This window comes from Enterobacter sp. LM3, assembly GCF_046622475.1.
Taxonomy (GTDB): Bacteria; Pseudomonadota; Gammaproteobacteria; order Enterobacterales; family Enterobacteriaceae; genus Enterobacter; species Enterobacter cloacae_P.
The window spans coordinates 1-57,218 of the sequence record NZ_JBJURN010000003.1 but is presented as its reverse complement, the minus strand read 5'-3'; the positions used below and the strand labels follow the sequence as shown (position 1 = coordinate 57,218).

Below are 57,218 nucleotides of genomic sequence, written 5' to 3'. Positions count from 1 at the left end.
CACGGCATCACTTTCAGCAGACGCGCCATTCCACAAAAACCGGTTACACCGGCAAACAGCAGCCCGGCACCCACAAAACCACTGAGCAGGAAAAAGCCGCTGGAAATGCTGTAACCAAGCACGACGCCGCAGAGAATCAACAGCCCGGCGGCAATTTGCACCTGCCGCATCAGCGGGAGCGGCTGCGATTTGTCTTCAATGGTCTGCAGCCCGGCCAGTTTCCAGCCCTGAATACCGCCTTCGACCACGTAGGCCTGAGCAGGGGATGCGGCCTGCGCCAGACGGGCGGCATTGTCTGATGTCCGTGCGCCAGACTGGCAGTGAAAAATTACCGTTTCACCAGGTTGTGTCTTCAGCCCGCCAGGCAAGGTTTCCAGCGGAACCGACTGTGCGACTGGAATATGCTCGCGGGCGTATTCGTCGGCATCACGAATATCAATCAGTTTTGCGCCGACATTGACGAGCGCATTCGCCTTTTGTGGAGAAATAAGAGGAAGAGACATGGCGGCTCCTTATGGACAATAAAGGGTTTTCAGGGTGCTGATGAGCTGATTCACCGCATCGTTTTTAATGAAATAAAGAATGCGCTGCGCCTCGCGGGTGCTATCGATAAGACCCTCTTCACGCATACGTGCGAGATGCTGAGATGTGGCGGAGGCGCTTAACCCCGTGGCACGAGCCAGTTCCCCCGCGCTGGTACCGGGAGCACCGCACAGCATGCACAGGATTAATAACCTGCGCGGGTTACTCATGGCTTTTAACAGCGCTGCGGCTTGTGCTGCGCTGGCCTGAAGTTGTTCGAGTTCGTTCATATTAGTTTAGTATTTTCTTAATTAAGGTAATGCTAAACTAATGACGCGAACTTAGCCAGTGCCAAAAGTGTAAAGAAAGGAATAAACCATCAGCTGGGCACGCCAGCGCTGAAGGCCAAACTGATCATCAGCGCCGGAAGTGACTCAATAACCTACTTTATACACCCGTCCGCTTTGTACCCCTTCCACACTGCGGCGGTAGGCCAGGGCAACGGTGGCGGCAGGAACACTTTCAAAGCCGGGGAAGAATCCATCATACGCTTCGGCGGATTCCGTCAGTACCGTTGGGCTGATCAGGTTGATGCGAATGCCGCGCGGCAGTTCACAAGCCGCAGCACGGACAAACCCTTCCAGCGCGGCGTTCACCGTAGTGGCATTGACGCCCTGCGCAATGGGTTCGTGCGCCACAATCCCGCTAATCAGGGTAATCGAGCCACCTTCGTTCAGATAGTGCTGTCCGGTCAGCGCCAGACGCACTTGTCCGAGCAGCTTATCCTGTAAGCCCTGGTTGAAGTTGCTGTCTTTCATGGTGGCGAGTGGGCCAAAGAACAGACCGCCGCTGGCCGAGACAATGGCATCCACCGGACCGATTTTTTCGAACAGCGCCTGCACACTTTCCTGAGAGGTAATATCGACCTGATGATCGCCCTGAGTACGACCCACGCGGACAACCTCGTGGCGACGACCCAGCTCTTCCGTTACTGCACGACCCACCGTACCGCTGGCACCAATAATTACGATTTTCATAGCAGACTCCTTATGTTGTGAGCCTTCATTCTTTAATAAATCAAAAGTCAGATAAATTGGGCTAAAGTTAGATGATTGCTAATCAGGGGTTTGTAATATGGATAAGCTTCGCAGTATGGAGACGTTCATTGCCGTGGTTGAAAGTGGGAGTTTTACCGGCGCGGCGTCACGGCTTGAGATGTCGGCGGTGATGGTGGGGAAGTACATTGCGTTGCTGGAGTCTCAGTTTGGTACGCGCCTGCTGGAGCGTAATACGCGTCGTCAGAGCCTGACAGATGCCGGGCGTGTCTATTTTGAAGAGGCAAAGCGGGTACTGGAGCAGGTTGCTATTGCCGAAAATGCGGTTGAGCGGCTACGCGCGACTCCCGCCGGAACCTTGCGCGTCACGGCTCCCACCTCGTTTGGCGGATGCGTGATTGCGCCACTCACCGCCACGTTTTTGCAGCGCTACCCGGAAGTTCGCGTGGAGCTGGATCTTACTAACCGGAAAGTGGATCTGGTGGATGAAGGTGTTGATCTGGCTATTCGTATTGGTGACATTCACAACGACGATCTGGTGGCGAAATTTCTTTGCCCGTACCGGATGGTGATTTGCGCCGCTCCGGACTATTTAGCACGCTACGGCACGCCGCAAACGCCTGCCGATCTGGTGGATCATCTGTGCCTGTCACATACGGTCTGGACTGCGCGCAACGAGTGGCGGCTGCCGGGTGTGGAAGGGGAGGTACGCTGGAAGCGGGATGCTATCCTGCGCTGTAACGATGGCTACGGGCTACGCATGGCGGCAAAAGCCGGGGCGGGATTATTACTGCAACCGGAAGTGCTGGTGGCAGAAGAACTGGCAAGCGGCAGGCTGGTGCGGGTGCTGGAAAACAACACCCCGGAGCCGAGGCCGGTGCATCTGTTGTGGCGGCAGGATCTCAGACCGTTACCCAAGCTCACTGAATTTATCGCGCATATTATGCAGGCGGTGCGCGACCCGGCAGATCCATAAAAGTAATTATCAAAATCGCAGACATGTGCTACTAAGATTAGGCACATCATAAAAAAGAGAAGGTAACGAGAGAATGTCTGTGAGTAAACTCGCCAGCAGTGCGCAGGGCCTGCAATCATCTGCCATCCGTGAATTATTAAAACATAGCAAAATGGCAGGCGTCATTTCGCTGGGAGGCGGTATTCCTAATCCGGCACTTTTCGATCATGAAGGCCTGAAAATTGCTGCAGATGCCGTGTTATCCCAGCATTTTGGCGAGGCGTTTCAGTATGGTCTGACGGAGGGTGTTCCGGGACTGCGCGAGGGTATTCAGCAGATCTGTGCGGGTCGTGGTATTCAATGCAAGGCCGACGATGTGGTCATTACGTCCGGTTCGCAACAATCTCTGGATGTGCTGGCGCGCGCATTAATTAATCCTGGTGATATCGTCGTTGTAGAACGTCCTACTTATCTGGCCGCATTGCAGGTATTTGGTCTGGCACAGGCGAAATTTGAATCTGTGGGGACTGACGGCGAAGGGATGATTGTCGACGAGCTGGAAACGCTGGTGGCAAATAAAACGATTAAAGCGGTTTATATTGTCCCGACGTTTGGCAACCCGGGCGGGGTAACGCTGTCCGAAGAACGCCGCAAACAGCTGGTGGAATTATCGAAGCGTTATGATTTCGTCATTATCGAAGACGATCCCTACAGTGAAATAAATTACACCGATGAAGTCTTCCGCCCGTTAATTGCGCATGCCAGGGCCATCGGTAATGAAGGCAATGTGGTTTACACCTCGACCTTTTCTAAAATTCTCGCACCGGGAACCCGGGTGGGCTGGGTGATTGTACCGGAGTGGCTGAAAAGAGCTGTGGTGAATCTGAAACAAACGACCGATCTGCACACCAGCACACTGTCGCAGCTGATGACGTATGAATATCTGAAAACCGGCCGTCTGGCTGACCAGATTAAAATGATCCGCGAAGCCTACCGTCAGAAATACCAGACATTCGCACGTGAGCTGGAAGCCGAGCTGGGTGATGTGATGTCATTCCATAAGCCAAAGGGCGGGATGTTCCTGTGGGCCAGAATGAACAATGGCATTAATACCACCCGCTGGCTGGAAAAGACGTTAAGCAACGGCGTGGTTTTTGTGCCGGGTGAATTCTTCTACTGCAATGAGCCAGATCACACGACGTTGCGTATGTCGTTTGTCACGCCAACGGATGAACAACTGAAAGAGGCGGTGAGACGCCTGAAGATCTCACTGTAAACCGGCCTGCGCATAATGGCAGTTACGCTGTTATGCGCAATACTTATCGAATTCCTGATTTCTCGTCACCAGCGCGGTGAACCACATGGCTGAATTCATTACGGGTGTTGTGAGCCACACGCCCATCTGGGTGTGGGTGCTTTTTGTCTTTCTGATTTCCCGCGGTGTCAAAGCCCGCAAACCCGCCACGGTTACCCTGGAAAAGCTTGCCATCATTCCGTCGATTTTTCTGATCTGGGATATTTACGATCTGGTGATTTACCGCCAGCTTAGTGTCGCCACCATCGCTCTGTGGATGGCGGGTATTCTGGCGGGAGCTGCGACAGGGTACGTCCTGATTAAACCGACGGCGATCAACCGCGCCGCTGCACCGCGCAGTATTTTCCGTCAGGCTGATTACACGGCACTGCCGTTTATGATGCTGGCGTTTCTGGTGAAATATGTACTGGGCGTGATGAGCGCCATTTCACCGCAAACTTTACAACAGCCCGCCATGAGCGCATTTGCGATTGTCTCCGGCGGAGTTTTTGCAGGGGTGTTTATCGGTAAATTTACCCGCTATGTCGGTGTCTATTTTACAGCACAACCGCAGGAAACAGAGTAATGACAGCAACCCTTTTGTCACACCGCTAAGCCTGCCGTCCTGATGAACGGTCAGGCGACATCCGGCTGGCCAGACTTTTTCTTTGCCAGGATCTCCGCAACGCACTTGATACGGCCTAACTCTTCCTGCGTCCGTGAGTTGGTCTGCACTTCCCAGATGTCTACGTTCAGCTGCAGGTTCAGCCAGAATTCGATGGTGGTATCAAAGGCTTTAGCCAGTCTGATAGCCATATCGGCAGTCAGCTTACGGTTATTATTCACCAGCGCACTGATGGTGTTGCGGTGCACATTCAGCATGTCCGCGAGATCGCTGATTTTCAGATTGAGCGGTTCAAGATACTCATACTGCAACACATCACCCGGCGTGGTGGGTTTGCGAAGTGCCTGTTGGAGTGCCATAAGTCATGCCTCATTTGTATAGCGTGTATTTATGGGGTGAAAGATAGAGATCGTCTGCTTTACCCTCTACCCACCTGAATACCAGCCTGTATTGCCTGTTAACGCGAATTGAGGAAAACCCCTTTAGTGGAGGATTCAATGTTTCGTACATATTGCCTGGTGGCGATCGCAGATCCCGGTGAGATGTTGCTGCATTGATAATATCCAGCTTTCTCGCCAGAGCTGCTTCAAGGCCAGAAGGGATCACATTGCTCGATTTCCCATAAAGAAAAAAATCCTCAAGCCATTGATCGCGAAAATGATTAATCATAATGCTTGTTAGCTCCGCTCCATGAAGCTGAGTGAATTTTATTGCACTTCCGCACTGTGCGCAAGTGCATTTTTTTTGGTGCTGTAGGTTGTGGATGGAGAGCAGTGATACGCCTCTCTGAAGCGCTTTGTAAGGGGGATGGGCAGAATAAGTTGAGTTTGCGAGATGGCTTCAGGGAAAATGTATGGCGTTGCACAAACGGTATCCCTCTCCCCTGAAAGGAGAGGGCGTCGTATTATCTACTCTCTCACCATCGTGCGGATAACCGGCAATGCTTACCGTTCCCTCAGTGCTTCTTTTGCCCGGTTAAACGGCTTAATCATATAATCCAGCACCGTTTTCTCTCCGGTTTTGATATCCACTGTCGCAATCATCCCCGGTACAATCGAAAAGTGTCTCCCCGCTTTATTCGTCAGATAGTCCTGGCTGGTTCGGATAAACACCCGGTAATAGAACACCTCTGGTTTGGCTTCGTCCTGAATGGTGTCCGGCGAAATGGTTTCAACTACCCCGTGAAGCCCGCCGTAAATCGCGTAGTCATAGGCCGTGATCTTGACCAATGCTTCCTGGTTAGGATGGATAAAGGCGATATCACGCGGCGACAGACGGGTTTCAATCAGCAGATGATCGTCCACGGGAACAATCTCCATCAGCACGCCGTTAGGTGGGATCACACCGCCGATGGTGGTGACTTTGATGTTTTTGACGATCCCATGCACCGGGGATTTTACCGTCAGGCGTGCGACGGAATCCTCACGCCCTTTCAGGACGGCAGTGACCATATCCACTTCTGCGTTGGCTTTGGATAGCGCCTCGCGTGCCTGAACGTAATACTGCGAACGTACGTCGGTGAGTTTCAGTTCCAGATCGCTTTTTTGCCGCTGCAGACGCAGGGCTTCCACGTGACTCGCTGCCCCGGTTTTAACCAGGCGCTGGGTGATCGCCAGCTCTTTGTTGGCGAGATCTAATGCGGCACGCAGCTCGCGTTGCGTGTCTTCCAGCTGAGCACGTCGCGAGTTATACAGCCGGGTTTCGGTGGCTGTCAGCTCCGTCCATTTTGCCAGTGAGGGGGGAAATTTCAGCGGGAGATCGTTGACCTCGGCATACAGACGCGCGCTGGAAGCCAGCGACGCGCGGTAGCGTGCGGCACTCTCGCCGGCGTTTGATTCTGAGCGCGTCGGATCAAGCCGCGCCAGTACTTGTCCGGCCTGTACCTGGTCACCCTCGTGAACGTTGAGTTCGGTGAGGATCCCGCCGTCCAGCGATTGTAAAACCTGTTCGCGCGAGCTGGGGATCACTTTCCCGGTGCCGGTCGAAACCTCATCCAGAATGCCGTACCACGCCCAGACGCCAGTGACGATAAACAGCAGCAGGGTTAACGACACAATACGGCGCGCGCCGGAATAGCCGCTCTCAGAATCAAGTGAGTTATCCAGATCGTCCATCGCGGCGGCATCATGCTGACTGATTTTCATTTTTCCACTCCCGTCCGTTTGCCTGTTGTTGCATGCGGCTGCTGTTGAGCGCCTGCGCTTTTGGAGCGTCCATCACCAGCATGCCTTCTTTCAGCACAACGACGCGTTCTACCAGTTCCAGTACCGGAACGCGGTGGGTTGCCACCACCAGCGTGCGGTTACCCAGCCATGCGCCAAGGCGCTGAATAAATTCGCGCTCGGTGTGTTCATCCAGCGACGCAGTAGGTTCATCCAGAAGTACGATATTGGGATCGCGCAGGAACATGCGTGCCAGCAGAATGGACTGTCGCTGGCCGCCGGAAAGCCCCACGCCGTTCTCCATAATCGGGTAATCCAGCCCCTTTGGCAGTTTCTGCACAAAACTTGCCGCGCCGCACATCTCCAGTACGGTGAAGATCTCTTCATCGCTGGCGTGTGGCAGACCCAGGGTGATGTTCTCGCGCAGGGTGCCGTGGAACAGCCGTGCATTCTGGGTCATCAGGCCGACGTTGCGTCGCAGATCCGCCACGTCCAGATGCGGCAGGCTCAGGTTGTCCAGCCGTAGTTCACCGCTCGCCAAATCCATACCGCCCGCCATTGCCTGAAGCAACGTCGATTTCCCCGCCCCGTTGCGGCCAAGTATGGCCACACTCTCTCCGGGGTTGATCTCCAGTCGGTTGATCCGCAAAGCCATACGCGGATCTTCCGGGTGGTAGCGAAACTGTGCCTGGTCAAAAAGATAATGTCCGCGCAGCACATCCTGGCGAATGGGCGTCTCTTCCCGCTGGTTCTCGGTGGGCAGTTGCATAATGCTGTCCAGACCTTCTTTTGCCGCTTTCACTTGCTGCCAGCGCGCCAGTACGCCACACAGGGTAGCCATCGGGGCGATCATCCGTGACGCCAGCATCGACGCGGCGACCACGGAACCGGTTGTTAACGTACCTTCAATCACCATCGGTGCGCCGACCACAATGACGCCAGCGTAGACCAGGCTCTGAATGGTCATTCCCCAGTTGATCAGCGCCTGGCTCAGCTCGCGGGTGCGCAGGCCGGATTCGGCGGTGATCTGGATGTAACTGTTCCACTGTTGCAGGAAGCGGTTTTCCGCCTGCATAAGCTTGATGTCTTCCAGCCCCTGCACGCTCTCTACCAGCACCGCGTTGCGCAGGGTGGACTCATGGGCAGACTGTTTCGCCAGCGTGGCCAGTTTTGTCTGCAACAGCAGACCTGGAAGTACCATAACCGCGGCAGCGACGGGGGCGATCCACGCCAGCTGCGGGGCGATGATCGCCAGTACCACCACAAACAGCAAAAAGAACGGCAGATCGACGATGGTCGAAATGGTCGATGACGTCACCATCTCGCGGATCTGCTCCAGCTCGCGCAGCTGCGAAATAAAGCTGCCGGTTGAGCGTGGAACGGCGCTGTTACGTAGCCGCAGGGCATGGCCGAATACCCGGTCGGAAACGCGCAGGTCGGCGCGTTTTCCCAGCAGATCCATGATGTGCCCGCGGGCAAGGCGCAGCACGAAGCCAAACAGCGTGGCGATCAGTACGCCAATCGTCAGCACGTAGAGGGTGGGGTAGGACTGGGCGGGGATCACCCGGTCATAAACCTGCATGGAAAAAACCACCCCGGAGAGTGACAGAACGTTGATAAATAGCGCCGCCAGCATCACCCACGTGTAGGGGCGTAAATCGCGCATCACCAGCCGGTAGAGCCAGTCCGGGCGGTACTTCGAAATGTAGGCGTCAACGCGGCTGTCCTTCAGGGCTGCCAGCGGGCGCAGGGCGATCACATGACGAATGTTGGGCAGCAGCGCTGTCAGGGAAAGGCGGTTGGTTTGCGCGGTGTCGCCGACAAAACAGATCTCCAGCGTATCTTCACCATCGTAGTGTTCGATAACGCCAATCTGGCCTTCAGCGAGTTCCACCACCACGGGCAGACGCCAGCTGTTGAGGCTATCTTGTGTGGTTTCCAGGGGCTGGAACGACAGCCCTGCTTCCCGCGCCAGCTGAGTGAGTGCTGGCACCATTGGTTTGCCGCATAGCCAGGGGGCGCTGGCCATCAATGCGCCGGGGGAACAGGCCACACGGTAATGGTCGGCGACATAGCCAAAGGCCTGCGCCCACTGCGCCAGCGCCTGCCCGGTCAATACATCATCCTGCGGAATGTCGGTGTGTTTCATGGCTGGATCTCCACAGACTGAATGGTGCGGTTATCGAGGCTGAATGCATGGCGGATGCGGCCCGTGTTATACAGGCAGTTAAGCTGAAGCTGGTGCAGTTGCCCGAGGGTTTGTTGTTGGGTAAAGCGTGCCTGATACACCTCCTGCTCGGCGTTCAGTACGTCAAGCAGCGGACGTGAACCAAGATCCAGGTATTGTTGCTGGTACAGCTCGCGCGTGCGGATATTGAGCGACTCCTGGCGGGACTGAATTTGCAGGGTACTCAACAGGCTCATCACCTGGCTACGGGATTCCAGTAGCTTTTGCCGCACGTCAAGGCGCGTGCGCTGGATGGTAGATTGCGCCGCTTCCACCGCGTGTCCGGCTGCGTTACGCCGTGCGGTCAACCCGCCGCCCTGGTAGAGGGGCATCTGTACCTTGACCCAGGCAGAGTACTGGGTGCGATCCAGTGAGCCGTGTCCCGCATAATTGTCATTCAGATAGTGGCGCACTTCGGGTTCGAGCGAGATGGTCGGCGTCATCTGGGCATTGGCGTTATCCAGATTCGCCTGCGCGACACCGGCCTGTGCCCATGCGGCAAGCACCGATGGCACCAGCCGATCGTCAGGCTCGGCGATGTCACAGCTGCGCTTCAGGCTGTCGGGGACGTCGTTGCTGATGGCGCTAAGGCTGTTCCACCCCAGGTCGCTCATCAGCGTGGCGCGTGAACTGTCAAGATTGGCCTGGTACTGCATCAGCTGGGCGCGCGCACCTTCGATGCGGGCATCGGTCTGGACGACGTCAGAGAGCGAGGTGGCCCCTTCGTCATTGCGCTGTCGCGTCAGTTTACCAATGGCGTTAAGGGCATCAAGCTGCTCTCTGGCCGTTTCGACCATCTGTTGCCAGGTCTGAACCTGCACCATTGCTGTGGCGGTATCATGGGCGATGGTATCAATGCTGACCAGCACGTTGGCCTGCTGTTGGGCGACACCCGCGTTCTCGGCGCGAACCTGGCTTGCCACTTTGCCGAAGTCGTAAAGCATTTGCGAGAGGGATAACACCAGAGAAGGCGTAAAGCCGGAATCCCCGCCATTGTGGGTATAGCCGTTGTCCATACCGGCGTTAACCTGCGGATAATACTTCGATTTGGCGACGTCGACCTGTTCAGATTGCTCGTAGAGTTTTCCTACTGCCTCACTAATTGCCGGGTGCCAGCTCACGGCGCGTGTGACGGCATCGTCCAGCATCAGTACGCCCGGGGGAGTTTTACTGGCCGGGAGCGCAACGCGTCCTTCCAGAGCGGGTAACTCTTGTTCCTCGCTGAGTTGTTGGGGATTGATCACCACTGCAGCATGTACAGTGGTGGATATGGCGATCAGGCAGCACGAAAGCCACCAGCGAGGCATTCTTTTTCTCATGTCTTGTCCCTAATAAAAGAGTACTGCTTTATTGTCTTTATGCCCGGGCGACGAGCGCCCGGGGTATTTTTTGTTGTCAGGTAATAATGTTGTGGTGCTGATTCACAAGCTCGTCATAGCTGGTCTGAACGTTATCCAGAGTGACCAGGGTTGTGTTGGCGTAGGTGCTTCCCGCACCGTCGCGGTCGATGGAAATCACGGTATTACTTCCGCTGGTCGTGACGTGCAGGTAGTTACCGAGCGTTGAAGACTGACCGTTCCAGCCGACCAGCAGATCGCTGATGTCGATCTTATCGCCCTGCGAGACGGAGAAGTTCGTCCAGTGATCTCCCGTGCCATTACCGCCCGTAGCGGCTCCCACAGTGGTATCGAGCACGTGATAAATCAGCGTGTCGCCATAGACGCTTCCCGTCAGGGTGTCGTTATGGTTGGTGCTGATCATCTGCGGCGACAGGTTGATGGTCAGCGAAGCGCTGTCCGTTTGCCCGTTGGCTGCGGTGAGGGTGTAGTTAAAGACCTCCTTGCTGGTCATGGTCGCGAGCGAAATACCGCTGTTAAGCGTGTAGGTGTAACTACCGTCGACGCCAACAGAGAGGGTGCCGTAATGTCCCACAACGGTTGCTGTGGCGTTGCTGGTGGTATACGGGTCGAGCGTACTGACATGGCCGTCATAACCGGTGATGCTCAGGCGCGTATCCACCGACGCCAGCTGATCCAGCGCCCCTTGTGAGTCTGTCCCGTCGAAGATGTTGCCGATGACGGAATGGCCTGAGGTGGTTTCGTCGTTATTCAGGAACACTGAGGTACCCGTGACGCTCGGGGTGATCGTGATACCACCGATGCTCAGTGGCCCGGCCGTACCGGTGAAGCTCAGGGTGTAGGTACCGGCATCCAGATCCAGACTGCTCAGGTTGATGGTGGTAGAGCCTCCGGTAAACGAGTCAGAAATGATGGGGGTGGATGCACCCTGCAGGGTGATAGACCAGCTCACGGCCAGCCCACCCAGCGGCAGCAGGGAAGAGATATTAAAATGCAGCACGATGTCGTGCAGGGCGGTGTTCTGATCGACGATAAAGGTTCCGCTGCCGGTTCCGCTGGTGGATTTCAACAGGGCCGTCGTCCAGTTGGTGCTCCCGACGGACGTATCGCTCCAGGCCACGGTATGTTGCGCGGTGTCGAACGTCATCACCTTGCTGACATCGTTGATGGCATCCAGCGCGTGTGGCGTTGGGGTGATGTTGAGCGAGGCGCTGTCCTTATGGCCAGTTGAATCCGTGAGGGTATACACGAAGGTATCCGGCGTGCTGATTTTATCCGCCCCGACGCCGCTGTTCAGGGTATAGGTGTAGTTCCCCTGTGCGTCGATCGACAGTGTGCCGTACAACCCCTGAATGGTGGTCAGACCGGAGACGTTGACGTGTACGCCGTTCACATCGGTGACGGTGGCGGTGACGCTGGTCGGCAGAATGTCATCGGCCATGACGTTACCGGTAGTGCTACCGCCAGTACTGGAGACGGCGTAAACGTGATCCTCAAGCACGTTCAGGGTGTAGCCGGTCAGGGCGGTGATGCCGGATGCCGTGTTGAGCAGGAACAGATACTGACCCGCCGGGAGATCCACGGTCAGCTTCCCGGAGGTTCCCCCCAGCAGCGGCGCAGTCAGCCAGCTTTTTTCATACCGGTATTGCTGGTAGGTCTGGGTCGCGGTATTGAATTTGTAGACGTAAAGGTCGAACACTGAGCCAATGGCCACGCCACCCACGCTCGCCTGCAGCGTCATGGTGCGGGTGGTACCCTGATCGACGTTATAGATGATTGGATTGCTGAGGTCGCTCAGTACATCAAGCGTCAGCACATTTCCCAGACCGATACCCACCACGGTAAAGCCACCCTGCGACGATGTACCGTTGTCGACAGCATGAACACTGGTATCGAAGGTAAAGGTCGAAGAGTCATCCACGGCGATGGCGTGGGTGTTTTGCACACTGCTGCCCAGCGTGATCACCAGCTGGGCACTGGCCGTTACGCCGTTGTGCATAATGGTATAGGTGAAGTTCTCCGTACGACCATAGGCGGTCGCGCTGGTGGTGGTTAGCGTGTAGGTGTAACTCCCGTCGGCGCTAATGGTGAGATCGCCATACTGCCCGTGAACCACGGTGCTGCCCGTTGCGTTGATGGCCGTCGCCTGACCCAGAGCATTGGTCACCTGCGTGAGCAGCGTGCCGGCTGGTGCATTATCGCTGCCTGCACTGGCGTCCACATCGGTGATCACGTTTCCACTGACGTTGAGGTTAGTGCCAACAATAGTGCCCGCGCTGGTCTGGCTGACATCGACATCCAGACTACTGTAAGAGCCGGTTGCCAGCAGGCTGGTGTTGTAGGTCAGCACCCGATACTGACCCTCTGCCAGCCCGGTCAGGTTCAGGGAAACGCCGCTGGCCCCGATGGTTAACAGGTTCAGGGTACTGTTGTTCCCGGTGTCCACCACGGTTGTCCAGACATTGTTGGTCGCATCCCAGTGCTGCACCACAAGCTGCATACTGTTGAGCAAACCGAGCACCACCCCTGTCCCGTAGGCATTGATGGTGATATCCGCTGACGCACCGTTGTCGACGTTGAAGGTCACCTGCGCACTGTTGTTCCCCAGCAGCGAGAGAACGTTGCCCACCGCACCAACCAGCAGGACACCGTAATCACTGTATTGCGCGTCAGTGACGGTGGCTGTGGCGGTGAAGTTCAGCTCATCAACGTTGTTCGCGGCAGAGAGCGGCAGATTGGGTGCCAGCACCTGACCCGGCAGAGACGTATTCCCCGCAGTATCGGTCGCCGTCAGCGTCAACATACCGCCATCAGTCTGTTTGTTAACAAAGGCCAGCGAGTAACTGCCGCTGGCATTGGCCGTTGCGGTGTACGTTGTGCCATCGGGCAGGCGGATCGTCACGGTACTTCCCGCCTCTGCCTGGCCGGTGAGCACGCTGCCATCTGCGTTGAACTGACCCGTAGGGGCATTCGGCGCGGTGGTGTCGACGATCACGGTCATTGCGGCTGAGACAGGACCCGTCCCGGAGCCGTTGGTTGCGGTCGCGGTAAAGGCGTGACTGCCTTCCCCCATCGCTGGCGTGGTGAAGCTCCAGTTGCCGCTGCCATCGGCAAGGGTTGTGCCGATTAATACTCCGTTATTGTAAAGGGTGACGGTGGAACCGGGCTGTGCGGTACCTGCCAGCGTTGGCGTGGTGTCGTCAGTAGTTTGCCCGTTAGACAGCGTGCCTTTCAGGGTGCCGACATCGTCGCTCACGGTGGCAATCACCGGCGCATTTGGCAGGGTGGTAAACGGCGCGGTGATGCTGGCGGAAGCCCCCAGGTTACCGGCTTTATCGGTTGCATATGCGGTCAATGTTTCGCCGTTGGTCTGCGCAGGTGAGAGGGCCACGCTGAAATGACCGCTTCCGTCCACCGTCGCTGTACCGAGCACCGTGCCACCGCTGGTGGTGATGGTGACGGTACTGCCCGCTTCTGCTGTCCCGGTCACAAGGGTTCCCACATTCACGACCGCAAGTGCGCCCGGGGCGAGCGGGGCGACGGTATCGACCACGATGGCGCTGATGGTTGAGGCGGCGCTGGTATTGCCTACCGCATCGGTCGCGGTCACGCTGAAGTTATGTTGTCCGTCACTGAGTGCTCCGGTGGTGAACGTCCAGTTGCCGCTGCCATCGGCAGTGACCTGGCCAATTGGTGTGGCTCCGTCGTAGATACGTACTACGGCGTTGGCTTCAGCCGTACCGTGAAGCTCTGGCGTGTTGTCGTTGGTGGGGACTGAGCTGGTAACTGGACCGGTCAGGGTACCCACATTATCAAGAATGCTGGTGATAGCGGGTGTGTTCGGCGCGGTGGCATCCACCACGATGTTAAACACGCTGGAGTCTGCGCTTGGGTTGCCCACTGCGTCACTGGCGGTGGCCTTCAGGGCATGAGGGCCGTCGCTCAGTGCTGTTGCAGGGGTAAAGCTCCAGCTGCCATTGGTAGCAACCACGCTACCGAGGAGCGTGGTGCCGTCATAAATGCGAACTAACGAACCGGCAACCGCTGTTCCTGACAGCGTTGGCAGATTGTCGTTAGTGGCCTGGCCGTTGGTCAGCGGGCCGGATATTGACCCAACATCATCCACCACCGCGGTGATAACGGGGGGTGCCGGTGGGGTGGTGCTAATTGTCAGCGTGAACGGTGTGGAGGGATCGCTGAGGTTTCCTGCGGCATCACTCGCCCGCACGGTAAAGCTGTGCGTTGTCTCGCTCAGGTTAGACGAGACCTGATACGTCCAGTTACCGCTGGCATTGGCGGTGGTGGTTCCCAGCAATGTGAGACCATCATAAACGTTGATTGTCGCCAGCGGTTCACTGGTGCCTTTCAGCAACGGACTGGTGTCGTCAGTAGATTGACCGTTGCTCAGCGTTCCCTGAACGGTGCCGACATCGTCCACCGCCTGGGTGATAAGCGGCACGGACGGTTTTGTGGTATCGACGACTACCGTGAACGGTGTCGATGCCGGGCCAACGTTGCCTGCTGCATCGGTGGCGGTAAAGGTAAATCCGTGGCTACCTTCGCTCAGTGCTGGCGGCGTATATGTCCAGGCACCCGTGCCATCGGCTGCGATTTGAGTAAGCAGTGTACCGTTATCGTAAACACTGATCAGCGCGTTCGGCTCGGTTGACCCGGTAAAGGATGGCGTGGTGTCATCCGTGGATTGCCCGCTGCTGAGCGGCGTTTGCTTCGTGCCCACATCGTCGGCAACGGAGATAACAAGCGGAGCCACCGGCGCGACCGTATCAACGGTAAACGTGAGCGTCGGGTTGACGAGGCTGCTGTTTCCGGCCGGATCGGTGGCCGAAATCACCAGATTATGCGTACCTTCTGACAGCGCTGTGGCCGGGGTGAATGTCCAGGTGCCACCGGCCGTCACGACGGCGGTGCCTATCTCCGTACCCCCATCGGTAATGTGGATGGTGGTGCCTGCTTCGCCCGTACCACTGAGGGTTGGTTTGCTGTCGTTGGTGGTTCCCCCCGCGCCGATTTGCCCGGTTACCGGGCCAACATCATCCAGCACGCCAGTAACCACCGGGTTAGCCGGTGGGGTTGCATCAACAGTTATGGCAAAGGCTGGCGTGGTTGTTGAAGTATTGCCCGCGTTATCGCTGGCGTAGACGCGCAGGTTATGTACCCCCTCGCCAAGCGGTACTGTGGGTGTAAAGCTCCAGGTTCCGTTCGTGACAATCGCAGTGCCAACGGGTGAGCCATTATCCAGAATATGGATGGTGGTACCGTTAACCCCTGTACCGTTGAGCGTCGGCGTGCTGTCGTTAGTGAGCTGGCCGTTGGTCAGGTTCCCCGAACCGGACGGGAGATCGTCATACACGGTATCCAGCGTTGGCTGTGCCGGTGGTGTGGTGGCAACGGTCACGCTGTAGTCATCCGAAACGACACTTTGATTACCGACGCTATCGGTGGCAACTACCGTGAAATCATGTGTGCCGTCATTCAGCGCTTTTGTCGGTGTAAAGGTCCAGGTACCGCCAGCGCCTGCCGTCACTGTCCCTATCTCAACGCCATTATCGCGAATGGATACGGTACTGCCCGCTTCGGCGTGGCCTGAAAGGGTCGGTGTGGTGTCGTTTGTGGCGGTATTTTTGTCTACGTTTCCGGTCAGCAGTGGGACATCGTCTGTAACGGTATCAATACCAGGCTTCGCGGGCGGGGTGGTATCCACCACCACCACGAACGCTTCAGACGGTACGCTGGGGATGTTAGTGATATCGGTGACGGTAATCGTCAGGCTATGGCTTCCGTCAGAGAGTGTGCCTGGGGTATAGCTCCATTTACCGTCAGCACCGGCGACCACGTCGGCAAGTTTCGTCAGTCCATCATAGATGGTGACGGTGTTATTCGCACCGGCTGTGCCGCTCAGGGTTGGCGTGTTGTCGTTGGTGGTCTGGCCGTTTGTCAGCGGGCCGGTATATGGAGCCACATCATCCGTCACCGCGCCGATCACCGGCGTACCTGGGGTCAAAAGGTTGATGGTGACACTCGCCTGGTCGGAGGAGGCACTGGTGTTCGCCCCCAGCGTGGCGGTGGCGGTAAAACTGTGCGCCAGCGGAGTCAGCGGCACGATGAGCTGGAAACTCCAGTTGGTTTCACCTGGCAGCAGCGTGATGGTCGTCAGGAGTATGCCATCCTGGTAGAGGTTAACCGTACTGCCTGCCTGAGCCGTGCCGCTGATGGTCGGGAGGGGATCGTCAGAGATGCCACCTTTAACGTTCCCCTGAATCAGCCCCACATCATCGAGAATGGCATCAATCACCGGTGGCTGCACGGTACCCGTCACCGTCCAGGACGTCGCGTTACTGGTATTTCCGGCGCTATCTTCGGCGGTGATACTCAGGTTATTTCCTGACGCCTGTGGTGAAGAGAGCGTGACAGTGAAGTGGTTATTAACATCCGCAGTTCCGGTGCCAATCAGCGTGTTGCTGGCATCACGTACTTCCACGGTAGAGCCTGCTTCCGCCGTCCCTGAGAGGATGGTGCCTTGTCCGTTGATGCTCAGCCCGGAAGGCTGATCTGGTGCAACGGTATCCACATTAACGGTGATGGTTGGGCTTTCTGTACTGATGTTGCCTGCCTCATCCTTCGCCGTGGTGCTGAAGGTGTGGTTGCCCTGGCTTAGCGCAGTGGATGGCTGGAAACTCCAGTGACCGGTCGGGTCGACCGTTACGTTGCCCAGCACACTTTTGGTGCCATTGACGTTGTCATACAGGGTGATCACCGCACCGGGTTCACCGGAACCACTTAATACCGGGCGGCCGTCGTTTGTTGAGCCGTTGTTGCTGACCGGGCCGGTGTGGGCATCCACGTTGTCGGTGACCACCGGAGCCGCAGGTGTGGCTGGCGCACTGGTATCAATGATAATGGTTGCAGCCTGCGACGCGGCGCTTTCGTTGCCCGCACCATCTTTGTCCGTGGCTGTAAGACTGATGTCGTAGGTGCCGTTAGGCAGTGGAGGATTAGGCGTCCAGCTCCAGTGACCCGTGCCATCTACCGTTGTGGTACCCAGCGGAGTGCTACCGTTATAAATGGTGATCACATCACCCACATTACCGCTGCCGCTAAGCGTTGGGGTGGTATCCCGCGTGGGTTGTCCTGGAGACAGAATGACGTCCACACCGTCCGGGTTGACGGTGACTACCGGTGTTGACGGGGCTGCTGGGGCAACGGTGTCGACTTCCACGACAAAAGGAGCGGAGGTGGCGGTATTGCCCGCAGCGTTAATGGCAACGGCAGTGATGTTGTGCGTGCCATCGGCTAACGGGATGCCTGGCGTGAAGCTCCAGTGTCCGGAAAGATCGACGGTGGCATTGCCCAGCAGCGTATTACCATCATAAATGGCAATGGTATTGCCTGCAGTGGTTGTGCCCTCCAGCAGAGGCCGGTTGTCATCGGTTGGCTTACCGCTGGTCACCGTGCCCTGAGTGCTGCCAACGTCATCGGTAACCGAATCAATGGTCGGGACCCCAGGTGCGGTGGTGGAGAGATTCACCTGGAAGACAGAGGTCGGGTTGCTATGGTTACCGGCTGCATCCACGGCGACAAACGTCAGGTTGTGTGTGCCGTTGCTCAGCCCGCTGGCAGGCGTCCATGTCCAGACGCCATTCGCGTCGATATTTGCCGTACCAATGACGTTCCCCCCCTCCATGACGTTGAGGGTCGCCCCCGCTTCGCCAGTACCGCTAAAGGTTGGGGTGCTGTCGTTGGTCACCTGGCCGCTGGTGATGGGGCCGGTATTTTCTGCAACATCATCCAGCACATTTTTCAGTACGGGGGTATCGGGGAGGGTGGTATCGACAGTGACATTCCAGGCCGCAGAAATGCTACTTGCCTGACCTTTCCCATCCACCGCCTGTGCGGTAATAACGTTCCCGCCTTCAAACAGTGGTGCGTTTGCCGGGAATGACCAGCTGCCATCTGGCTGGATCACCACCGTGCCTATCAGCGTGTTGTTGCTGTAAAGACTGAGCGTAGTACCCGCTTCACCTTTGCCGTAAATCGTTGGGTGGTTGTCGTTCGTCAGGCCACCGTTGCTGATATTGCCGGTAAAGTCGGCCACATTATCAACAACACCCAGAATTTCAGGTGTTTGCGCCGGCGTGGTGTCGGGCGCGAGTAGGGTTCCTGGCGTGCTGGTATTCCCGGCCTCATCGGTAGCGGTGGCGGAAAGGGTTTCGCCATTGCGCTGGGATGGGGTGAGCGTAACCGTGAAATTACCCTGATCGTTCGTCACCGCCGTGCCGACAACGGTGGTGCCGTTGCTGATGGTGATGGTGCTACCGGCTTCGGCTTTACCGGTCAGCGTACCGCCGTCGGCGGTGATGGCGAGATTGGTTGGTGCGCCCGGTGCGGTGGTATCCGGGGCGATAGCCAGCGCGGGCTGGCTGGTATTGCTCGCGCCGTCGGTGGCCGTCACGTCCAGCACTTCGCCGTTTTTCTGTGGCGTTGAGAGGGTGACATCGAAATGACCGCTGCCATCTGCCTGACCAGTGCCAATGATGGAGCCTTGCTCGTCCTTCACGGTGACGGTACTGCCAGGCTCTGCTTTCCCGGTGACATGATCGCCATCGTGGTTGACCACGACATTTGTTGGAATGGCCGGAGGCGTGGTATCCGGAGCCGTCAGGCTGGCGGGTGGGCTGGTGTTGCTTGCGGCATCGGTGGCGGTCGCTGAAAGGGTTTCACCATTAAGCTGGGCGGGGTGAAGTTGCACCGTGAAATTGCCCTGAGCGTCCGTCACCGCCGTGCCAACAGTGGTCGTGCCGTTGCTGATGATGATGCTGCTACCGGCTTCGGCTTTACCGGTCAGCGTGCTGCCGTCGGCGGTGATGGCAAGATCGGTTGGTGCGCCTGGTGCAGTGGTGTCCGGGGCGATAGCCAGCGCGGGCTGGCTGGTATTGTTCGCACCGTCGGTAGCCGTCACGTCCAGCACTTCACCGTTTTTCTGCGGTGGTGAGAGGGTAACATCGAAATTACCGCTGCCATCTGCCTGACCTGTACCGATGAGGGTGCCTTGCTCATTTTTCACGGTGACGGTACTGCCAGGTTCTGCTTTCCCGGTAACATGATCGCCATCGTGATTGACCGCAACCCCCGTCGGAATGGCCGGAGGTGTGGTATCCGGAGCCGTCAGACTGGCGGGTGGGCTGGTGTTACTTGCGGCATCGGTGGCGGTGGCAGAAAGGGTTTCACCATTCAGCTGGGCAGGGTTGAGCGGTACCGTGAAATTGCCCTGGGCGTCCGTCACCGCCGTACCAACAATGGTGGTGCCGTTGCTGACGATGATAGTACTGCCCGCTTCGGCTTTACCGGTCAGCGCGCCGCCGTCGGGGGTGATGGCGAGATCGGTTGGTGCGCCCGGGGGCGTGTTATCAACAATAAAGTCCAGTGGTCTGGAGATGCCGCTGGTGTTCCCGGCCGGATCGGTTTCCGTGATCGTCAGGGAGTGTGTACCTTCGGTCAGTGTGGAACCGGGGGTAAAATGCCAGTTTCCGTTACTGTCGACGTTGGCTTCGCCAATTTTCACCCCTTGATCGTAGAGGGTGATGGTATCGCCAGGCTCACCTTTTCCGGAAATCTCAGGTGTACCGGTATGGGTATAGTGACCGCTCTGAATTTGTGTCGCCGTCGCACCGTTGCGCTCAGTTGCGTTCAGGAGCGTGGGTGTGTCCGGCGGTGTGGTGTCCACAACCACGGCAAATGAAGAAGAGCCCGGGCCAGTGTTCCCGGCAGCGTCGGTGGCTTGGGTGGTGATGTTATGTGTACCTTCGCTTAAATCTGTCGACGGGGTAAAACTCCATTTGCCGTCACTGCCTGCCGCTACGCTACCGATGGCTGTCCCGTTGTCGTAAACCGTTACCGTTGATCCGGCCTCTGCTGTTCCGCTAAAGGTTGGTCGGGAGTCATCGGTGCTTTGACCACTGGTGAGTGCGCCCTGGACTGTACCGACATTGTCCGTTACGCCGGAAATAGCAGGTGCAACGGGAGCTGTTTTATCCGGGGACGGAGGGTCTGCGGGATCCGCCGGGTCGCTACTTCCGCTGTTGCTATGTCCACTGCCACTGCCACTGCCACTGCCACTGCCACTGCCACTGCCACTGCCACTGCCACTGCCACTGCCACTGCCACTGCCACTGCCACTGCCACTGCCACTGCCACCGCCACCGCCACCGCCACCGCCACCGGCAGCCAGCGCTATGCCTCCGGCTGCCGCAACGCCGCCCAGAACCCAGGGCCAGATTGCACCACCGGTGGTTGATTCACCGCCTGCAGCGGCCAGCAAAACGTCCGTTGAGGCAATGGATTCATAATGCGCGGCTGCTGAAGTGGGGTCTTCAATCCACCACAATGCGCCGTTGTCATCTTCCAGTACCAGCTGACTAAGACCCTGTGCATCCGTGACGTAGAAATTCTTGATGACGATGGTTTCACCAGAATGCAGGGTGAGCACCAGATCGTTGTTATTTCTGGCAAAATGCTGAATATCGGCGCGCTCCAGGTGAAGCTTAACGATAGAGGAATGATTCAGCGAGACCTGAGTCCCTTCCGTGGTCGTTTTCACGCCAGTCAGTTTTGAGATAACAGATATTTGGCTCATGAGGTTACGGCTCCTGGTGGTGATGCTATTTTGATGAGTAACACGATGATGATTTCTTCAGTGCGAACGAAGCCCGCCAGAATAAAAATTGGCTATACGCGTCCGATATCTATTATTTCCTTCAGATAATATTAAGTTGTTTTTTTCTTCTTTATATAAATCCCTTTAATTCGTGGTGTTATTGTTTTTTGTTCGTCTAAAAATGATATAGCTATAAAAATTCAATTACGCAAACCTGATGGAGAGAATAAATATTAATGCAGCAGAGAGGTGGTTTTTTCGTGTGTATGGCTTTTAACGCCAGGCGTGGTGCGGGGTTGAAGGGGGTTGGTTCGTGGCGGAGAGAGGTTAATTTGCGATAGGGAGTATTTTCTGGTGATGTTAATTTAATTTATTTACACGATCATTTATTGCGGCTTAACCTCCATTTAAGCCGCAATAAATGGAGCGTGGTGTATGATATATTATGTTTGCTATTTTATTTTTAGTTTTTTCGTGACGCGTATTAATATAATCACGCTAATAGTGATTCACTTATTATTCATATGCTGAATGCACTATTGAGAACCAATGTGTAGCCACTCTCCCGGGGATGAATGAGCCCGGTGTGCAGAAAAAATGTTCAGGTGATGAATAAAAACGCGCTACTGCGCGTTAACACTATGTACACCTACTGTGCATTCACCCTGGAGCAAAATATGAAAACCTTCGCCACCGTCCGCTATCTGGCCGTTCCGGTGCTGTTATTGTTCCTGCATGCCCCACAAGCGCTGGCTATGGGCAATAATAGTACTAATAGTAAAACGCCTGACTGTCCTTCCGGACAGGTGTATGACAGCACCACCCAGAAATGCGTGCCTGATAAAAGCAGCAGTCTTAGCGATCAGGACAAAACTAACTATGCCTACCATCTTGCTAAGAAAGGGGAGTATCAGGCGGCATTAAACCTTCTCAACACCCTGAAAAATAGCAATACGGCAGAAGCCTGGAATTACCGGGGGTACGCCACCCGCAAACTGGGCCGCACGGATGAAGGGATTGGGTATTATCAGCGCTCTCTTGCCCTGAACCCTAACTATGCCAAAGCGCGTGAGTATCTGGGTGAAGCCTGGATGGTAAAAGGACGCCCCGATCTGGCGAAAGAACAGCTGAACGTTATCGCCGGTATTTGTGGCCAAACCTGTGAGGAATATCGTGACCTGCAGGCTGCCATTAACGGACATCCGGAATCCTGAGTTCAACCGTGAGGGTCGTAAAATCACAACCAGTGACGTTCGCCAGCAGCTTGCCGCACACCTCACGCGCCTTTGGCGCTACGGCCTGGTGTTGTCGCATAATCGTGATACGGCGGAAGAACTTGTCCAGTCAACCTGCGTGCGCGCGCTCGAAAAGAGCGCGCAGTTTACGCCGGGCACGCGCATCGACAGGTGGCTGTTTTCTATTCTCCACTCAATATGGATTTCCGACCTGCGTGCGCGTCGGGTTCGCATGGGGCAGGGATTTGTGGAAAGTGACGATCTGGAGGCTCCAGACACGCGTGACCAGGACGATGACAGCCTGCGTTTTCGGCAAATTATGCTGCGGGTTAATGCGCTACCAGAAGCGCAGCGTAATACCGTGTTTTTAGTCTATGTCGAAGGGTTTACCTATCAGGAGGCGGCAGAAACCTTATCGGTACCCGTCGGCACGATTATGAGCCGGTTAGCCACCGCGCGTGCCACGCTGGCAAGGTCGTTTGACCTGCCGCCCTCTGCACAGGAGAAACGCTCTTGAAACCGATTCGTTTTGCGCCCCCGTATAACGACGATGCCATTGTCACCTGGCTGGATGGCGAGATGGAGAGTGAGGATGCACGTCAGTTTGAACAGTGCCTGCGCGGTGACACGCAACTGTCTGCACGAACCGCCGAATTGATGAAAAGCCATCAGGATTATAAAAGTGCCTTTGCGTCCTGGCTGAACGATGCCCCGCTTGCAAGAATGCAGGCCAGGCTGGAGCAACATCTTGCGGAGCACCCTGAACCACGCGCAAGCGTTAGCCGCCGCGCATTGATTGCCGCTTCGCTGAGTTTTTTGGTCTTAGGAAGCGGTCTGGGATATCTGGTGCGCCCGGCATCAGAAAAACAGGATGAAAACGAGCAGATTCGTGATCTGGAGGCGCAATACATGTCGCTTTACAGTGCTGAAACGCTGGTGGATGTCGACAGTGGGGCCGCGTTACTCCAGAAAGGGTTGACCCGTACGATGCAGGATTTAGGGTTACAGCTCAATGAACAGCAGCTGATGCTGCCAGGTGCAGAGCTGAAAATGGTGCGTATTCTGCGGTATGAACGAACCTCTATTGCGCAGATTGCCTGGCTTCACAATGATTATGGCCCGATGGCGCTGTGCATCTCCGCAACGGAGCAGGGGAAAACCACACCCGTTCAGGCGGAAAAACGGTACAACATGAACATTGCCTGGTGGAACCGTCGGGGTCATCAGTTTGTCCTGATTGGACGTAACCCCGCATCACAACTGCAGGAGACCGCGCAGGCGTTATTGCGCATGATTGGTTGATTCGCGCCCGGGCCGGGCCTGAATATCAATATTGATCGCAATCCGGTCATCGACAACCAGGGCAAAGCGATCCATGTTAAAAGACGCGCGCGAGATAGCCGTAGTGGCATGGAGCGCTAAAAATGCCAGGTTATGCTCTTTGAGCATGACATCCAGAATCACCGGCCGTCGTATCTCTCTCACGTTCAGTGTGCCAAATACCCGAAAATGATCCTTTTGCAGCGTAACCACCCGGTCACTGATAAAGATGATTGTCGGGTAGCGTGCAGCATCAAAAAACATATCGCTTTTGAGTTGCCAGGTGAGCAGACTATTGGATGCCACCAGTGTGGCTACGGGGATCGTGACATGGATCTGGTCGTTGAATTCGTTCGCTGGATCGAGGATGACATCGCCCGTAACCCCTCTGAGCCATGCCTGCGAGAGTATGCCACCGAACGCGTGCCAGGAGAGCACAATTCCTGTTTTTTGCTGGTCAATGGCATAGCGGACAGGGGTTGCATTCACCATCGGGCTAAGCAATATCACAATCAGCAGAGCGATATTACGCATCATCTAAGCATCTCCATCATTCAGGCATTGTATTAACGCCTGACGCAGAGATTTTATTCGCCGCGTAATATCCGAACCGGCCCGTCGGGCCGGTCCAGGGTTCAGACAATGTGAACAATATCAACGGAGATTTCAACGGCCGGGGTGCTACCGCGATTTTCCAGCCAGTGAATCGTGTTGTGATCTTCAGGCCAGCCCACGCCCGGGCCATAGTCTGTTGCAATGCCATTTCGGTGATCGGTAATGGTGCCCTGTAAAATGTAGACAGTGCCGGGACGATCAACATGGTTATGTACCGGGCCAAACACACCACCCGGATCGATAGTGACCTTACGCATACGAAGCTGACGGCCTTCCATCCCGGCAATTTCAGGGCCCAGGTCAATGCTGGCAAGAAGCTCAACGGTGACGCCACGGGTTTCAGGTGCGACCTCCTTAATGTTCATCTGCGTGTACCTCTCTTCAGGGAATGAAGAATATGCGGTCTTCACGCTTTTATTTTAGCGTTTCCGGTTGGTATGGAAGGAGGACAGGGGAGGGAAATAAAAAAGGCCGCTTGCGCGACCTTTCGGAGGGGTTATTCAGTGACTTTCTTTTCCAGCTCAGCGGCACCCTCTTTGGCCTTATTCCAGCCTTTTTCTGCACCGGCTTTGGTTACGTCCCAGCCTTTCTCGGTACCCTCTTTGGTTTTATGCCAGGCTTTCTGGGAATCTTCGCTGACCTTGCTGCCAAAGCTTTCGCTTTTACCTTCTGCGGCATGCTTTTGTTTCAGCTTCAGCTCTTCACCTTTGTTCTGTTCTTCATGCAGCTTTTGCTTCGCCGTGCTGGCGTGCGCGTTCGCCGTGGCGACGGTATCGTCGGTTGCATGTGTGGTCGCCGCAAAAACAGGAGAAGCCAGCAGAACGGCAGATAATGCGATAATTGTTTTTTTCATCATTTATCCTCAATTAACGTTTTCGTGTTATGAGCGTGATTAAGGATGACATGCGAAATGCGCGGGTGGCTTTAGGAATAGACTGTAAGTGAAGCAGAACGCCACACAGCATGATATTTAGTGACTGGAGGATGTCAGGGGCTGTACAAGTATTGTATCTTACCGTCAGTAACAAAAACTCTTTGCTCAGGAATATGTTATGTTTTCTGGATTGCTGAAAATGCTGCCAACATTTCGAAAGGACAATGTCAAAGACACTGAAAGTCCTTTGAACTATGATGACCTGATTTCTCTGGATGCTGAGACATTGGCTGAAGAAGGGATTGCCGGGGCTTATCAACGCTTGCTGCCTGAGTTAAAAAAACATATCCGCAATCCCGCTCAGATTTATGAGTATATTGATTCTGAAATCCCAGAATACAAAGTGTCGTGTAATGGGGAGGAGTTCACTATATATTCTGCAGAAGTCCCTGGTTCTGAAGAGGAAAGTTGGGCAAGAGCAACATATTCTCTCTTCGTTATTGTTAACGCTCAACTTTGTGACTCAGAGATTACGTTTTTTGCTATTGATGCTGACAACAATCTTTCAGGGATGTTTTTAACCGAGCAAGAAGCAATGGCTGCGCGAAATATCATAAAAAGCGAAGTTGACTGGCCTTATATTCCAACGCTCGATGCTCCTTTTTATGGGCAATATCACGAGGGGAAATCTGCGGGTTGTATGTCGCAGTAAGCGGTTGCAGGGACTTCTGGATAACCCGGTGTCGGATGAGTGCCTGATGATGGCTTAAAATGTGGAAGTACTCAAAAAAAGTGCGTGGAAGTAAAACAGGGTGCTTACAATATTATCGACGTAAAAAATGGGAAATTAATCAGGCTGCTGGTCGCTATATTCGCTCGCATGAGGACGTGCAGCGCATCAGCATCCGCAACCGCCTGAATGATTTTATGCAGGTGCACGGCGCGGAGCTGACCGCCGCACTTGCCCCTGAGCTAATGGGCTATAACAACCAGCATCCCGCTGTAAAACACTGCGTGATGCAGTATTCGATGGATTACCTGCGTGAAGCGCTGTCAGTGTGGCTGGCTGCCGGTGGAAAAATAAATTATTCCGCACAGGATAATGACATTTTGACAGCCATCGGGTTCAGGCCTGACGTGGCTTCACGGGATGATAATCGTGAAAAATTCACGCCTGCACAAAACCAGAATTACGTCCGAAAACGCGCTGAACTGGCCGCGCAGTAGCCCGTCAAAAAATCCCCGTAAATCCCGCCATTTTCCCTGAATTAAGCCATGCATGTATAAGGTGCATGGTTTTGCATACGTTTTCATGTCCCTGCCTCCCCCGCCAGCGCCAGTTCTGGCGCGGCCTGAGGTCGCCCATGCACCTGCATTCAAAGCGCCCCATTAAGCGGGCAGGCGGGGCGGGGAGAGTACTGCGCGTGCAGTTTAAGAACTAACTTTTTATTGATTTTTAAAAACCATCAAGTAATTGATTTATGCCGTTACTTTCATCATGGTTGATTTGTTTTAATTCCAACATAGCGCTTTCAAATTTTATTTGAGGCGTATTTTCAAATGACAATAAAGATTCAAATAGTTTTATCTTACTTGCATTGTGTATTTTTGCTAGTGACTCATCTGTCAAATAAAACTTAACCTCGGCTTGTTCTCCAATTTCCATTTTGACATGAAAAGATAGTTGTGTGTCGTGATTTGAGTGTCGCTCTGTCTTATGGAAATAATCAGGGTTTCTTGTGTTTAAAATTTTAAGTATTTCAGATTTTATTGTGCTTTCTCGAGCTATCACAAGCCAATGGTTAGCAACCCCTGTAACGGTTGTAATGATATGGGAACCATTTACAGTTAGCTCGCTAAAAGCTTTTAGATCGCCCTTAAATAAGTTGTTTAATATGTCATTTTCTTTATCTTTATCGAAAAGATAAATTATCGAATCACCGGCTAACAACATTTCGGCTTTGGTCTTGGTATAATCTGTTTTAATCTCGGTTTGCCGATTATTTAATTTCTCATGGGTTTTTATTAGATCCAGAAGCAAACACTTTATTATGCTTGAGCGGAAGGATGAGTAATCTATATCTGCGCAAAGCGAAAATAAGTTTTTATGACTAATGGAATCAGGGCTGTAATATAATTTTGTTAATATCTCTTTTTGGCGTTCTTTAGTATCGCGGCAGATAAACATAGCTGCAAAATATTCCATTAAGGATTTGTGTGACCAGCGAATAATAGCGCCTTCTTTTACAAATAATGGGACGGTTTCGATTAAATCCTGAATAAATAGAGATGGTGAAGCTGATATCCCGGGAGTTTTTGAGATTATATTGTGCAATGTTATTTGCAAATCGTCCTTTGTAAACTCAATTTTACCTCCATCTTTCAAGCACCAAAAACCTAATCTTCTTAAAATTTGATGAAAGTCTGTAGAGTCTAACTTGGAAAATTTTTCTCTTACATAACCAAGTTCTTTAGTAAGGTCGTGAGATTCATATAAAGCATCGAACACTTGACTGTAAAATAACTCTTTCTTTCTAGGAATAATTGGTTTGAATTTATAGGCGCAAAATAATAGTGAAACATAAAGAGGTGTGGCTAGGAATTCATTTAAATTATGACCATTCTCTAGTCGTAGTCCTTTGATTAATTGAGATGAAATCGGCCCACGACCATCATAACGACGTAAAAGATCATAAGCTTGATTAGTTTCTAGCGGTTTGATCTTAAACCTTGAGAAACCATGTAATTCAGATAAAAAATTATCATGGCGTGAGGTGATTATTATTTTGCTATCTGGAAAGTCATTAGCAAAAATGCTAAGTAAGTTTACAGTTTTAGATTTAATTTCTTGAGGGATTTCATCTATGCCGTCGAAAAGATAAATGAAAGGAAGTTTCTTAAGGCAACTATCTGAAACATCCTCACCTAAACCGAGTTGATGTTTCACTTGTAGCGAGAAATCATAATCTTTAGCACGGCGTAATTCAATATATATTGGGATGTATTGTTTACTGGAAATGCAGTCTAAGGCAATTCTTTTTATAATGGTAGATTTGCCCATTCATGCTGAGTCAGTAATTAGTATGTGGTTAAACTGGTCAACTAAATCTGCATTGCTTTTTATTAGGCATGTATATGGTTTTTTTTCATTGTCATGGTAAATACTCATTGGTTCATAAATATCCAAGAGTTCTACAGGAGTGTTCTGAAAAGCTAAGGTGTTAACTAGAGAACATTGGCCTTTTACATTTGACAGAAAGCGTTCTAGACTTTGATTCAGGAAACGCGATGCACGTGTATCCCTGACATAATCACGAACACTACTTTCAATGATAGGTAATATTTTGTTTTTAATAACATCTTTTGCCCATGGAATAGATGCTGAGACTAATAAATCAAGAGATACTGGTTGCATAACATTTTCCTTAAATGGAATGGTTTGAATTTTGGACTTTAAGTCCCCACCAATTCATTAAATCCACTCTAGCATGTAAATATGTTGAACGGTTATAAGCTTTCCTAACTTCGTTTTTATCTGAGTGAGCTAAAGTTGCTTCAATTACATCTGGGTTAAAACCTTCTTCATTCATAGCTGTACTCGCTATTGAACGTAGACCATGTGCAACTAACTTCCCGCCATAACCAATTCGTTTTAAAGCAGCATTTGCTGTCTGGCTATTCATTGGTAGTTTTGGATCGTTCCTACTAGGGAATACATGTTCGCGATGAAAACTTATAGGTTTCATTACCTCTAATATTTCTAATGCCTGTGGTGATAAAGGTACTATATGCTCACGTTTAGCCTTCATCCGTGCTGCTGGAATTTTCCATAGTTTGGCATCAAGATCAATTTCGTCCCATCGAGTGCCGGAGGCCTCAGTCGGGCGCACAAGCGTCAGGAGTTGCCACTCGATTAGGCAACGAGTCGAAACAGAAAGGTTAGACATCACTAGCGAGCGCGTCAGCTTTGGCAGTTCTTCAGGTCGCAACGTCGGCATGTTTTGCTTTTTGGGCTTCTCAAAGGCCATCCCAACACCGGATGCTGGATTGGCATCAATCAAACCAGTGTTTACGGCATAAATCATGATCTCGTTAACGCGCTGCACCAGTCGACGTACAGTCTCAAGCGCCCCACGAGCTTTGATTGGCTCAAGGGCTTCAACCAAAGTTCGGGCTTTGATTTGCTGAACAGGGATCTCACCGATGGCAGGGAATACATCTTTCTCCAGTGAGCGCCATATATCTTTTGCGTAATCAGGTGTAACGCTTTTGCTTTTTAGCTGAAACCAGTTAGCGGTCACCGTCGAAAAAATGCTGTCCAGAGCGATTTGCTGCTGTTCCTCTGCAACTTCAGCTTGAATTTGTGGGTCGATTCCGTTGGCTAATAAGGCAAGGTAATCAGCTCTTAACCCTCGGGCATCAGCAAGCGAAAGGGCGGGGAATGCACCGAGCCCCATCAATGTCCGCTGCTTTGTTACCGGACGTTGATAACGGAAACGCCAGAGATTTTCCCGCTGGTTTTCACTATCAGGAAAAGCCCATCGCCATCATGTAGCGTTAGATCCTTCTCTAACACTTTAGCGTGCAGAACTGCGGTGTTGTCAGGGGGCGTATTGTCCGTGCCACGATGGTCGCTCCTTCAGGAATTGGTATACGCTTTTAGGCATACATCCTACCGTATACCTAAACGTGTACCAATTCTCTCTGGATTCAGGCGGATGTTCTCGGACAACGACAGGCACAAAAAAGCCCGCAGGGCTTGCGCCGTGCGGGCTCTTAGGACTTCATCGGATGACTCTGGTAATCACCGATGGAGAATTTTGGTGGAGCTGGCGGGAGTTGAACCCGCGTCCGAAATTTCTACATCCTCGGTACTACATGCTTAGTTTGTCTTTACATTCGCACGCCAGCTGCGGACAGACACGCCACTAACGTACTAGCCTGATTAGTTTTAACGCTTCAACCCCAGGCAGGGCTTCCACGCGATCTCTTTTGGGTTTGACCTCTCTTTGATCCCCGTCTTAAGAGCGGAAGCTAGGGAGAGAGGGCTCAGAGCAGGTTATTAAGCTGCTAAAGCGTAGTTTTCGTCGTTTGCGACTATTTTTTTGCGGCTTTTAACGAGGCAAACCGCCCCTCGGCATGCACCTTGGGTTTCGCAAATCCCGTCGAATCCAGAATCAGCCCCAATAGTGTTACGCTGAGTATACCAGATTTCACTTCCTGGTTACCAGCCCAGAACGCTAACTTATTGAATAGTACAATAAGTGTGCAGAATCAACGTCCTGCGTTTTTCATGATACGTGCTTTGTCGAGTTGCCACTCGCGCTCTTTCAGGTCGGTACGTTTGTCGTGCTGTTTTTTACCTTTCGCGACGCCGATTTTCACTTTGCACCAGGCGTATTTCCAGTACATAGAGAGCGCAACCACAGTGAAGCCTTCACGGTTAATACGTCCGTAGAGGGATTCCAGCTCACGTTTGTTCAGTAGCAGCTTACGGGTGCGCGTTGGGTCACAAACGTAGTGTGAAGAGGCAACGGTCAGCGGCGTAAAGTTCGCGCCAAACAGGAAGGCTTCGCCGTCTTTCAGGATCACGTAGCTATCGCCGATGTTCGCTTTCCCGGCGCGCAGTGATTTGACTTCCCAGCCCTGCAGCGCAAGGCCTGCTTCGAATTCTTCTTCGATGAAATACTCATGGCGAGCACGCTTGTTGAGCGCAATGGTCGCTGAGCCTGGTTTATGTGCTTTTTTCTTCGTCATAAGTGTCGTAAAGCCGTCGGTAATCTGATTTCAAAAAGTCACCTCATTGCGTCCTGTGAGGTCTAACGCGCTATCTTAGCACGAGATGAGGCTTAGCGTTTTTTTAACAGGTGATAAATGTTATTATTTGTCCGTTGTGTGACCATGGAAAATGCTATGCCTCAGATTAGCCGTACTGCGCTTGTCCCTTACAGCGTGGAACAAATGTATCAGTTAGTGAACGATGTTCAGTCTTATCCGCAGTTTATTCCGGGATGTACCGGTAGCCGGGTACTGGAATCTGGCCCGACGCAGATGACTGCGGCGGTGGATGTCTCCAAAGCGGGGATTAGCAAGACGTTCACCACCCGCAATACGCTGACCGATAATCAGAGTATTTTGATGCATCTGGTGGATGGTCCGTTTAAGACCCTGATGGGAGGCTGGAAGTTTACTCCTCTGAGCGCTGACGCCTGCCGCATCGAATTCCATCTGGATTTTGAGTTTACCAATAAGCTGATTGAACTGGCGTTTGGCCGCATCTTCAAAGAGCTGGCCTCAAACATGGTTCAGGCATTCACGACCCGCGCCAAAGAGGTCTACAGTGTCGCATAAGATTGCTGTGGAAGTGGTGTATGCGCTGCCAGAGAAGCAGTATCTGCAGCGTGTGACTCTGGAAGAAGGGTCGACGGTTGAGTCTGCTATCCGTGCTTCAGGCCTGCTTGAGCTTCGCAGCGATATCGATCTGGCGAAGAATAAAGTTGGGATTTATAGCCGTCCGGTTAAGCTTGCGGATGTACTGAAGGACGGTGACCGGGTTGAGATTTATCGCCCACTGATTGCCGACCCGAAAGAATTGCGTCGTCAGCGTGCGGAGAAATCTGCGCAGTAGCGTTTTTCCCCTCACTTTACCCCTCTCTGTAGGGGCGAGGGGATAAAAAGAAAAACAAAAAAAGGTGCTCATTGAGCACCTTTTTGCATTTCTGACGCCTGATTATTTGGTCAGGGCAGGCTTGTTGTCGATGTTGGTCAACACACCGGCGCTGTTGAAGGTCAGCGTCAGGGTCTGCTGGGTCACGTCTTCGTGGCCTGGCTGCTGACGGAATACATAGAACCAGGTGTTTGTCCCAAACGGATCGGACATCATCGGGGTTCCCAGTGCATAAGCGACCTGCTGTTGTGTCATTCCTCGGCGGATTTTGGACACATCGTTAGGAGTAAGGTAGTTCCCCTGGTTGATGTCAGGACGGTAAACCACTTTCTCCAGAGTGGAACAGCCTGCGGTCAACATCAGAAGAACCGCTGCGGCAGCGGTCAGCGTTTTACAGCGCATAGTGATTTGATTCCTTTTCGGGCCCGAGCAGTACGCGGCTCATATGTAATATGCCGATGATAATAGACCTTGCCCCACTTTGAAACCGGTCTGGCGGCGTTTTTATTGTTCTCTATGACCCTGAGATCCCGAAAAAGTTTATGCCGCCAGTAGTTCTTTCGCGTTAGCAAGGGTGTTGCGGGTGACTTCACTGCCGCCTAGCAGGCGCGCCAGCTCTTGCAGACGCGAACGTTTATCCAGTGGTTTCATATGCGTTTCGGTCATTTCACCATCAGTTTCTTTGCTGACGATAAAGTGGTGGTGACCACAACCTGCAACCTGCGGCAAGTGGGTGACGCACATCACCTGAGTTGATTCACCTAACTGACGTAACAGCTTGCCGACCACCGCCGCCGTCGGGCCGCTGATCCCCACATCGACTTCATCGAAAATCAACGCCGGGGTTTCCATTTTACGAGCAGTGATCACCTGAATCGCCAGGGCTATACGCGACAACTCACCGCCGGATGCCACTTTGGAAATAGGTTGTAGCGGCTGACCAGGGTTCGTGGTGACGCGGAATTCAATGCGATCTGCACCTTCAGCCGTCAGGTGGTTTTCTTCAAAGCGGACATCAATAGTGAATACGCCGTGTGGCATCGCCAGGGTGTGCATACTGTCGGTGATGTGCTGGCCTAATTCTTGCGCATAATGCTGGCGGATATCATGCAGCTGTTTTGCCGTTACGAGTGCCTGCTGATGGTGCAGATTCACCGCCAGGGATAAGGTTTCCAGTGAGTCGGCCTGATCGTCGAGCTGCTGCTGTTCATCAAGCAGAGACTGATAATAGTCCGGTAATTCTTCTGGCGTGACGTGGTGCTTGCGCGCCAGCGAAATCTGTCTGGAGATGCGTTGCTCCAGTTCGAACAGACGGTTGGGATCGAGATCCAGACGTTCACAGTAGTGTCGCAGTTCGTCGCCCGCTTCAGAGATCTGAATGGCGGCCTCTTCCAGCATATCCAGTACACCGGAGAGTTTGCTGTCCATACCGGCCAGTTCAGTGACTAACTGACGCACATTATACAACTGGCTTTGCAGATTCACGTCCTCGCCATCCGCCAGCATGTCCAGCGCATTCTGGCTGGTCGAGAGCAGGTGACCACTGTTGGCCAGACGCTTGTACTCTTCATCAATTTGCTCGAACTCACCCGCCTGTGGGTTGAATTCCTTCAGTTCTTTCAACTGATATTCCAGTAACTCAGCACGTGCAGCACGCTCCTGGCTTTGCTGTTGATGCTGTGCGAGCTCGCGACAGCTCTGGTGCCACTGACGATAGTGCTCCGCCATCAGTTGAGTGAGCGCATACTCACCCGCGTAACCGTCGAGCAGGGCTTTCTGTTGCTCTGGTTTAATCAGCTGCTGATGGGCGTGTTGACCGTGGATCTGGATGAGCAACTGGCCGAGTTCGCGCAGTTGGGAAAGAGGGACGGCTGTACCGTTAATAAAGCCACGAGAGCGGCCGTCGCTGCTGATGACGCGACGAAGTAAACACTCACGTCCGTCTTCTAGCTGGTTCTCTTCCAGCCAGCACAGGGCGGCCGGGGTATCTTTCAGGGAAAAGCGGGCACAGAGATCGGCACGGTTTGCACCGGTGCGCACCATATCACCCTCTGCACGGCCGCCGAGGCACAAGCCGAGGGCATCAATGGCAATGGATTTACCCGCACCGGTTTCCCCGGTGATTGCCGTCATGCCGCTGTGGAAGTCGATCTCAAGCTCACGAACAATGGCAAAGTTGCTGATGGTCAGTTGTGCCAGCATAATTGCTTTCCTGTATGAAAAACCATAACTGTGTTTTCATACAGTATAAACTGGTTTTTTATACAGTAAAGTGCTGGATGCAAAATCAGAACAATTTTTTTGACCAGCCAAGCTTTGAGCTTAATGTGTTGAAATAACTGTAATCTTTTGGGTGAATAAGATTCAGGTGGTAATCGCAGCGGCGAATTAATACATCTTCACCTTCCTGAATAGGCAGTGCGATCTGGCTGTCGCAGCTGATCTCCAGGTCGTTGCGGCGGTGTGAGAAACGCAGGCGAATGGTGCTGCTGCCGTTAATGACCAGCGGGCGGGCAGAGAGCGTATGCGGGAACATTGGCACCAGCGTGATGGCATCCAGTGACGGGGTCAGAATTGGGCCGCCTGCAGAGAGCGAGTAGGCCGTTGAACCTGTTGGCGTGGAGATAATGAGCCCATCAGAACGTTGTGAGAAGGCGAAGATTTCGTCGATGTAGACTTCGAACTCAATCATGTGCGCCACTTTGCCGGGGTGAAGAACCACTTCGTTAATCGCGGTGCTGATGCGCTTCTGACAGTCTTGCTGGCACACCTGGGCTTCAAGCAGAAAACGTTTTTCGCTGATATAGTGACCTTCCAGCACGTCAGCCAGCTGTTGCTGGGCGTTGTCCGGGTCGAGGTCAGTCAGAAAACCGAGGTTGCCGCGGTTGATACCGATGACCTTGATATCATAGCGAGCGAGGGTACGTGCTGCGCCTAGCATATTGCCATCGCCGCCGACCACCACAGCGAGGTCTGCCTGTTGGCCAATTTCCGCCAGCGTGCCGGTTTTGACGCCCTTGAGCTGCAGCTCCTGAGCGATTTGCTGTTCGACCATCACTTCATAGCCTTTGCTACACAGCCAGCGATACAACATTTCATGTGTCGTCAATGCGGTAGGGTGACGCGGATGCCCGACGATCCCAATACACCTGAAATGATTATTCATTTTCTGGAGGTCCTTGTGCCTGATGAATGATGACAATCTGTCTTGTTCCCTTGAATCCCGGAAACTGATCCCCATAATAAGCGAAGTTAGCGAGATGAATGCAGAAAAACGCGGAGAAATTCATGAGTAGTAAAGAACAGAAAACGCCTGAGGGGCAAGCCCCTGAAGAAATTATCACGGAACAGCACGATGAAGTTGAGGCGTTAGAGCCAGACGCATCTGCTGAGCAGGTGGACCCGCGCGATGAAAAAATTGCGAATCTGGAAGCCCAGTTGGTAGAAGCACAGAATCGTGAGCGCGAAGGTGTGCTGCGCATCAAAGCGGAAATGGAAAACCTGCGCCGCCGTACTGAGATGGACGTTGAAAAAGCGCATAAATTTGCGCTGGAGAAATTCGTCAACGAACTGCTGCCGGTAGTGGATAGCCTGGATCGCGCGCTGGAAGTGGCTGACAAAGCTAACCCGGACAACGCGGCAATGATTGAAGGCATCGAACTGACGCTGAAATCTATGCTTGATGTGGTTCGCAAGTTTGGCGTGGAAGTGATTGCCGATACCAACGTGCCGCTGGATCCAAACGTTCACCAGGCGATTGCGATGGTGGAATCAGAAGACGTTACCGCAGGTAATGTGCTGGGCGTGATGCAGAAAGGTTATACCCTGAACGGCCGTACCATTCGTGCTGCAATGGTGACCGTGGCGAAAGCGAAAGCGTAATTTGCCATCTGTAGTGCCGGGTGGCGGCATTCGCCTTACCCGGCCTACATTCGACTTCCTACTCAGAAATACTTTCCCGAATCGGCTTAACGGGCAGAATTTTCACCTGTTTAATCATATTGTCCTGCACGTCCAGGATATCAATATCGTATTGATCAATTCGTACCCGCGTGCCCGCTGCCGGGATCTCTTCCAGTGCTTCCAGAATCATCCCGTTCATGGTGCGAGCCTCGTCTTCCGGCAGATGCCAGTTAAAGGCTTTATTAAGTTCACGAATATTGGCGCTACCGTCGATCAGCACGGAGCCGTCATTTTGCGGAGTGACTTCTTCAGCAAGGGAAGGTGACATTGATGTCGTAAAGTCCCCGACAATTTCTTCCAGAATATCTTCGACCGTCACCAGCCCCTGAATGTCGCCGTACTCATCCACTACCAGCCCGACTTTCTTCTTATTACGCTGAAACTTCACCAGTTGCGTACTGAGTGGCGTTCCTTCTGGTACGTAGTAAATTTCGTCAGCGGCGCGCAGCATAACCTCTTTTGTGAACTCTTTTTTCTCGGTCATCAGGCGATAGGCCTCGCGCACGCGCAGCATGCTGATGGTGTCGTCCAGTGAGTCACGATAGAGCACGATACGCCCGTGCGGCGAGTGCGTCAGCTGGCGAACGATGGCTTTCCAGTCGTCGTTGATGTCAATCCCGACGATTTCATTGCGCGGTACCATGATGTCGTCAACGCTGACCTTTTCCAGATCCAGCACCGAGAGCAGCATGTCCTGGTTACGACGGGATATTTGCGAGCGGGATTCGTTCACGATAGTGCGCAGCTCGTCTTTACTGAGCGCACTGCTGATGGTGACATCGGCTTTGATTCCCACCATACGCATCAGTAAGCGGGTAACCATATTCAGGAGCCATACCAGCGGCATCATCAGGATTTGCAGTGGCGCAAGCAGGAAGCTGCTCGGGTAGGCGACTTTTTCAGGGTAAAGCGCGGCGATGGTTTTTGGGAGTACTTCAGCAAATACCAGCACCACAAACGTCAGTACACCGGTGGCGATGGCGACGCCCGCATTACCATACAGGCGCATCCCAACAATGGTACCCAGTGCAGAGGCGAGAATATTGACAAGGTTGTTACCGATAAGCACCAGGCTAATCAGGCGATCCGGTTTTCGGAGTAATTTTTCAACGCGACGCGCGGCACGGTTACCCTGCTTCGCACGATGACGTAACCGGTAACGGTTTAAGGTCATCATGCCGGTTTCCGAACCAGAGAAATAGGCGGAGATGACCACCATGACGATCAGCGTGACGATCAGCGTGGTGGTAGAGATGTGTTCCAGGGGGAACTCCTTTGTTACTTAGCCAGCAAATTGCTGTATAAAGCGGCTGCCAAAATAGGCAAGGGTGAGAATGCCTGCGCCCGCAACGTTAAACCAGACCACGCGACGACCGCGCCAGCCTTCATGATAATGGCCCCATAACAGGACAATATAGACAAACCACGCGACGATGGAGAGAACCGCTTTGTCGATATTCTCCACGCTGAACAGGTTTTTCATATAAAACAGGCCGGTGCAGAGTGTTAACGTCAGCAGAACAACACCAACCTGCGTAATGTGGAACATCTTACGCTCAATGACCATCAGCGGCGGCATCTCATGGTTGAACGCCAGCTTTTTGTTTTTCAGCTGGTAGTCAATCCAGGCGAGCTGCATGGCGTAGAGCGCGGCAATGATCAGCGTCGCGTAAGCGAACAGCGACAGACCAATATGCACCAGCATGCCCGGTGTGGCTTCCAGGTGGGTGATGAACTCATTGGGCATAAAGGTGGCTAAGGCCAGATTGATCAACGCGAAGGTGTAGACAATCGGCAGCAGCAGCCAGCCACGATTTTTAGACGCAACAATGGTCATCACCGTGCAGATCATCAGGCTGACCAGCGAACCGACGTTCAGCACGCTCAGGTTTTGTACGCTACCGTCACCAGGAATAATGCGTGATTCCAGTGCAAAAGCGTGGCTGATTAGTGCGATCACCGCCGAAAGAATAGCCATGCGCCGCCAGCCGCTGTTTTTTTGCAGCAGGCCGGGAATGATCAGCGCGAGGCTGACAGAATAGGCAACAAGGGCGATCAGTGCGAAAACAGGCATATAGGCGTCGGCAGTTGTCTTAATAAGAAAGAGAAGCAGTATAACGTTACGTGACGCCTGCTCCAACCGTTGCATAACAACAAAGCCGCCTTCATGTTATACTGCGGCAAAATTCTGTGTATGTGTCGCAGCTCGCGACCCAACGTTTCTACCCAGGCGAGAGACAATGTTTGATAATTTAACCGATCGTTTGTCGCGCACGCTGCGCAACATCAGCGGCCGTGGACGCCTTACTGAAGAGAACATCAAGGAAACGCTGCGCGAAGTGCGTATGGCGCTGCTCGAAGCAGACGTTGCGTTACCGGTCGTGCGTGATTTTATCAACCGCGTAAAAGAAAAAGCGGTTGGTCATGAAGTTAACAAGAGCCTGACTCCGGGTCAGGAGTTCGTCAAAATCGTTCGTAATGAACTGGTTTCGGCGATGGGCGAAGAAAACCAGGTACTTAACCTGGCCGCTCAGCCGCCAGCGGTCGTGCTGATGGCTGGTTTGCAGGGTGCGGGTAAAACGACCAGCGTTGGTAAGCTGGGTAAATTCCTGCGCGAAAAACACAAGAAAAAGGTGCTGGTTGTTTCTGCCGATGTGTATCGCCCGGCGGCGATCAAACAGCTGGAAACGCTGGCAGAGCAGGTTGGCGTGGATTTCTTCCCGTCGGACGTTGCCCAGAAGCCTGTCGACATCGTTAATGCGGCGCTGAAAGAAGCGAAGCTGAAGTTCTACGACGTGCTGCTGGTGGATACCGCCGGTCGTCTGCACGTTGATGAAGCGATGATGGACGAGATCAAGCAGGTGCATGCCTCTATCAACCCGGTAGAGACCCTGTTTGTTGTTGACGCCATGACCGGTCAGGATGCGGCGAATACCGCGAAAGCGTTTAACGAAGCCCTGCCGTTAACCGGTGTGGTTCTGACTAAGGTTGACGGTGACGCCCGTGGCGGTGCGGCGCTTTCTATTCGTCATATCACCGGTAAGCCGATCAAATTCCTCGGTGTAGGCGAGAAAACTGAAGCGCTGGAGCCGTTCCACCCGGATCGTATCGCTTCCCGTATCCTCGGTATGGGCGACGTACTGTCGCTGATCGAAGATATCGAGAGCAAGGTTGACCGCGCACAGGCTGAGAAGCTGGCGAGCAAACTGAAAAAAGGTGATGGTTTCGATCTCACCGATTTCCTTGAACAACTGCGTCAGATGAAAAACATGGGCGGCATGGCAAGCCTGATGGGCAAACTGCCGGGTATGGGGCAAATTCCTGACAACGTAAAAGCGCAGATGGATGACAAGGTGCTGGTGCGTATGGAGGCGATCATCAACTCGATGACCCTCAAAGAACGTGCTAACCCGGACATCATCAAAGGTTCCCGTAAACGCCGTATCGCAGCCGGTTGCGGCATGCAGGTGCAGGACGTTAACCGTCTTCTGAAACAGTTCGACGACATGCAGCGCATGATGAAGAAAATGAAGAAAGGCGGCATGGCAAAAATGATGCGCGGAATGAAAGGCATGATGCCCCCTGGATTCCCTGGCCGCTAAAAACAAGGGCATAAGGTTATCTTGTTTGCCATTTTAGCTCCGGGTTGTGCTCGACAAGACACAAGAGTGTTTTGAACGCCCTTTAGGGCGGCCCGAAGAGCGAGCGGAGCGAGTAAATGCTCAGTATCAAGATGCTGATTGCATTTTCCCCAGAAATCAGTAAAATTTTCGGGCTTTTAATATGACACCCGGGCTCCGTTCCTCGATGGGGCCCGGTTGTTTTATTCACACAAGAGGATGTTATGGTTACTATTCGTTTAGCTCGTCACGGCGCTAAAAAGCGTCCGTTCTACCAGGTTGTTGTTACTGACAGCCGTAATGCACGCAACGGTCGCTTCATCGAGCGCGTTGGTTTCTTCAACCCACTGGCCTCTGGCGCAGAAGAAGAAACTCGTCTGGATCTGGATCGTATCGCTCACTGGGTTGGCCAGGGCGCTACTGTTTCCGATCGCGTTGCTACGCTGATCAAAGCAGCAAACAAAGCAGCTTAATCTGTCACGGTGGTCATGATGAGCAATAAAGCACCTGTTGAACCGATCGTATTGGGAAAAATGGGTTCTTGCTACGGTATCCGTGGTTGGCTCAGAGTGTTTTCCTCCACTGAAGACGCTGATAGCATTTTTGATTACCAGCCCTGGTTTATCCAGAAGGCCGGTAAGTGGGAAGAGGTCGAGCTGGAAAGCTGGCGTCACCACAATCAGGACATCATCATCAAGCTGAAAGGCGTTGACGATCGTGATGCCGCGAATGCGCTGACTAATTGTGAAATTGTCGTGGATTCGTCGCAGTTGCCACAGCTGGAAGAGGGCGACTACTACTGGAAAGACCTTATGGGTTGCCAGGTGGTCACTACTGAAGGTTACAGCCTGGGGAAAGTCATCGATATGATGGAAACCGGGTCAAATGACGTTCTCGTCATTAAGGCAAACCTGAAAGATGCATTTGGCATCAAGGAGCGGTTGGTTCCGTTCCTCGATGGACAGGTTATCAAGAAAGTCGATCTCACTACTCAAACGATTGAAGTAGATTGGGATCCTGGTTTTTAAATTCTCCGGATAAACGGTAAAAGACGGCGCTATGTGGATTGGCATAATTAGCCTGTTTCCTGAAATGTTCCGCGCGATTACTGATTACGGGGTAACTGGCCGGGCAGTAAAAAATGGCCTGCTGAACATCCAGAGCTGGAGTCCTCGTGACTTTACTCATGACCGGCACCGTACCGTGGACGATCGTCCTTACGGCGGCGGACCGGGGATGTTGATGATGGTGCAACCCTTACGGGATGCTATTCACACAGCAAAAGCCGCGGCAGGTGAAGGCGCGAAGGTGATTTATCTGTCACCTCAGGGACGCAAGCTTGATCAAGCGGGCGTGAGCGAACTGGCGACGAATCAAAAGCTGATTCTGGTCTGTGGGCGCTACGAAGGGATAGATGAGCGCGTAATTCAAACCGAGATTGACGAAGAATGGTCTATCGGCGATTACGTTCTCAGCGGTGGTGAGTTACCAGCGATGACGCTGATTGACTCCGTCGCCCGGTTCATTCCGGGTGTACTGGGCCATGAAGCTTCGGCAACGGAAGATTCCTTTGCTGATGGGTTGCTGGACTGCCCACACTATACTCGACCTGAAGTGTTAGAAGGGATGGAAGTACCGGCAGTGTTACTGTCTGGAAACCATGCTGAGATACGTCGCTGGCGTTTGAAGCAGTCGCTGGGCCGAACCTGGCTTAGAAGACCTGAACTTCTGGAAAACCTGGCTCTGACTGAAGAGCAAGCAAAGTTGCTGGCCGAGTTCAAAACTGAACACGCGCACCAGCAGCATGAACATGATGGGAATGCGTAATACGCTCCCGAATATCAGTTTACCCAGGATAAGAGATTAAATTATGAGCAACATTATTAAGCAACTTGAACAAGAGCAGATGAAGCAGGACGTACCTTCCTTCCGTCCAGGTGACACCGTGGAAGTGAAAGTATGGGTTGTTGAAGGTTCCAAAAAACGTCTGCAGGCATTCGAGGGCGTGGTTATCGCTATTCGTAACCGCGGTCTGCACTCTGCATTCACTGTTCGTAAAATTTCCAACGGCGAAGGCGTTGAGCGTGTCTTCCAGACTCACTCTCCGGTAGTTGACAGCATTGCTGTTAAACGTCGTGGTGCTGTACGTAAAGCTAAACTGTACTACCTGCGTGAGCGTACTGGTAAGTCTGCTCGTATTAAAGAGCGTCTGAACTAAGATTCGCTTAAGCGACATCCTGTTAAAAAGGGCTGGCCGAAAGGCTGGCCCTTTTTTTATCCCATTACATCTCTCACATTAACTATTTTGTCATAAATCATTTACAATGCTGGCCTCTTCAGCGGAGGAACAGTGGATAACGTACTGCATCAGCACAACCGGAAGCGCACAGCGGCATTGACCGCGTTGTTTGCGATCCTGCTGATCGTGGTCGCACCGCTTATCTCTGTCTCGCTGCAAAAAGATCCCATGAGTGCCATGCCGGGTATGCATCATGACATGAGTATGATGTCGATGGATGAACAGCACACAGGGATGCAACACACGATGCCTGTCGACCATGCGGAAGCGTGCGGCTACTGCGTGCTGTTAGCACATGTGCCGGGCGTGATGCTGGCGCTGATCGTGCTGCTGAGTATGGTGCTGCAAAGGCTTCGCGTTAAGCCGCCTCGCCAGACGGTCAGCCACTGGCACTTTTTCCCCTGGCTCTATCCTGATACCCGCGCGCCGCCGTGCCGGTCTGCTTTTTCCCTTTAAAAAACAAAATCGTTCACTTTTTGCCTTAAAAAGGAAAAGTATGACTACCTGCACTCCGCGCGCAGCATGGGGAAACCTGCTGCGTCGACTCCATTTCTATGTTGGGTTGTTTGTCGGCCCGTTTATCTTTTTTGCCGCGCTGACCGGCACGTTGTATGTGGCAACGCCACAGCTGGAAAATGCGCTTTACCGGCATGCGCTACACACGGTTACCGTGGGTGAACCGCAGCCGCTGGCAAAACAAATTGCTGTGGCAGAAAACGCTGTCGGCGCAGAGCTGCGTTTACATGCCGTGCGTCCGGGTCTGATTGACGGTGAAACGACCCGCGTGATGTTCGCTGACCCGGCGCTTGGGCCATCGGAAAACCGGGCCATCTTTGTTGACCCCGTGAGCCTTGAGGTACGTGGTGATATGACGGTATATGGCACTAGCGGGATTTTGCCGCTGCGTCAGACCATTGATTATCTGCATACCTCGCTGATGCTGGGTGATGTCGGGCGGCTCTACAGCGAGCTGGCCGCCTCCTGGATGTGGGTGGCCGCGCTCGGTGGCATTGCCCTGTGGTTTTACACCCGACCAAAACGGCGTATTAACAATCGCTTCCAGAATCGGCGTCGTGTGCATGTGATCTTAGGCTGGACGCTGCTGAGTGGGATGTTGCTGTTCTCCGTAACCGGGCTGACGTGGTCTCAGTGGGCAGGGGGCAATGTTGATAAACTCCGGGCAGAGATGAACTGGCTGACTCCGCAGGTGAGCACCCGGCTTTCTGGCGCACCCATAAGCATGGACGAACATGCCGAACACCACGGTCATCATAGTGGAATGATGATGGCGGGGATGGGGATAGATCTGGCGCAGTTCGATAGCGTGTTGCATGCCGCCCGTAATGCGGGGATTGATGCGAACAAACTTGAGATCCGTCCGCCAAAAATGGCTGATCAGGCCTGGACGGTGACGGAAATCGATCGCCGATGGCCGACACAGGTTGATGCTGTCGCCGTTGATCCTCACTCCATGCAGGTTCTGGACAGAACGCGTTTTGACGATTTCCCGCTAATGGCAAAACTCACCCGCTGGGGCGTAGATTTTCATATGGGGATCTTGTTTGGGCTGATCAATCAACTACTGCTTATCGCGTTTGGCATTGCCTTGTGCGTGCTGATAATTTGGGGATACCGGATGTGGTGGATGCGTCGTCCTGCACGGTCGGCAGCGGATCCGGTGCAAACGCTTTGTCAGAGCTGGCTGGCGTTATCAGCCTGGGGAAGGGGGGCCACGATAGTCGTTAGCGTTCTGTTGGGACTGGCGTTGCCGGTGATGGGCATTAGCCTGGCGCTGTTTATTTTGCTCGACTGGCTGCGCTGGCGAGCGGCATCAAGCGTGTCGCTCGCCGGGTCATCCGCCAGGTAATCCTATGGCGCGCTGATGACTACCGCAACCCGGCGGTTTTCAGCGCGCCCTTGCGAGGTGCTGTTGCTGGCAACGGGATATTTTTTGCCTAATCCCCGCGTGGTGAGGTTACTGCGTGGGATATTCGCCCCCTTTGCCCAGGCGTCTGCCACGACGTTTGCGCGTTTTAACGACAGCGCTTCGTTGTAGCCCTCTTCTCCATAGTTATCCGTATGCCCGTCCATTCTTGCGTGGTTCAGGCCTGTTGCGGCCAGGCGTGATGCCATAGTCTGGATTTGTGATTCACTCTCCGGACGCAGTCTGGCGTCGTTTTTATCAAACAGAATTTTGTCCGACAGTCCCAAAGACCAGTCGCCATTCAGTTCGTTAAAGCCGTAAGACTTCATTGCCGTAATTTGCTCTGGGGTGAATTTACCTTGCGGGGTCTGACAGCCAGACAGTGCCAGTGAGGCCAGTAACAACAGCGAGAAGTAACGCTTTAACATATCGTATTCCTTTCTAATATATTGTTTTTGTACGCTGGTTTTTGACCATGTACATGTTGCGGTCGGCTTGTTCCAGTAACGCCTCGACAGAGACATTTTCCCACGCCAGAGCAAAGCCAATGCTGAGTGACATCAATGCTGTGCGCCCGTTATGCAGATCAAACGGACGGGTAAACTGCTGCGACAGTGCAGCACAAATGCGTTGAACCTCAGGTTCAGAATGGACACCATACAGCACCATTGCAAACTCATCACCACCAAGACGGTATGAGAGATGGCGCTTATCACCGAACTCGACCATCCTGCTGGCGATTTCAATCAGTACGCAGTCTCCCGCAGCATGTCCCCAGGTGTCGTTGATATACTTAAAGTTATCACCATCGAGGAAGAGCAGGGCAGAGTTTGCTTTGGCAGAGGCGTCGTTCATCAATGCTGCAATGCTATTACGAAACGCGGCACGATTCGCCAGCCCGGTGAGAGGGTCATGCATGGCCGTGCGCATCAACTGGGCATTTGTCGCCTGCAGCTTAAGCTGCCATTCTTCCATTTCATCCAGCAGGCTGTTGAAGTCTTCACCAAACTGGTGAAATTCTTCGATGCGTCCTGCTTTTACCCGTCGGGAGAAGTTGCGGTTGGTACGTACATCATGGACAACATCGGTGATGTTTTGCATCGCCGTAACCATACCGTGATGCAGAGAACGTGTGATTGTGAGCGCGACAGTGGAAGCAAAAAGAATACAACCAGTAAGAACGGCAAAGGACATCCAGATAAAATGGCTGATCAGGCTGTCACGCGCGGTAAGATGAATTTCGCCGATTGCATTGCCATTATGCATTATCGGCTGCGAGACGGGTTCAGGGAATAACCAGCGGCTGATCAACGCGCCCAGCGTATCCGTATTGTCTTCAGGATCCCATGACCAGTAAGCAAAACGTTTTTTGTGGTTGTCGAGCACTTCCGCTGCGGCAAATTGCCCCTGTTTGCCGAGGGTCGCAAGAGTTTCATTGGCTGCCAGTGAATCATTGAAAACCAGCGAGGCTTCAAGATTGTGGCTCATTGTTGCACCGGTTAATTCGAGGTTTTTTTGTGCATATTGCTTTAATGTCACCACAGAGGCAAAACACAGCAACAGCCATATAAATGTCATTGTTATTATGACACTTATCATACTGATACGCCGTAACGTTCTTTTAAACGTCGGACGTGGCTTTGGAGTGAAATCCTTATTCATGCTTTGTATTCCGTGCAAGCATTAATACATCCGGATTGACCCTTACGCCACTGCGAGACAGTGCATCCAGATTGACAGAGAACTTGACCCGGTTGTCATTGATAATCAGACAAAATGCACTGCCAATTACGCATTCCGGGTTTTGCTCTGAGATTAATAGCAATGCTCTGCCCTGGTATTGTCTTATTAATTCAAGCTGGCTGGCAGGTGATTCAGTTCCGAAATAAATCGCGTCGCACGTAGCGGACAGCGCTTCCTGATCGTTACGAACAATCACAGGAGTATACGGTAGCGGGTTTTGTCCCTTTTCACTACTGAGTGCCTGCACGTAGCGAGAAGAGGCATAAACACAGAGTTTGGGCTGACCAGAAAGTGCTGGCCACCGGGTATAGCTCACAATACCAGAAACAATTGAACGCACTGATTTATCGGTTTCTGCGAGCGCACCTGCAGCCGCTGAACCAGCCGTAAGAAACAGTATGAACACCAGAGTGAGTCGGAAAAAAGAGATCAAGAATGAATTTCTCACCAGAATCCGCCATATCGCTCCGGAAATAGATGTCCTTAAGAGTTGCTGGCAGAATACCATTGTTTATCAAAGCCGTCATTATGTCAGAAATGCGACTATGTCGACCTAAGTTAAATCCTACAATTGTATTTATTCAGAGTGTTAAAAATAAATTCAATTAAGCCTGCTTGCGCTCATGCTTTCATCCATTCCTTTTTGCCAGGACTCATGCAGTTTTACTGCATTTGCGGTGGCATCACAGCTGGCAGGAAACGATTTGCCCGCTAATCCCCAGGCGTGGAGGAAGCCTTCTTCACAGACTCTTTTCTGTCCATCGGCATAACCGCGGAGATATTCGCTACGATCAACATGCGGATCGTTAAAATTATCGGCCAGCAACTGGTTATCTTTAACCGGGAGGCCATTCATGGCGTCTTCTTTACCCGCGTCAAACCAGCTGGGGCTTGTCCAGTTGGGCTGGAACGTATAAGGATTGATTTGGCAGCCCGATAAAAGCAATACCATCAGCGCAGGAAGCATCGAACGCATAGCGACTCTCCTTTTTTCTTCAGCATAGCCTGGCAAAAGAATTTGTGAGTGTAATTTTAACTTTACGTTTTTATCGGCTGATTTTTGCAATGAAATGGCCTATGTAAAGTAATGTGTACGTATTTTGGATTGAAATCTTTACTTGTTGTGGTATCGTTGTTCCACCTCTTAGAGGAAAACAACTATCGCAAACGAGCCAGACAGGATCGCCATCATGCAAAAAGACGCGCTGAACAACGTACACATTACCGACGAACAGATTTTAATTACTCCGGATCAACTGAAAGCGGAGTTCCCGCTGAGTATTGCGCAGGAGGCTCAAATTGAGCACTCTCGCCAGACCATCTCTGACATTATCGCTGGCCGCGATCCGCGTCTGCTGGTGGTGTGTGGTCCATGCTCTATCCACGATCCTGAAACGGCTATTGAATACGCTCGTCGATTTAAAGCATTAGCGGAGGAGGTCAGCGATAGCCTCTACCTGGTGATGCGCGTCTATTTTGAAAAGCCACGTACCACCGTTGGCTGGAAAGGGTTGATTAACGATCCGCACATGGATGGCTCGTTTGATGTGGAAGCAGGCCTGAAGATTGCGCGTCGCCTGCTGGTGGAACTGGTGAGCATGGGGCTACCGCTGGCAACAGAAGCGCTGGATCCAAACAGCCCGCAGTACCTGGGCGATCTGTTTAGCTGGTCTGCGATTGGTGCGCGTACGACAGAATCACAAACCCACCGTGAGATGGCGTCTGGCCTGTCGATGCCGGTGGGCTTTAAAAACGGAACCGATGGTAGCCTGGCGACGGCGATTAACGCGATGCGTGCCGCTGCGATGCCACACCGTTTTGTCGGTATTAACCAGGCTGGTCAGGTTTGCCTGCTGCAAACCCAGGGTAACCCGGACGGTCATGTGATCCTGCGTGGTGGTAAAGCACCGAACTACAGCCCGGCGGATGTGGCGCAGTGTGAAAAAGAGATGGCACAGGCAGGACTGCGTCCGGCGCTGATGGTAGATTGCAGTCATGGTAATTCAAATAAAGATTACCGTCGTCAGCCTGCGGTGGCGGAATCCGTGATTGCACAGATTAAAGATGGTAACCGTTCTATTATCGGTCTGATGATTGAGAGCAATATTCATGAAGGCAATCAGTCATCTGAACAACCGCGTAGCGCGATGAAGCATGGTGTATCCGTCACGGATGCCTGCATCAGCTGGGAAACCACCGATGCGCTGCTGCGTGAGATCCATAAAGATTTACACGGCCAGCTGGCGACGCGTCTGGCTTAAGAGGTTAGTTATGGTTGCTGAATTGACCGCATTACGCGATCAAATTGATGAAGTGGATAAGGCGCTGCTGGATCTTCTGGCGCGCCGCATGGCACTGGTTGCCGAGGTAGGTGAGGTTAAAAGCAAATACGGCCTGCCCATTTATGTACCGGAACGTGAAGCGTCCATGCTGGCATCCCGCCGGAAAGAGGCCCAGGCGCTGGGCGTTTCTCCCGATTTGATTGAAGATGTTTTGCGTCGCGTGATGCGGGAATCTTACTCCAGCGAGAACGATAAGGGCTTTAAAACCCTCTGTCCGTCGCTGCGTCCGGTGGTCATTGTGGGCGGGGCAGGTCAGATGGGGCGTCTGTTCGAAAAAATGCTGACGCTTTCTGGCTATCAGGTGCGCATTCTGGAAAAAGAGGATTGGGCACATGCGCCAGAACTCATGAAAGATGCGGGCATGGTTATTGTCAGCGTGCCGATCCATGTGACGGAGCAGATCATCGGGAAGCTTCCTCCGCTACCGGAAGATTGTATCCTGGTGGACTTAGCCTCCGTCAAAAATGGCCCGCTACAGGCGATGCTGACTGCGCACACTGGCCCGGTGCTCGGTCTGCACCCCATGTTTGGCCCGGACAGCGGCAGCCTGGCAAAGCAGGTGGTTGTTTACTGCGATGGCCGTCAGCCGGAAGCCTATCAGTGGTTCCTGGAACAGATTCAGGTGTGGGGCGCGCGTTTGCACCGCATCAGCGCGGTTGAGCACGATCAGAACATGGCGTTCATTCAGGCGCTGCGCCACTTTGCGACCTTTGCATATGGGCTGCATCTGGCAGAAGAGAATGTACAGCTTGAGCAGTTGCTGGCGCTCTCTTCACCAATCTATCGGCTTGAGCTGGCAATGGTTGGTCGTCTGTTTGCACAGGATCCACAGTTGTATGCCGACATTATTATGTCGTCAGAAAACAACCTTGCGCTCATCAAACGTTACTATCAGCGATTTGGCGAGGCCATTACGCTGCTTGAGCACGGCGATAAACAGGCGTTTATCGACAGCTTCCGTAAAGTTGAACACTGGTTTGGTGATTACGCAAAACGTTTCCAGAGTGAGAGCCGCACGCTGTTACGTCAGGCAAATGACAGTCGCCAGTAATGTGATGATGTATATACTAAAAGCCAGTATTGCTGGCTTTTTTCATTTTGGGGAACTGTCATGGCTGAACCACAACAGCTGTTGAATTACACCGGGCATCTGCCGGAGTGCCCGACATGGAGCGCAGAAGAGAGTGCGCTCTACTGGGCAGATATTCTGGAAGGGGAGATCCACCGTTACCATCTGCCTACGGCAGAACATACTGTGCTTTCCTTCCATGAAGAGGTGGGGTGTTTTGCCCTGCGTGAACGCGGTGGTTTTATCGTTGCGATGCGTAACGCCATCTGGCTCACCGATAATCACGGCCTGCTCCGGCGCAAGGTGTGCGATAACCCGTCTAACCCGCAGCTCGCGCGTTTTAACGATGGGGGAACCGACCATATTGGCCGTTTCTATGCGGGTACCTTCTGGGGGCCAGGGGACTACAACGGTGCAATGCTGATGCGTATCGACAACGACCTGACGCCGAAAGTGATCCAGTGTGATATCCACGGACATAACGGGTTAGCGTTTAGCCCCGATAAACAGTGGATGTTCACCTCCGATACGCCGAACGGTGTCATTTACCGTACACCACTCGATGAAAATGGGGAGCCTGGTCAACGTAAGGTATTTCATCGGTTCAAAGAGGGCGAAGGGATACCCGACGGCGCGGCAATGGATGTGGAAGGCTGCTACTGGAGTGCGCTGTTTGACGGCTGGCGCATAGCGCGGTTTTCTCCGCAGGGGGAACAGCTGGAAGAATATCGGCTGCCGGTGCGTTGCCCGACGATGGTCTGCTTTGGGGGGGATGACATGAAAACGTTGTTTATTACGACTACGCGGGAAAATATGGATGAGAATGAGGTGGCGCAATACCCGCTCTCTGGCGCTATCTTCACCCTGCCCGTCAGCGTAGCAGGGATGAAGAAAAGTCGTTTTATCGAACGTTAAGCCGGGTCAACCGGGACGACATTTTCGCTCGGATAACAGCCCAGTACTTTCATTGAACGGGTGATCTCGCCCAGTTCGCGCAGGGCTTTCTGCATGGATGCAGATTCCAGATTGGCCTGGATATCGAGGTAGAACATCTCTTCCCACGGATTGCCGTAAATCGGGCGGGATTCCAGCCGGGTCATGATCAGATTGTGATTGCGTAGTACCAGAAGAGCCTCAACCAGCGCACCCGCCTGTTGGCCGGTAGCCATCAAGAGAGTGGTTTTTGCCGGAACCTGGTCAGAGACATTGATTGCTTTGCGTGCCAGCACGATGAAACGGGTGATGTTTTGCGTCTGGTTTGCCAGATTACGCTCCAGTACCTGTAAGCCGTACAGCGCGCCACCTGCTTCGCTGCCCAGTGCCGCTACCGTTGGAGAGTTTGTCTGCGCCACTTTTTCCATCGCCGCTGATGTACTTTCGGTGTACTCAATTTTCCAGTCTGGATAACGGTTCAGGAACTGGCTGCACTGCTGGAAAGGCTGCGGATGGCTATAGACCGTTTTGATGTTGCTCAGGTCGGTTGAGCCGGAGACCAGCACACAGTGATCGATAGGGATAGTTAACTCACCAACCAGTGACAGGCTGGTATGTTGCAGCAGATCGTATACATCGTTGATGGCACCGGAGCTGGTGTTTTCAATGGGTACGACGGCGTAATCGGCCTGGCCAGTTTCAACCTGATTGAAGATATCGGCAAATTTTGCACAGCCGCTCTCAATAAACTCTTCAAAATGGCGGGCTGCATACTGGCGTGCAGCCAGGTGAGAGTAAGAACCTTTTGGGCCGAGGAATGCAATGCGTGCAGAGTGCGGGTTGGTCTTGTTCAGATGTTGCTGCAGCAACGCTTGCTGGGTCAAAACGGAATCTTCGATAATGAGCTGGAACAGACGGGTAATGTAATGGGCATCCAGATGATGCACTTTGCCAAGCTGAACCAGACGTTCCAGCAAATCTCGCTCACGGTCGATATCACGCACTGGGCGATGAGAGTCCAGTTTGGCTTTGCCCACTTCGATGGCAAGAGCGCGGCGTTCTGCCAGCAGCGCCAGTAATTTCTCATCCAGTGCGCTGATTTTTACTCGCAGATCCAGTAACGGGTTTTCCGGTGTCATAGTGTTGCCTGTCTGTTTATCGTTATTAATAAAAAAGGCCCCCCGGTTTGGGAGGCCTTGTTGTTCGTCTTCGCATTCTTTATCACACGACGAAACGCCTCCCGTTCAGGGGAAGGTAAAAAAGAATGCGAAGAAAAACGGCGTATGTTTCATGAGTTCATCCTGTGGTTGATACCGTTAAAGTACCTGTACTGTTTTCACCCTGTCAATAAAAAACGCGCCCGAAGGCGCGTTGGCGGTATACTCAATTTAAAGGATTACTCTTCTTCAACTTCTTCCGCGAGGCTGGCGTCTTTCACCGATGTTGCGGCGCGACGGGCTTCGCCTTTGTGTTGCACTTTATTGAGCTGCCGTTCCAGCTTGTTGATCAAATCGTTAATAGCTGTGTACATATCTTCATGTTTTGCGCTGGCGACCAGATGGCCGTTTGGAGTATTGATAGTTGCGTCAGCGATGAAACCCTGTGGCTCCTTGGACAGAATGATATGCGGGTTAATCAAATGAGTTTGCCATTTATCCAGTTTAGCGAGACGGTCTGCGACGTGCTGGCGAATTGCCGGAGTAATTTCCATTTGTTTACTGGTAATGTTCATTGTCATAAATTTTACCTCTTGTCTTTCCGTCTTGGTGATTCCAGCATACCTGTCCTAATGTCAAAATGTGTGATTTAGATCACGTTATTTTGTCGGTTTTTGTCAGGGAATCTTTTTTGTGAGGCAAGGCAGGAAGAGGTGATATTTACCTTGTCGAAGGCAAAAATTGCAGTCATAGTTGATAAGATGTGTTGAAGCTAAACCGCTTCAGCTTATGGCGAAATCGAATAAAAAAACGGCAGCCCTGGGGCTGCCGTTTTGCGTTGAAGTCAATATCAGGTGTTGCTGCTGTTCGCGGCGATGATCTTCGCCACTTTGTCAGCCTGCGCGGTCATCTGCATCTGACGGTAAGCATTTTCCATCAGCTTCAGGCCATCGCGTGTTGCTTGTGTATCCGGGTAATCGCGCAGCATACCTTCGACACGGTTAACGACAGCAACCCATGCGCCACGGCGAGTGTAGTATTCAGCAACGGAGTATTCGTATTTCGCCAGGCGATCTTTCAGGAATACCAGACGTTTGGACGCGTCGGTCACGTACTGGCTGTTCGGATAGCCGCGCACCAGTTTGGAGAAGTCGTTGAATGCATCACGCGCGTGCTGCGGGTCACGGTCGGAACGATCCACACCGAAGAAGCCCTGCAGAGCACTGTCATCCAGCGCCATGTTAGTCAGACCGCGCATGTACATCACGTAATCGATGTTAGGATGAGTCGGGTTCAGACGCACGAAGCGATCGATAGTGGCCTGAGCCAACGGCAGATCGGCATTTTTATAGTAGGCGTAGATGAGATCTAACTGTACCTGCTGCGAATATGGACCAAATGGATAGCGATTATCCAGCGCTTCCAGTTGCGTTATCGCCTGTTTCCAGTTACCGTCCTGCAGTTTTTGTTGTGCAGTCGCATAGATTTCATTCGGCGGATTGTCAGGGACCTGTTCATTTGAACCGGAGCAGCCCACCAAAGCCAGGCTCAACGTGGCCGCTGCCACCAGATATTTCATGCGCGTCATGACGTTTTGACTTTCCTCAAATGTTTGTCCGGGAGAATCTCTGTTCCTGCTCCCGATTAAGACCAGCTACAATAGCACACTATATTAAACGGCAAAGCCGTAAAACCCAACGTTAAACAAAGAAGCAGTTTATGGCACAACGAGTAGAACTCACCGCAACAGTCTCCGAAAATCAGCTCGGTCAACGCTTAGATCAGGCTTTGGCCGAATTGTTCCCTGATTATTCGCGTTCACGCATAAAAGAATGGATCCTTGACCAGCGCGTGCTGATTAACGGCAAGATCTGGGACAAACCAAAAGAGAAAGTGTTAGGTGGGGAAGTTGTCGCCATCAATGCTGAAATCGAAGAGGACGTCCGCTTCGAGCCACAGGATATCCCGCTGGATATCGTTTATGAAGATGATGACATCCTGGTCATCAACAAGCCGCGCGATCTGGTTGTTCACCCGGGCGCAGGTAACCCTGATGGTACGGTGCTTAACGCACTCCTCCATTATTATCCGCCGATTGCTGACGTGCCGCGCGCCGGTATCGTCCACCGTCTGGATAAAGACACGACCGGTTTGATGGTGGTGGCGAAGACGATTCCTGCTCAGACTCGCCTTGTTGAATCACTGCAGCTGCGTGAAATCACGCGTGAATATGAAGCGGTAGCGATTGGTCATATGACTTCAGGCGGGACGGTAGAAGAGCCGATCAGCCGTCACCCAACCAAACGTACTCATATGTCCGTACACCCAATGGGTAAACCGGCGGTAACGCACTATCGCATCATGGAGCACTTCCGCATCCATACGCGCCTGCGTCTGCGTCTGGAAACCGGGCGTACTCACCAGATCCGTGTCCATATGGCACACATCACCCATCCGCTGGTGGGGGATCAGGTGTATGGTGGCCGTCCACGCCCGCCAAAAGGCGCATCGGATGAGTTCATCAGCGTATTGCGCAAATTCGATCGTCAGGCGCTGCATGCAACCATGCTGCGTCTTTACCATCCTGTCACCGGTATTCAGATGGAATGGCACGCGCCAATCCCACAAGATATGGTGGAGTTGATTGACGCGATGCGCGCTGACTTTGAAGAGCATAAGGATCAAGTGGACTGGTTATGACCAAACTGATTGTCCCGGAGTGGCCACTACCTGAAGGCGTGGCTGCCTGCAGTTCGACCCGTATCGGCGGGGTGAGTCAGGGCGCGTGGGAGTCTTTGAACCTCGGCGCGCATTGTGGTGACAACCTTGAACATGTTGAAGAGAACCGCAAGCGCATGTTTGCTGCGGGGAACTTACCGTCGAAACCGGTCTGGCTTGAACAGGTGCACGGTAAAGATGTGCTCATGCTTACAGGTGAACCTTACGCGTCTAAACGTGCCGATGCCTCTTACAGCAATATTCCGGGAACGGTTTGTGCCGTGATGACTGCCGATTGTCTGCCGGTACTGTTCTGCAACCAGGCAGGGACAGAGGTCGCTGCCGCACATGCGGGCTGGCGTGGACTGTGCGACGGTGTGCTGGAAGAGACTGTCGGCTGTTTCAACGATGACCCGGCCAATATCATTGCCTGGCTTGGCCCGGCTATTGGCCCTAAGGCGTTTGAGGTAGGGCCAGAGGTACGTGAAGCCTTTATGGCGAAAGATCCGCAGGCGGTGAATGCTTTCATGGCAACAGGTGAAAAGTATCTGGCCGACATTTACCAACTTGCTCGCCAGCGTCTGAATAATGTCGGGGTGACGCAAATCTTCGGCGGCGATCGCTGTACTCTCACCGAAACGGGTGATTTTTTCTCTTATCGTCGTGACAAGACGACGGGTCGTATGGCAAGTTTTATTTGGCTGATATAACCTAAAGAATCAAGACGATCCGGCACGTGCCGTTTTCTTTTCACATAATTCAGGTCATTAACCTTGAATAATTGAGGGATGACCTCATTTAATCTCCAGTAGCAAATTTGACCAGTTATGGGAGGAGTTATGCGTCTGGATCGTCTTACTAATAAATTCCAGCTTGCTCTCGCCGATGCCCAGTCCCTCGCACTTGGGCACGACAATCAGTTTATCGAACCTCTTCATTTAATGAGCGCCTTGCTGAATCAGGAAGGGGGATCGGTTCGTCCGTTATTAACCACTGCTGGCATTAATGCTGGCCAGTTGCGCACAGCCATCGATCAAGCGCTGAGCCGTTTACCGCAGGTGGAAGGCACCGGTGGCGACGTACAGCCGTCTCAGGATCTGGTGCGCGTGCTGAACCTTTGCGACAAGCTGGCGCAAAAAGGTGGAGACAACTTTATTTCGTCAGAGCTGTTTGTTCTGGCGGCGCTCGAATCACGCGGTACCTTGACCGACCTGCTGAAAACTGCCGGCGCAACCACTGCCAATGTGACTCAGGCGATTGAGAAAATGCGCGGAGGTGAAAGCGTGAACGATCAGGGAGCCGAAGACCAACGTCAGGCTTTGAAAAAATTTACGGTCGATCTGACTGAACGTGCTGAGCAGGGCAAACTTGACCCGGTGATCGGCCGTGATGAAGAAATTCGCCGTACTATCCAGGTACTGCAGCGCCGTACCAAAAACAACCCTGTGCTGATTGGTGAGCCTGGCGTCGGTAAAACGGCCATTGTTGAAGGGCTGGCGCAGCGTATTGTGAACGGTGAAGTGCCGGAAGGGCTGAAAGGCCGTCGCGTACTGGCGCTGGATATGGGCGCGCTGGTGGCCGGGGCGAAATACCGCGGTGAGTTTGAAGAGCGTCTGAAAGGTGTACTTAACGATCTGGCGAAACAGGAAGGCAACGTCATTCTGTTTATCGACGAACTGCATACGATGGTTGGTGCGGGTAAAGCGGACGGCGCAATGGATGCCGGGAATATGCTGAAACCTGCTCTGGCGCGTGGTGAGCTTCACTGCGTGGGGGCGACGACGCTGGATGAGTACCGTCAGTACATTGAAAAAGATGCCGCGCTGGAACGTCGTTTCCAGAAAGTGTTTGTCGCAGAGCCAAGTGTTGAAGATACCATCGCAATTCTGCGTGGTCTGAAAGAACGTTATGAGCTGCACCATCATGTGCAGATCACCGACCCGGCGATTGTCGCGGCAGCCACGCTTTCACACCGCTATATTGCCGATCGTCAGTTGCCGGATAAAGCCATCGACCTGATTGATGAAGCTGCATCAAGCATTCGTATGCAGATTGACTCTAAACCGGAAGAACTGGACAGGCTCGACCGTCGCATCATTCAGCTCAAGCTGGAACAGCAGGCGCTGAAGAAAGAGTCTGATGAAGCCAGTAAGAAACGCCTGGATATGCTCAATGAAGAGCTGGACGATAAAGAGCGTCAGTATTCTGAGTTAGAAGAAGAGTGGAAAGCGGAGAAAGCGTCACTCTCTGGCACTCAGACGATCAAAGCGGAGCTGGAGCAGGCAAAAATAGCTATTGAACAGGCGCGTCGCGTCGGCGATCTGGCGCGGATGTCTGAGCTTCAGTACGGCAAAATTCCTGAGCTGGAAAAACAGCTTGAGCTCGCGACACAGTCCGAAGGCAAAACAATGCGTCTGTTACGTAATAAAGTGACGGATGCGGAGATTGCCGAGGTGCTGGCGCGCTGGACAGGTATTCCGGTCGCTCGCATGCTGGAGGGCGAACGTGAAAAACTGCTGCGTATGGAGCAGGATCTGCATAATCGCGTCATTGGTCAGAACGAGGCGGTCGAAGCGGTTTCCAACGCCATTCGTCGTAGTCGTGCGGGCCTGTCCGATCCGAATCGCCCAATTGGTTCGTTCCTGTTCCTGGGGCCGACCGGTGTCGGTAAAACCGAGCTGTGCAAAGCGTTGGCTAACTTTATGTTCGACAGCGACGACGCGATGGTGCGTATCGATATGTCCGAGTTTATGGAGAAACACTCCGTATCGCGTTTGGTCGGTGCACCTCCGGGATATGTCGGTTATGAAGAAGGTGGCTATCTGACAGAGGCGGTTCGCCGTCGTCCTTACTCCGTCATCTTGCTGGATGAAGTGGAAAAAGCACATCCGGATGTATTTAACATCCTGCTGCAGGTGCTGGATGATGGCCGTCTGACGGACGGGCAGGGGAGAACGGTCGATTTCCGTAATACGGTGGTGATTATGACCTCGAACCTGGGTTCTGATTTGATTCAGGAACGTTTCGGTGAACTGGACTACAGCCATATGAAAGATCTGGTTCTTGGTGTGGTCAGCCATAGTTTCCGTCCTGAGTTCATCAACCGTATTGATGAAGTGGTGGTGTTCCATCCTCTGGGTGAGAAACATATTGCGTCGATTGCACAGATCCAGCTGCAGCGTCTGTACAAACGTCTGGAAGAGCGTGGATATGAAATCCATATCTCTGATGATGCGCTGAAGCTGCTGAGTGAAAATGGCTACGATCCGGTTTATGGGGCGCGTCCATTGAAACGCGCTATTCAGCAGCAGATTGAAAACCCGCTGGCTCAGCAAATCCTCTCCGGGGAGCTGATTCCGGGCAAAGTCATCCGTCTGGAAGCCAACGACGATCGCATTGTGGCAGTGCAGTAAGTCACAAAACACTAAAAACGGGCCGCTTGCGGCTCGTTTTTGTTTAAAAACCAGGCCAGAATTGAGGTCTGGGAAGTGATTTGCCTGGAAAGTGAGCGGTCGGTAAATAATTTTCACTTTATCCTTGCAGCTTCAGAATAACTCCCTATAATGCGCCTCCACTGACACGGAACAACGGCTTACAGGCCGCCGGGTTAGCGGGGTTCAGAGATGAACACCAGCAGAGAAAAGCAAAATAAAATGCTTGACTCTGTAGCGGGAAAGCGTAATATGCACACCCCGCGCCGCAGCGAAAACGAAGCGGCACTGCTCTTTAACAATTTATCAGACAATCTGTGTGGGCACTCAAAGTGACATGGATTCTTAACGTCCTCGGACGATAAATGAATACCAAGTCTCAACGAGTGAACACGTAATTCATTACGAAGTTTAATTCATTGAGCATCAAACTTTTAA

At 52.9% G+C, this 57,218-nt stretch carries 51 protein-coding genes, 1 other RNA gene, 2 pseudogenes and 1 other annotated feature (1 of these 55 running past the window's edge); of the genes and pseudogenes, 24 read left to right on the top strand and 30 right to left on the bottom strand.

All coding sequences use genetic code 11. The features are described from left to right. From ACJ9N4_RS04360 to ACJ9N4_RS04350, 3 genes are all read right to left on the bottom strand, one after another. Positions 1 to 503, bottom strand: partial view of a rhodanese family protein gene (locus ACJ9N4_RS04360; RefSeq protein ID WP_182272387.1) — the 5' portion only. Its footprint begins 19 nt before the window's first position; the window shows 503 of its 522 coding nt (coding positions 1-503); its start codon is at positions 501 to 503; its stop codon lies off the left edge, out of view. A 9-nt stretch (positions 504 to 512) separates the two neighbouring features. After that, positions 513 to 812 (bottom strand): ArsR/SmtB family transcription factor, encoded by a 300-nt coding sequence (locus ACJ9N4_RS04355; protein ID WP_182272386.1) that lies wholly within the window; start codon positions 810 to 812, stop codon positions 513 to 515. Between the two features lie 144 nt (positions 813 to 956). Further along, entirely contained in the window at positions 957 to 1,559 is a 603-nt protein-coding gene (locus ACJ9N4_RS04350; protein ID WP_182272385.1) for a short chain dehydrogenase, read from the bottom strand. Positions 1,560 to 1,656: 97 nt separating this feature from the next. On the opposite strand from ACJ9N4_RS04350, the gene ACJ9N4_RS04345 reads away from it, so the two are divergent. The 3 genes from ACJ9N4_RS04345 (at position 1,657) to ACJ9N4_RS04335 (ending at position 4,412) form a co-directional block, all read left to right on the top strand. Continuing rightward, positions 1,657 to 2,553 carry a LysR family transcriptional regulator gene (locus ACJ9N4_RS04345; RefSeq protein WP_182918821.1) on the top strand — a complete coding sequence of 299 codons (897 nt, stop codon included), beginning with the start codon at positions 1,657 to 1,659 and terminating at the stop codon, positions 2,551 to 2,553. A 73-nt stretch (positions 2,554 to 2,626) separates the two neighbouring features. Next, entirely contained in the window at positions 2,627 to 3,808 is a 1,182-nt protein-coding gene (locus ACJ9N4_RS04340) for a PLP-dependent aminotransferase family protein (protein ID WP_411500291.1), read from the top strand. A gap of 76 nt (positions 3,809 to 3,884) precedes the next feature. Next, the gene (locus ACJ9N4_RS04335; RefSeq protein ID WP_395122213.1) at positions 3,885 to 4,412 is read left to right on the top strand and encodes a DUF6622 family protein; all 528 of its coding nucleotides are present in this window, start codon (positions 3,885 to 3,887) and stop codon (positions 4,410 to 4,412) included. A 50-nt stretch (positions 4,413 to 4,462) separates the two neighbouring features. Here ACJ9N4_RS04335 and ACJ9N4_RS04330 read toward each other — a convergent pair whose 3' ends face one another. From ACJ9N4_RS04330 to ACJ9N4_RS04305, 6 genes are all read right to left on the bottom strand, one after another. Beyond that, complete coding sequence (locus ACJ9N4_RS04330; RefSeq protein WP_182272381.1) at positions 4,463 to 4,810, bottom strand: HigA family addiction module antitoxin; 348 nt, start codon at positions 4,808 to 4,810, stop codon at positions 4,463 to 4,465. A gap of 10 nt (positions 4,811 to 4,820) precedes the next feature. Beyond that, complete coding sequence (locus ACJ9N4_RS04325; protein WP_182272380.1) at positions 4,821 to 5,120, bottom strand: type II toxin-antitoxin system RelE/ParE family toxin; 300 nt, start codon at positions 5,118 to 5,120, stop codon at positions 4,821 to 4,823. Positions 5,121 to 5,395: 275 nt separating this feature from the next. Next, positions 5,396 to 6,565, bottom strand: coding sequence for an HlyD family efflux transporter periplasmic adaptor subunit (locus ACJ9N4_RS04320; protein WP_411500324.1), 1,170 nt, complete (start codon positions 6,563 to 6,565; stop codon positions 5,396 to 5,398). Positions 6,566 to 6,575: 10 nt separating this feature from the next. Continuing rightward, positions 6,576 to 8,762 carry a type I secretion system permease/ATPase gene (locus tag ACJ9N4_RS04315; RefSeq protein WP_411500290.1) on the bottom strand — a complete coding sequence of 729 codons (2,187 nt, stop codon included), beginning with the start codon at positions 8,760 to 8,762 and terminating at the stop codon, positions 6,576 to 6,578. Next, complete coding sequence (locus ACJ9N4_RS04310; RefSeq protein ID WP_411500289.1) at positions 8,759 to 10,159, bottom strand: TolC family outer membrane protein; 1,401 nt, start codon at positions 10,157 to 10,159, stop codon at positions 8,759 to 8,761. The genes ACJ9N4_RS04315 and ACJ9N4_RS04310 overlap by 4 nt, the downstream gene beginning before the upstream one ends. 76 nt (positions 10,160 to 10,235) lie before the next feature. After that, positions 10,236 to 20,849, bottom strand: coding sequence for a BapA/Bap/LapF family large adhesin (locus tag ACJ9N4_RS04305; RefSeq protein WP_411500288.1), 10,614 nt, complete (start codon positions 20,847 to 20,849; stop codon positions 10,236 to 10,238). Positions 20,850 to 21,547: 698 nt separating this feature from the next. Between ACJ9N4_RS04305 and ACJ9N4_RS04300 the strand changes: the two genes are divergently transcribed. Genes ACJ9N4_RS04300 through ACJ9N4_RS04290 form a run of 3 tightly spaced genes read left to right on the top strand, consistent with a single transcriptional unit; the run spans position 21,548 to position 23,407 of the window. Further along, positions 21,548 to 22,084 carry a tetratricopeptide repeat protein gene (locus ACJ9N4_RS04300; RefSeq protein ID WP_182274563.1) on the top strand — a complete coding sequence of 179 codons (537 nt, stop codon included), beginning with the start codon at positions 21,548 to 21,550 and terminating at the stop codon, positions 22,082 to 22,084. Further along, positions 22,044 to 22,622, top strand: a complete 579-nt coding sequence (locus tag ACJ9N4_RS04295) for a sigma-70 family RNA polymerase sigma factor (protein WP_182272376.1) — start codon at positions 22,044 to 22,046, stop codon at positions 22,620 to 22,622. Before ACJ9N4_RS04300 ends, ACJ9N4_RS04295 begins: the two co-directional genes overlap by 41 nt. Further along, complete coding sequence (locus tag ACJ9N4_RS04290) at positions 22,619 to 23,407, top strand: anti-sigma factor family protein (RefSeq protein ID WP_182918815.1); 789 nt, start codon at positions 22,619 to 22,621, stop codon at positions 23,405 to 23,407. Before ACJ9N4_RS04295 ends, ACJ9N4_RS04290 begins: the two co-directional genes overlap by 4 nt. Here ACJ9N4_RS04290 and ACJ9N4_RS04285 read toward each other — a convergent pair. From ACJ9N4_RS04285 to ACJ9N4_RS04275, 3 genes are all read right to left on the bottom strand, one after another. Continuing rightward, positions 23,387 to 23,962, bottom strand: a complete 576-nt coding sequence (locus ACJ9N4_RS04285; RefSeq protein ID WP_411500287.1) for a YceI family protein — start codon at positions 23,960 to 23,962, stop codon at positions 23,387 to 23,389. The genes ACJ9N4_RS04290 and ACJ9N4_RS04285 overlap by 21 nt on opposite strands. A 98-nt stretch (positions 23,963 to 24,060) precedes the next feature. Next, positions 24,061 to 24,405 (bottom strand): cupin domain-containing protein, encoded by a 345-nt coding sequence (locus ACJ9N4_RS04280; RefSeq protein WP_196390406.1) that lies wholly within the window; start codon positions 24,403 to 24,405, stop codon positions 24,061 to 24,063. Between the two features lie 131 nt (positions 24,406 to 24,536). Further along, positions 24,537 to 24,893, bottom strand: coding sequence for a hypothetical protein (locus tag ACJ9N4_RS04275; protein WP_182920058.1), 357 nt, complete (start codon positions 24,891 to 24,893; stop codon positions 24,537 to 24,539). A gap of 199 nt (positions 24,894 to 25,092) precedes the next feature. Between ACJ9N4_RS04275 and ACJ9N4_RS04270 the strand changes: the two genes are divergently transcribed. Then, positions 25,093 to 25,626 (top strand): hypothetical protein, encoded by a 534-nt coding sequence (locus ACJ9N4_RS04270; RefSeq protein WP_411500286.1) that lies wholly within the window; start codon positions 25,093 to 25,095, stop codon positions 25,624 to 25,626. Positions 25,627 to 25,748: 122 nt separating this feature from the next. Then, a pseudogene (locus ACJ9N4_RS04265) lies at positions 25,749 to 26,141 on the top strand (phage polarity suppression protein); the annotation flags it as partial. 229 nt (positions 26,142 to 26,370) lie between these two features. Here ACJ9N4_RS04265 and ACJ9N4_RS04260 read toward each other — a convergent pair. The 5 genes and pseudogenes from ACJ9N4_RS04260 to smpB form a co-directional block, all read right to left on the bottom strand. After that, on the bottom strand, positions 26,371 to 27,975 hold the full coding sequence (locus tag ACJ9N4_RS04260; protein WP_411500285.1) for an NACHT domain-containing protein: 1,605 nt from the start codon (positions 27,973 to 27,975) through the stop codon (positions 26,371 to 26,373). Continuing rightward, positions 27,976 to 28,329, bottom strand: coding sequence for a hypothetical protein (locus ACJ9N4_RS04255; RefSeq protein ID WP_411500284.1), 354 nt, complete (start codon positions 28,327 to 28,329; stop codon positions 27,976 to 27,978). 10 nt (positions 28,330 to 28,339) lie between these two features. Beyond that, a pseudogene (locus tag ACJ9N4_RS04250) lies at positions 28,340 to 29,540 on the bottom strand (integrase domain-containing protein). 195 nt (positions 29,541 to 29,735) lie between these two features. Continuing rightward, positions 29,736 to 30,099, bottom strand: a transfer-messenger RNA (tmRNA) gene (gene ssrA / locus ACJ9N4_RS04245). An 89-nt stretch (positions 30,100 to 30,188) separates the two neighbouring features. Continuing rightward, entirely contained in the window at positions 30,189 to 30,671 is a 483-nt protein-coding gene (gene smpB / locus ACJ9N4_RS04240) for an SsrA-binding protein SmpB (RefSeq protein WP_411500283.1), read from the bottom strand. Positions 30,672 to 30,827: 156 nt separating this feature from the next. Between smpB and ACJ9N4_RS04235 the strand changes: the two genes are divergently transcribed. Both ACJ9N4_RS04235 and ACJ9N4_RS04230 read left to right on the top strand, forming a co-directional pair. Then, positions 30,828 to 31,265 carry a type II toxin-antitoxin system RatA family toxin gene (locus tag ACJ9N4_RS04235; RefSeq protein ID WP_196390368.1) on the top strand — a complete coding sequence of 146 codons (438 nt, stop codon included), beginning with the start codon at positions 30,828 to 30,830 and terminating at the stop codon, positions 31,263 to 31,265. Next, positions 31,255 to 31,542: an RnfH family protein gene (locus tag ACJ9N4_RS04230; protein ID WP_182918807.1), complete on the top strand. Its 288-nt coding sequence runs from the start codon at positions 31,255 to 31,257 to the stop codon at positions 31,540 to 31,542. Before ACJ9N4_RS04235 ends, ACJ9N4_RS04230 begins: the two co-directional genes overlap by 11 nt. A 102-nt stretch (positions 31,543 to 31,644) precedes the next feature. Here ACJ9N4_RS04230 and bamE read toward each other — a convergent pair whose 3' ends face one another. The 3 genes from bamE to nadK form a co-directional block, all read right to left on the bottom strand. Further along, complete coding sequence (gene bamE / locus ACJ9N4_RS04225) at positions 31,645 to 31,983, bottom strand: outer membrane protein assembly factor BamE (RefSeq protein ID WP_411500282.1); 339 nt, start codon at positions 31,981 to 31,983, stop codon at positions 31,645 to 31,647. Between the two features lie 138 nt (positions 31,984 to 32,121). Continuing rightward, positions 32,122 to 33,783, bottom strand: a complete 1,662-nt coding sequence (gene recN, locus ACJ9N4_RS04220; RefSeq protein ID WP_411500281.1) for a DNA repair protein RecN — start codon at positions 33,781 to 33,783, stop codon at positions 32,122 to 32,124. Between the two features lie 85 nt (positions 33,784 to 33,868). After that, a complete protein-coding gene (gene nadK, locus ACJ9N4_RS04215) occupies positions 33,869 to 34,747 on the bottom strand; it encodes an NAD(+) kinase (protein ID WP_182272353.1) in 879 nt (292 codons plus the stop codon). Positions 34,748 to 34,869: 122 nt separating this feature from the next. On the opposite strand from nadK, the gene grpE reads away from it, so the two are divergent. Next, the gene (grpE, locus tag ACJ9N4_RS04210; protein WP_182272352.1) at positions 34,870 to 35,463 is read left to right on the top strand and encodes a nucleotide exchange factor GrpE; all 594 of its coding nucleotides are present in this window, start codon (positions 34,870 to 34,872) and stop codon (positions 35,461 to 35,463) included. A gap of 58 nt (positions 35,464 to 35,521) precedes the next feature. Here the strand turns inward: grpE and ACJ9N4_RS04205 are convergent, their stop codons facing one another. Beyond that, positions 35,522 to 36,808 carry an HlyC/CorC family transporter gene (locus ACJ9N4_RS04205; protein ID WP_182274560.1) on the bottom strand — a complete coding sequence of 429 codons (1,287 nt, stop codon included), beginning with the start codon at positions 36,806 to 36,808 and terminating at the stop codon, positions 35,522 to 35,524. An 18-nt stretch (positions 36,809 to 36,826) separates the two neighbouring features. Further along, the gene (locus ACJ9N4_RS04200; RefSeq protein WP_032666789.1) at positions 36,827 to 37,618 is read right to left on the bottom strand and encodes an inner membrane protein YpjD; all 792 of its coding nucleotides are present in this window, start codon (positions 37,616 to 37,618) and stop codon (positions 36,827 to 36,829) included. 166 nt (positions 37,619 to 37,784) lie between these two features. On the opposite strand from ACJ9N4_RS04200, the gene ffh reads away from it, so the two are divergent. From ffh to ACJ9N4_RS04165, 7 genes are all read left to right on the top strand, one after another. Next, positions 37,785 to 39,146: a signal recognition particle protein gene (ffh, locus tag ACJ9N4_RS04195; protein WP_014884878.1), complete on the top strand. Its 1,362-nt coding sequence runs from the start codon at positions 37,785 to 37,787 to the stop codon at positions 39,144 to 39,146. Positions 39,147 to 39,388: 242 nt separating this feature from the next. Then, positions 39,389 to 39,637, top strand: a complete 249-nt coding sequence (gene rpsP / locus ACJ9N4_RS04190; protein ID WP_022649067.1) for a 30S ribosomal protein S16 — start codon at positions 39,389 to 39,391, stop codon at positions 39,635 to 39,637. A 15-nt stretch (positions 39,638 to 39,652) separates the two neighbouring features. Next, on the top strand, positions 39,653 to 40,192 hold the full coding sequence (gene rimM, locus ACJ9N4_RS04185) for a ribosome maturation factor RimM (protein ID WP_080330249.1): 540 nt from the start codon (positions 39,653 to 39,655) through the stop codon (positions 40,190 to 40,192). A gap of 31 nt (positions 40,193 to 40,223) precedes the next feature. Then, positions 40,224 to 40,991, top strand: coding sequence for a tRNA (guanosine(37)-N1)-methyltransferase TrmD (gene trmD, locus ACJ9N4_RS04180; RefSeq protein WP_182918805.1), 768 nt, complete (start codon positions 40,224 to 40,226; stop codon positions 40,989 to 40,991). A gap of 43 nt (positions 40,992 to 41,034) precedes the next feature. Then, complete coding sequence (gene rplS, locus ACJ9N4_RS04175; protein WP_002914145.1) at positions 41,035 to 41,382, top strand: 50S ribosomal protein L19; 348 nt, start codon at positions 41,035 to 41,037, stop codon at positions 41,380 to 41,382. 132 nt (positions 41,383 to 41,514) lie between these two features. Beyond that, the gene (locus ACJ9N4_RS04170) at positions 41,515 to 41,919 is read left to right on the top strand and encodes a DUF2946 domain-containing protein (protein WP_182272350.1); all 405 of its coding nucleotides are present in this window, start codon (positions 41,515 to 41,517) and stop codon (positions 41,917 to 41,919) included. Positions 41,920 to 41,959: 40 nt separating this feature from the next. Continuing rightward, positions 41,960 to 43,330 (top strand): PepSY-associated TM helix domain-containing protein, encoded by a 1,371-nt coding sequence (locus ACJ9N4_RS04165; RefSeq protein WP_411500280.1) that lies wholly within the window; start codon positions 41,960 to 41,962, stop codon positions 43,328 to 43,330. 2 nt (positions 43,331 to 43,332) lie between these two features. Here the strand turns inward: ACJ9N4_RS04165 and ACJ9N4_RS04160 are convergent, their stop codons facing one another. The 4 genes from ACJ9N4_RS04160 to ACJ9N4_RS04145 form a co-directional block, all read right to left on the bottom strand. Then, complete coding sequence (locus tag ACJ9N4_RS04160; protein ID WP_182918803.1) at positions 43,333 to 43,815, bottom strand: OmpA family protein; 483 nt, start codon at positions 43,813 to 43,815, stop codon at positions 43,333 to 43,335. Positions 43,816 to 43,828: 13 nt separating this feature from the next. Continuing rightward, positions 43,829 to 45,049, bottom strand: coding sequence for a diguanylate cyclase DgcN (gene dgcN / locus ACJ9N4_RS04155; RefSeq protein WP_182272347.1), 1,221 nt, complete (start codon positions 45,047 to 45,049; stop codon positions 43,829 to 43,831). Next, on the bottom strand, positions 45,042 to 45,578 hold the full coding sequence (locus tag ACJ9N4_RS04150) for a YfiR family protein (RefSeq protein WP_395122250.1): 537 nt from the start codon (positions 45,576 to 45,578) through the stop codon (positions 45,042 to 45,044). Before ACJ9N4_RS04150 ends, dgcN begins: the two co-directional genes overlap by 8 nt. Positions 45,579 to 45,731: 153 nt before the next feature. Further along, a complete protein-coding gene (locus ACJ9N4_RS04145; protein WP_395122251.1) occupies positions 45,732 to 46,106 on the bottom strand; it encodes a DUF2799 domain-containing protein in 375 nt (124 codons plus the stop codon). Between the two features lie 214 nt (positions 46,107 to 46,320). On the opposite strand from ACJ9N4_RS04145, the gene aroF reads away from it, so the two are divergent. The 3 genes from aroF to ACJ9N4_RS04130 are packed head-to-tail and all read left to right on the top strand — an operon-like array spanning position 46,321 to position 49,456. Continuing rightward, positions 46,321 to 47,391 (top strand): 3-deoxy-7-phosphoheptulonate synthase AroF, encoded by a 1,071-nt coding sequence (gene aroF, locus ACJ9N4_RS04140; RefSeq protein WP_182272344.1) that lies wholly within the window; start codon positions 46,321 to 46,323, stop codon positions 47,389 to 47,391. 10 nt (positions 47,392 to 47,401) lie between these two features. Then, entirely contained in the window at positions 47,402 to 48,523 is a 1,122-nt protein-coding gene (tyrA, locus tag ACJ9N4_RS04135) for a bifunctional chorismate mutase/prephenate dehydrogenase (RefSeq protein ID WP_182918802.1), read from the top strand. Between the two features lie 60 nt (positions 48,524 to 48,583). Then, positions 48,584 to 49,456, top strand: coding sequence for an SMP-30/gluconolactonase/LRE family protein (locus ACJ9N4_RS04130; protein WP_182918801.1), 873 nt, complete (start codon positions 48,584 to 48,586; stop codon positions 49,454 to 49,456). Here ACJ9N4_RS04130 and pheA read toward each other — a convergent pair. From pheA to bamD, 4 genes are all read right to left on the bottom strand, one after another. After that, entirely contained in the window at positions 49,453 to 50,613 is a 1,161-nt protein-coding gene (gene pheA, locus ACJ9N4_RS04125; RefSeq protein ID WP_182272341.1) for a bifunctional chorismate mutase/prephenate dehydratase, read from the bottom strand. The genes ACJ9N4_RS04130 and pheA overlap by 4 nt on opposite strands. A 28-nt stretch (positions 50,614 to 50,641) precedes the next feature. Continuing rightward, positions 50,642 to 50,767, bottom strand: a sequence feature (Phe leader region). After that, a complete protein-coding gene (gene pheL / locus ACJ9N4_RS04120; protein WP_001386991.1) occupies positions 50,719 to 50,766 on the bottom strand; it encodes a pheA operon leader peptide PheL in 48 nt (15 codons plus the stop codon). Its footprint overlaps the feature before it by 48 nt. Before the next feature lie 103 nt (positions 50,768 to 50,870). Next, positions 50,871 to 51,212, bottom strand: coding sequence for a ribosome-associated translation inhibitor RaiA (gene raiA, locus ACJ9N4_RS04115; RefSeq protein WP_181620429.1), 342 nt, complete (start codon positions 51,210 to 51,212; stop codon positions 50,871 to 50,873). A 269-nt stretch (positions 51,213 to 51,481) separates the two neighbouring features. Further along, positions 51,482 to 52,219, bottom strand: coding sequence for an outer membrane protein assembly factor BamD (gene bamD, locus ACJ9N4_RS04110; protein ID WP_182272340.1), 738 nt, complete (start codon positions 52,217 to 52,219; stop codon positions 51,482 to 51,484). Positions 52,220 to 52,350: 131 nt separating this feature from the next. Here bamD and rluD point away from each other — a divergent pair, with 131 nt between their 5' ends. The 3 genes from rluD (at position 52,351) to clpB (ending at position 56,762) form a co-directional block, all read left to right on the top strand. Continuing rightward, complete coding sequence (rluD, locus tag ACJ9N4_RS04105) at positions 52,351 to 53,331, top strand: 23S rRNA pseudouridine(1911/1915/1917) synthase RluD (protein WP_182272339.1); 981 nt, start codon at positions 52,351 to 52,353, stop codon at positions 53,329 to 53,331. Continuing rightward, entirely contained in the window at positions 53,328 to 54,059 is a 732-nt protein-coding gene (gene yfiH / locus ACJ9N4_RS04100) for a purine nucleoside phosphorylase YfiH (RefSeq protein ID WP_182918800.1), read from the top strand. The genes rluD and yfiH overlap by 4 nt, the downstream gene beginning before the upstream one ends. A gap of 129 nt (positions 54,060 to 54,188) precedes the next feature. Next, entirely contained in the window at positions 54,189 to 56,762 is a 2,574-nt protein-coding gene (gene clpB / locus ACJ9N4_RS04095) for an ATP-dependent chaperone ClpB (RefSeq protein WP_182272337.1), read from the top strand. Positions 56,763 to 57,218 lie beyond the last annotated feature (456 nt).

Excerpts from the sequence above, each read along its gene's own strand:
- ACJ9N4_RS04355 (WP_182272386.1), bottom strand. The coding sequence starts at position 812 with ATGAACGAACTCGAACAACTTCAGGCCAGCGCAGCACAAGCCGCAGCG.
- ACJ9N4_RS04350 (WP_182272385.1), bottom strand. The coding sequence starts at position 1,559 with ATGAAAATCGTAATTATTGGTGCCAGCGGTACGGTGGGTCGTGCAGTA.
- ACJ9N4_RS04345 (WP_182918821.1), top strand. The coding sequence starts at position 1,657 with ATGGATAAGCTTCGCAGTATGGAGACGTTCATTGCCGTGGTTGAAAGT.
- ACJ9N4_RS04340 (WP_411500291.1), top strand. The coding sequence starts at position 2,627 with ATGTCTGTGAGTAAACTCGCCAGCAGTGCGCAGGGCCTGCAATCATCT.
- ACJ9N4_RS04330 (WP_182272381.1), bottom strand. The coding sequence starts at position 4,810 with ATGGCACTCCAACAGGCACTTCGCAAACCCACCACGCCGGGTGATGTG.
- ACJ9N4_RS04325 (WP_182272380.1), bottom strand. The coding sequence starts at position 5,120 with ATGATTAATCATTTTCGCGATCAATGGCTTGAGGATTTTTTTCTTTAT.
- ACJ9N4_RS04320 (WP_411500324.1), bottom strand. The coding sequence starts at position 6,565 with ATGGACGATCTGGATAACTCACTTGATTCTGAGAGCGGCTATTCCGGC.
- ACJ9N4_RS04315 (WP_411500290.1), bottom strand. The coding sequence starts at position 8,762 with ATGAAACACACCGACATTCCGCAGGATGATGTATTGACCGGGCAGGCG.
- ACJ9N4_RS04310 (WP_411500289.1), bottom strand. The coding sequence starts at position 10,159 with ATGAGAAAAAGAATGCCTCGCTGGTGGCTTTCGTGCTGCCTGATCGCC.
- ACJ9N4_RS04305 (WP_411500288.1), bottom strand. The coding sequence starts at position 20,849 with ATGAGCCAAATATCTGTTATCTCAAAACTGACTGGCGTGAAAACGACC.
- ACJ9N4_RS04300 (WP_182274563.1), top strand. The coding sequence starts at position 21,548 with ATGAAAACCTTCGCCACCGTCCGCTATCTGGCCGTTCCGGTGCTGTTA.
- ACJ9N4_RS04285 (WP_411500287.1), bottom strand. The coding sequence starts at position 23,962 with ATGATGCGTAATATCGCTCTGCTGATTGTGATATTGCTTAGCCCGATG.
- ACJ9N4_RS04280 (WP_196390406.1), bottom strand. The coding sequence starts at position 24,405 with ATGAACATTAAGGAGGTCGCACCTGAAACCCGTGGCGTCACCGTTGAG.
- ACJ9N4_RS04275 (WP_182920058.1), bottom strand. The coding sequence starts at position 24,893 with ATGAAAAAAACAATTATCGCATTATCTGCCGTTCTGCTGGCTTCTCCT.
- ACJ9N4_RS04270 (WP_411500286.1), top strand. The coding sequence starts at position 25,093 with ATGTTTTCTGGATTGCTGAAAATGCTGCCAACATTTCGAAAGGACAAT.
- ACJ9N4_RS04260 (WP_411500285.1), bottom strand. The coding sequence starts at position 27,975 with ATGGGCAAATCTACCATTATAAAAAGAATTGCCTTAGACTGCATTTCC.
- ACJ9N4_RS04255 (WP_411500284.1), bottom strand. The coding sequence starts at position 28,329 with ATGCAACCAGTATCTCTTGATTTATTAGTCTCAGCATCTATTCCATGG.
- smpB (WP_411500283.1), bottom strand. The coding sequence starts at position 30,671 with ATGACGAAGAAAAAAGCACATAAACCAGGCTCAGCGACCATTGCGCTC.
- ACJ9N4_RS04235 (WP_196390368.1), top strand. The coding sequence starts at position 30,828 with ATGCCTCAGATTAGCCGTACTGCGCTTGTCCCTTACAGCGTGGAACAA.
- bamE (WP_411500282.1), bottom strand. The coding sequence starts at position 31,983 with ATGCGCTGTAAAACGCTGACCGCTGCCGCAGCGGTTCTTCTGATGTTG.
- recN (WP_411500281.1), bottom strand. The coding sequence starts at position 33,783 with ATGCTGGCACAACTGACCATCAGCAACTTTGCCATTGTTCGTGAGCTT.
- nadK (WP_182272353.1), bottom strand. The coding sequence starts at position 34,747 with ATGAATAATCATTTCAGGTGTATTGGGATCGTCGGGCATCCGCGTCAC.
- grpE (WP_182272352.1), top strand. The coding sequence starts at position 34,870 with ATGAGTAGTAAAGAACAGAAAACGCCTGAGGGGCAAGCCCCTGAAGAA.
- ACJ9N4_RS04200 (WP_032666789.1), bottom strand. The coding sequence starts at position 37,618 with ATGCCTGTTTTCGCACTGATCGCCCTTGTTGCCTATTCTGTCAGCCTC.
- ffh (WP_014884878.1), top strand. The coding sequence starts at position 37,785 with ATGTTTGATAATTTAACCGATCGTTTGTCGCGCACGCTGCGCAACATC.
- rpsP (WP_022649067.1), top strand. The coding sequence starts at position 39,389 with ATGGTTACTATTCGTTTAGCTCGTCACGGCGCTAAAAAGCGTCCGTTC.
- rimM (WP_080330249.1), top strand. The coding sequence starts at position 39,653 with ATGATGAGCAATAAAGCACCTGTTGAACCGATCGTATTGGGAAAAATG.
- trmD (WP_182918805.1), top strand. The coding sequence starts at position 40,224 with ATGTGGATTGGCATAATTAGCCTGTTTCCTGAAATGTTCCGCGCGATT.
- rplS (WP_002914145.1), top strand. The coding sequence starts at position 41,035 with ATGAGCAACATTATTAAGCAACTTGAACAAGAGCAGATGAAGCAGGAC.
- ACJ9N4_RS04165 (WP_411500280.1), top strand. The coding sequence starts at position 41,960 with ATGACTACCTGCACTCCGCGCGCAGCATGGGGAAACCTGCTGCGTCGA.
- ACJ9N4_RS04160 (WP_182918803.1), bottom strand. The coding sequence starts at position 43,815 with ATGTTAAAGCGTTACTTCTCGCTGTTGTTACTGGCCTCACTGGCACTG.
- dgcN (WP_182272347.1), bottom strand. The coding sequence starts at position 45,049 with ATGAATAAGGATTTCACTCCAAAGCCACGTCCGACGTTTAAAAGAACG.
- ACJ9N4_RS04145 (WP_395122251.1), bottom strand. The coding sequence starts at position 46,106 with ATGCGTTCGATGCTTCCTGCGCTGATGGTATTGCTTTTATCGGGCTGC.
- aroF (WP_182272344.1), top strand. The coding sequence starts at position 46,321 with ATGCAAAAAGACGCGCTGAACAACGTACACATTACCGACGAACAGATT.
- tyrA (WP_182918802.1), top strand. The coding sequence starts at position 47,402 with ATGGTTGCTGAATTGACCGCATTACGCGATCAAATTGATGAAGTGGAT.
- ACJ9N4_RS04130 (WP_182918801.1), top strand. The coding sequence starts at position 48,584 with ATGGCTGAACCACAACAGCTGTTGAATTACACCGGGCATCTGCCGGAG.
- pheA (WP_182272341.1), bottom strand. The coding sequence starts at position 50,613 with ATGACACCGGAAAACCCGTTACTGGATCTGCGAGTAAAAATCAGCGCA.
- raiA (WP_181620429.1), bottom strand. The coding sequence starts at position 51,212 with ATGACAATGAACATTACCAGTAAACAAATGGAAATTACTCCGGCAATT.
- bamD (WP_182272340.1), bottom strand. The coding sequence starts at position 52,219 with ATGACGCGCATGAAATATCTGGTGGCAGCGGCCACGTTGAGCCTGGCT.
- rluD (WP_182272339.1), top strand. The coding sequence starts at position 52,351 with ATGGCACAACGAGTAGAACTCACCGCAACAGTCTCCGAAAATCAGCTC.
- yfiH (WP_182918800.1), top strand. The coding sequence starts at position 53,328 with ATGACCAAACTGATTGTCCCGGAGTGGCCACTACCTGAAGGCGTGGCT.
- clpB (WP_182272337.1), top strand. The coding sequence starts at position 54,189 with ATGCGTCTGGATCGTCTTACTAATAAATTCCAGCTTGCTCTCGCCGAT.